The sequence below is a fragment of the [Clostridium] citroniae WAL-17108 genome, assembly GCF_000233455.1.
Lineage (GTDB): Bacteria > Bacillota > Clostridia > Lachnospirales > Lachnospiraceae > Enterocloster > Enterocloster citroniae.
Genome location: NZ_JH376436.1, coordinates 1 through 54,911 on the forward strand (window position 1 = coordinate 1; position 54,911 = coordinate 54,911).

Here is a 54,911-nt window from a genome sequence, read left to right on the forward strand (position 1 = left end):
TTAGGTATGTTCACTATACCGGCAGATATATGGGTGATAACTGACATTAAGAAGAAGTAATGTTTTCCTATCTGCATTACATTGGCATTCACATCCATCCAATGCTGAATGTCACGATATTTAATTACATACCATGCAAATCTTTCCCTCGCCCTCCCGTTCTATGGATGCTAAGTTTGGGATTAAGCTTTTCCTCATGCAACCCACCCCACAGTTACCTGTAGCGCAGTTTCGGATGGGAATATCCCTATCACTGGGATACTAGAGTTATTAATCTATACTGAAATATTTCAAGAAGAAGCCGCTTCTTGTCGCACTCCTCTTTCATCCGCATGAAGGTTGCTTCCATGTCTGTTTTGGAATAGCTGTTGTGGCCTTTCCCCATGATCTCAAAGCATGCCTTATACTCCATCAGACGGGTCCCGCATTCTTCCAGTTCCTCGTAAAGCTTCTGGATCTCTGGTTTATGCTTACCTTTCCCATAAACGAATCCGATGTCTTCTTCCTGTGCAATCTGCATCAGGTTCTTCTGCAGTTTCCTGTTTTCTTCAATGACTTTACGGACTTTGTCCATTCCTTCAATCACAAACATCCGGGCATTTCCGAGATTGTATTTGAGGCCATATCCGTTTTCAAGCAGAAATGTATTATACTTTGTGTAAAGAGCATCGATAGCGTCCAGCAGACCGGCAAGATGATAGTTAAGACTGCCCCGCCAAACGAACGTATACCCAATGATTAAGATGGAAAAAGAACATGACCTGAATCTTTACAGTTACTAAACCTTCTCCAAAGCATTGTCCAGAGAAACAGATAGCCAATGATCAGCTCAAAGAGCTAACGCCTTGGAATGAAACACTCAAATCTATCAAAAATCGCATGTGAATTATAGTCAATGACTTCAACTTAGCAAGGAATGGAATAATTCTATATCTAGGTGTATTATTATTTGGTGGTTATTTCATTGATAAACAAACTCTATCAAGTTTCATAGTGAGCATTATACTATCATTACTTCATTCATGCTTCCAGTTCTATATCCCATTAAATCCAATGTTACATAAGAAAATCCATACTCTTTATATTTTTGATATACAATTGATCTTATATTTTCTTCCAACAATAATCCATACTCTTCAGGGTTTAATTCAATTCTTGCTATACTGCCATGAATCCGAACACGTACCTGATGAAACCCTAGATCTAACAACAACTGTTCCGCCCTATCTACCATCATTAACTTTTCTTTACTAATCAAATCCCCATACGGAAAACGACTTGAAAGGCAAGCAAAGGACTGTTTATTCCAAGTTGGTATACTCAAATATTTTGATATATCACGAATATTTTGCTTTGTAAACCCGATATATCTTAGCGGACTTTTAATGCCAAGCTCAGCCACTGCTTTTAAACCAGGTCTATAATCTCCCATATCATCAAGATTTGATCCTTCTGCAATTTCAAAAATATTTTGTTCATTTGCAAGAATACGCATTTTTTCAAATAATTCATGTTTACACAGATAGCAACGATTTTTAGGATTATGAGAAAATCCCTCTATTTCAAGTTCTTCTGACATCACAACAAAATGACGCACCCCTACGCTTTTACAATATTCTTTTGCTTCTTCCAGTTCTCTGTCTGGAAATGAATAGGAAGATGCAGTAACGGCAATACACCGATCCCCCAATGCCTCCTTTGCAGCATATAATAACAATGTAGAATCCACACCACCGGAGAAAGCAATCGCTACACTTCCAAAAGAATATATATATTGTTTTAATTGTTCATATTTTTTTAATAATTCATTGTTCATTTTATTTTCAATCCTTTCTATTACGATACATTATGTACCTCCGCTCCTTGTGCCAAGTAATAAGCTATCGTAATCTCTTTCCATCTAACACAAAACCACCTGAATAGATTTTAGAATATAGATAGACAGCGATACATAAATATGTTTGATGAACAACTGCACATAGTATCCTAATAAATTTGGGATATATCATAAATCCTTCCCATATCTATCAGTTTTTTGTACAAAATATCCGCAAATACTGGGTGTCCTTCATCTGTTAGGTGTTCATCATCAATGCTGAGTGCGACAGCATAGTATGATGCAGCAATGAATGCGGTATTAATAAAATCCTGTCTACCAGAATCTCTTTTATTAATTCATCCAGGCAAAGCGCAATTCCTTTCCCAATCACATGGGCAGTAGCACCATACAATATTTTGCGGTCATTTGTACCTAGCATGATAATTACTGTAGCCAAAGGAATATGGATTTTCAACCGGCAGGAAGTGTATCTAATCCATTTCTTCCGTTACGCAGTGCATCCTCAAATATGGTCGTTCTTCCTCACAGACCTTCTTCTATGTATAGAGGTGTTACGACGTCGTTCTTTTTTCTGTTAAATACTTGTCCAGTGTTTTCCCCTTGGATATCGTTCATGAGTACCTGGAATCAGCCCCCAGGTATTGAAGTCGCCAAAAGCCAGTATATTTTCCATCATTTATTTTTTCTTCCGCCTTCAACAACCAGACTGTCTTCGTAGTCCAAGCCATAGGTGTCAGCTAATGTTGCCTTATAAGCTGAATGGAAAAACTGCTCCTCACCAAGGCTTATGATTTCCTCATTCAACCAATCCAGAAGAGTATCATTACCCTTGGAAACTGCTGGTGCAATGCTGCCCTGACTGCCCAATGATGGAATTCCTACAGTGTAACCATCGTTCTGCAATGCAAAAGCAATAACCTCTGTGTTGTCATTTATCCACGCTACTCCGTTACCGTTTTCCAGGGCATTCTTTGCAGTTGCGTAAGAGTCATACTTCTGCAGTGGGATATCCGGATAGTTTTCAATCAGATAGGTTTCTGCGGTTGTACCAGAAATGACAATGATTTGATCCTCCGCATTCCAGCTATCCAGGCTCTCAATCACACGGCTGTCTGGAGAAACAACTCCTAGTGCAACATTCATATATGGAAGTGCGAAATCTACTTCTTCAGCACGCTGAGGTGTTACTGTGAAGTTTGCCAGAATGATATCTGCCTTACCAGTCTGCAGATATTCGATGCGATTAGCCGCTTCGGTGGATACATAATTGATTTTCACACCGAGATCTGCACCGATGCGGTTGGCAAAGTACACATCATAGCCCTGATACTCCCCATTTTCATCTACATAGCCGAATGGGTTCTTGTCAGAGAAAACGCCGATGTTAATGGTGCCGCTCTCCTTAATTTCGTCCAAAGTACGGTAAACAACATTCTGTTTTTTTTCTCTGTCGGATGCCACACTGCCATTGGCAGAATTCTTTGATCCACAGGCAACTAGAGAAAGCGTCAGCGAAAGAGTGAGTACAATGGTTACAAGCTTGCGAATATTTTTCATCATAATCTCCATTCCGGGCATCGCCCTATATCAGTTTTGCTTTGAACCTTTCCGCTCAAAGGTAAATGTTTGCAAAAACTTTTTTGCCCGGTCAGTTTTCGGCGCATCGAAAAACTGATCCGGTGTCCCTTCCTCTTTGATATCTCCATCATCCAGAAAGATGATCCTGTCAGCCACCGCCCTTGCAAACTGCATTTCATGAGTGACGATTATCATCGTCCGTCCCTGATCAGCAAGGTTTAAGATAACCTCCAATACTTCTCTGACCATCTCCGGGTCAAGTGCTGCTGTTACCTCATCAAACAGCAGAATTTCAGGATGCATACATAATGCACGGACAATCGCAACTCGTTGTTTCTGTCCACCAGATAACTGCCGCGGAAAACTTTTCGCTTTTTCCGCAAGGCCAACACGGGATAAAAGTGCAAGAGCTTCTTTTTTTACCTCGTCCTTTGTCCTTTTCTGCACTTTGGTCGGTGCCAGCAGGATATTATCCAGCACGTTTAAGTGCGGGAACAGCTCATAGCTCTGGAATACCATACCGATCTTTTGGCGAATTCCGGTTAAGTTTCTGCTTCGCTTCGTGACGAGTTCCCCATGCAGCCGGATCTCACCGCTCTGAATATTCTCCAGGGCATTGATACACCGCAGCAGCGTACTTTTTCCGCATCCGCTGGGGCCAACGATCACAACAACCTCGCCCTCGTGAATCTGCAGGCTTAAATCATTGAGAACAGTAGAATTGTCAAATTGTTTTGTCAGATGATCTATGGTTAATACCGATTCTGACATCTTATCACCTCCATCGTTTCTCAAGGTATTTTGCCAAAAGGCTGATTGGCCAGCATGCAATAAAATATAAAAATAATACCATTAAGTAAATTCCAAATGCAGCATTGGGACTACCCATTCGGTTTGCCTCTATAATCTGTTGGGCAACCTTCAGTACCTCCACAACGCCGATCATCAGGAGCAGGCTTGTTGTTTTAATCATCCTTGTAATGAGGTTGATTGACAGTGGGAGCAGCCTTCGCACGACCTGTGGCAGAATAATATACCGATAGCTTTGCATTCTTGTTAGCCCCAGTGCTTCGGCACTTTCATACTGGTGTATGGGAATACTAATAAGCGCCCCTCGGACCAGATCGCTCATTTCAGCCGTTCCCCAGACTGTGAATACAATCACGGATGCCAGCTCCCCGGATAAGTCCCAGCCAAAGGCTCTCGTAGTACCGAAATAGACGAGGAACAGTAACACCATCTGCGGCATAATCCGGACAAATTCCAGATAGCATCGCAGGATCGCCCGGCAGATTGGATTTTTCCATGTCATGAGAATGCCCAAAATTATTCCCAATGGGATACTGATGGCGATGGAAATCATGCTGACTTTGAGTGCCGCGTCTAATCCGCCAAGAATACGTGCAAGATTTTTCCCTTTCAGCAGCACCTCAAGACCCAAACCCTGCATAGCGTGACCTCCTTTCCAGGAGGCTTCCCAAAACGGAAACCGGAAGCAAAATAATAAGATAGAACACCACTAACAAGAAAAGGCTCTCTGCAGTTTTGTAATACAGTCCAATCAGATCCTTGGCTGTAAACATTAAATCCATAAGGCTTATGGCAGAGAATACGCTGGTTTCTTTCAATAAAAAAATCACATTCGCCATAAATGCCGGAACGCTGATAGAAAATGCCTGCGGCAAAATTACATAAAAAAAAGTCTGTAGTTTACTTAGCCCGAGGCTATATGCGCTTTCCTCCTGGATTGGCGCAATCGCCTCAACCCCACTGCGAAATCCTTCTGACATATAACTCCCGCCGAGAAAAGCCAGCCCTGCAACACCGCACGCAGCGGCATCTGTCTGAATACCAATTTTGGGCAGGCCATAATAGATGAAGAATAACTGCACCATAAGAGGCGTATTCCGGCTGATTTCAATGTATACAGATACAATCCTGCGGATGACCGGAATCTTATAATACTGAATGATGGTGCATAGTAACCCAATCGTAATGGCGGCCGCTATCCCAATAAATCCGATTTTTACTGTCAGTACCGCCGCTTTTTGGTACAATGGCAAATATTTCCCAATAATTTCCCAGCTCAAGCCAGCCGCCTCCTTATACCTCAATTTCATTCATATCACTTATTTCAATGAAGCAAACCCATTCTCTAAGTCAGCGATAATATCATCAATATGCTCGATGCCGATGGACAGGCGGATGGTATTCGGCTTAATGCCCTGATCCAGTAATTCTTCCGGGGAGAGTTGGGAATGGGTAGTACTGGCCGGGTGGATTACGAGGCTCTTTACGTCAGCTACATTGGCAAGTAGGGAGAAGATTTTCAAATTGTCGATAAACCTCCAGGCTTCTTCCTGGCCGCCCTTAATCTCAAAGGTGAAGATGCTGGCTCCTCCGTTGGGGAAATACTTCTCGTACAATGCGTGGTTTAGATGATCCGGCAGACTGGGATGATTGACCTTTTCCACCTGTGGATGATTGACCAGATATTTCACCACTTTCTTTGTGTTTTCTGCATGACGTTCCAGGCGTAGGGAAAGGGTTTCCACGCCCTGCAAAAGCAGGAATGCGTTGAAGGGGGAAAGAGTTGCACCTGTATCGCGAAGAAGAATGGCACGGATATAGGTGACGAAGGCCGCCGGGCCTGCCGCGTCCACAAAAGAGACACCATGATAGCTGGGATTGGATTCCGCGATAGGAGCATATTTACCGCTGGCTTTCCAGTCAAATTTGCCGGAATCCACGATGATACCGCCCAGGGTAGTGCCATGGCCGCCAATGAACTTGGTGGCGGAGTGGACTACGATATCCGCGCCGTGTTCAATTGGGCGAATGAGGTATGGAGTGCCAAAGGTGTTATCAATCACAAGCGGCAGACCGTGTGCATGGGCAATCTCTGCAATTGCATCAATGTCCGGGATATCGCTGTTTGGGTTACCCAACGTTTCCAGGTAGACAGCTTTGGTATTTGGCTGTATGGCGGCGGTCAGTTCTTCAAGATTATGGGTATCCACAAAGGTTGCAGTGACTCCGAACTGAGGAAGTGTGTGTGCCAGCAGATTATAGCTGCCGCCATAGATCGTCTTCTGTGCTACAATGTGATCGCCGGCTTGTGCCAGAGCCTGAATGGTATAGGTGATTGCGGCAGCACCCGATGCAGTTGCCAGTGCAGCAGCGCCACCTTCAAGCGCGGCAAGCCTCTTTTCCAGTACATCCTGTGTCGAATTTGTCAGGCGTCCATAAATATTGCCTGCATCTGCAAGCCCAAAGCGAGCTGCGGCGTGTGCAGAATTATGGAACACATAAGATGTGGTCTGATAAATGGGAACTGCTCTGGAACCGGTGGCAGGATCGGCCTGCTCCTGTCCAACGTGAAGCTGCAGGGTTTCAAATTTGCATCTGTTTTTATATTCACTCATTTTTGTAATCTCCTTTGGATTAATATTTTTCGGTTCAATCGGCTGCCGTTCCGGTTTCGGCAAATAAAAAACCGGAAGCTTCATCACAAGCTCCCGGGCAAATGGCATACGATTTGCTGACAGATCAATCAAGCATGGTATCGAGGCAGTCAGCTATGCTGCAATCTGCGCATAACTGTACCCCAGCCATATAATATGCCCGGGAATTCCGCATTCGACAACACATGACAGTATTAACTTTGAAGGTATATAATCCGGTCATTGCTCTCGCCTCCTTTCCTGATGATCAACTCAAAACTGATGCGCTTATAGTATCACCAATCACCTACTATGTCAATAGGCAATATGGGAAATTTTTAATAATTATTGATTTACCTATTCACCCCGCGGTATAATAGGCATAAATCACAGAAAGGACGGTGTATGGTATGGTTTCAACAAAAGGACGCTATGCTCTTCGTGTCATGATAGATCTGGCAGAACATGGTGGTGAAGGATACATTCCTTTGAAAGAAGTGGCAGAGCGACAGGAAATCTCTAAAAAATACCTGGAGATTATTGTAAAAGAGCTTATCAAAGGAAAGATGCTGATCGGGCTTGGAGGACGTGGGGGCGGGTACAAACTTTGCCGTCAGCCGGAAGAATATTCTGTGGGTGAGATATTGGAATTAATGGAGGGCTCGCTTGCTACTGTTGCATGTCTTTCCAAGGACGCCACCCCCTGTAGCAGGGCCTCCACATGTAAAACGCTTCCCATGTGGGCAGAGTTTGATAAAATGGTGCATGATTATTTTTATGGAAAAACACTGGAGGATTTGTTATAAATTTACACTTATAACATCTGGGTGGTATGATGTATGTATCGGAATTGTATACTTATTGCCCATATTATTAGCTAGTTCTTTTAGGAATCAGCATGATTATTTTGTGGATCACATCCATAGATATGTGGAAAACATTGCAGGCAGTGCATAGATGGATGATGATTTTTCTATTCTCTTCTTATCGACTCATTCTGCTGAAACAGTCCCAGGCAATTGGGTACAAGCTCACATCATATCCCATAAAAACTCTCCTGAATCATCCAGCACAACAGGGCACCAGCTACTTCTCTCCAAATTGCATGACTTTGCAGAGCGCAGGCAAACTACTCCACAGCTTCCGTGCCATACTGGGGATACTACGGGAGGTCCGCTTTACTACCTTTCCTGTTTTGCTCAAAAAACCCGTCCACCGAATACTCCTCGGTTTCGAGCCAGTTCAAAATGATTTCCTCGGAGGCCTACCATGCCAGCTTATTGAGTTTATCCAACTCCTTACGAATCACTCCCACAGTGGATACCTATCACAAAACAGGGAACAAGGACTCCACCCGCTCCTGACCCTCATAGAAAAATCTCCCTATGCCCATAGACTGAGGATAACGTGAAGACCTACTATACCAACCAGATGTGCTGGAACGATTGTGGTACCATACTGTTTGTAGCTGCTTGCCATCCCCATAATGATACGCTTTCGCCTATTGCGGAGAAGGAATGGGATGTCATGGAGTAGCCCATAGTCGTCCGGTTTGCATTAAGGTCGATACCTGTGCCCTCCTATTCTCCACAAAATTCTGGACTGCAGCAGGGCTCAGTTTCTTCGCATCTGCCACGTCCTGTCCATACGGAGTGATTTTCTGAAAGATACAGCCGTTTGCCGCTTCCCATCTCTGTACAGCGGTCCTCCAGTTATTTGAATAATACCGGGGTAATGTCCCAGCGTATATATCCAGGCCCACAAATGGGTAATCTTATAGTCGTTCTCCTGATCCACATGGATCACCGCAGGTTCTCCCTGTGGGCCACAGTCCCGGTAGTCCAGGAAGATCATATCGTGTCCGGCGCTGGGTCAGTCGCCAATGGTCACGCCGATGTCTAGCTACTCCCACTCATCGATCATGAACTAGCTGCCAAGGTTTCCACAAAGAGCGTGTGCTTTTTCCCGTCCAATGCCGAATATGCCGGTTATGGCCACATGGTCCTCCTCCCAGCAGGTGGACTCATTGGTGGGACTGCAGGTGTTCACAGGTATCCCCCCATTGTGCTGCTTCATCAGCCAGATGTAGGAAGCGGGCAGCTTATAGCCCATTTCCTTCTCCACTCTAACGATCAGCTCATCGGAAGGAGGTTCTCTGACATATTCCTTCAAGGCATACTCGTTATCGTCCCAGAAATTGTTAAGGTCAAATTCCTCAAGAGGAGTATCCCCGGGCACGAACTTGGCTTTCTTTCTCCGGCTGCCCTGGAGTTTTTTCATCTCCGCTTTGCACTCCCGGATTACCGCAGGGGCCTTTTCGTCCTCCGGGTACAACTCTGCCCACCTCCGGGCATAATGGAGGGCCTCCACCTCCTGACCGTGCGGATACTGATAGGCATAGGCCATGCGCATATTCCACTCCGCCTTTCCCTGTCCTTCTTCCCGGACGGCTTCAAGCACCTCGATGGCCCGAAGAAGTGCTTTGTCCCTCTTGTAGTTGGGAGCCCCCTCCTCATGATCTCCGATGATTGTGTAGTTTTCCAGCGCCCGAGCCAGGGCGTAGGCAAAGAGGTAGTCCCTCTGATCTGCCGGGACAGCGTTCATTACCTGAATACAGCAGGTATACTCGTCCTCATCATTCCACCGCTTCAACTGATCATAGAATGCCTCGGCGTTCTGCGAGGTGTACGGGTTGTAGTCCGTGTCCACCATTGTTTCCTCCAGTTCATTTTCATGTTCCTCGGTATCCGACTCATCATCCGATGCATTTTTAGATGTACCGAGGCTACCTCACTGCGGAAGGTGCGGAAGCTGGCCCAAGGAATGTCGCTGTTCTCAAAGAATTCCTTGTCCATCCTGAGTGCCATGCGGATGTCCCAGGCTATGAAGTCCACATAGCCGCATCAGAGGCCGGTGGCTTCACCGAAGAGGGTGAAGAAATCTGAACTGTCCCCGTCAGTAAGAACTTCCTCCAGCTTGCCGCGGAAGTCAAAGATCTTATCACTATCTTTCTCATCCCGCTGGATATACAGCGAATAGGAGATAAAACCCGCCACCTCACCATCTGCGTGGAACTCGTTCATGAAGTCATTGTCGGCGTTCAGATAGCCATTGACAAGAGGAACGCAACAAGCATATCTACCATCACATCCAGCCGTCAGTCAGCGTCCGGGGTTTCATCAGGCCTCATTTCATAGCCACTGTAAGTTTCCAAATATCTTTCCGAGTTATTGGAGAGGTCCAGGACCTTGTCCTTCAGATTGCCAGGCAGCTGGGAAATACGAATGGACGGAACCTCCTTGGATTCCACCAGCACATCAAATCTATCTATGTACCGCATATGGTGAATTTCTCCCAGTATTTGATCGGTGAGGGTCGTAAGCATCCACCAGACTCGGAACTCCTCCTCTCGGAGCATAGGCATCAGCTTTTCACAGTAGCAGGAGATGACAAAGCTGTTTTATCCCGACTCCTCCAGCCAGATCAGCACCTCTTCCTCGGAGATACTCCAGCCATCGGTGCGCAGGCGATGGCTGTATGGACTGGCAGCCCACCAGGATATTCCAGTTCCTCAGAACTGTTTCGGGTGTACGCTTCTGGAAGTAGACCAATTCAAACAGCTTGACCTTTTCTCCCTCCGGGGTAAGAATCAATTCATGTTTTTTCCCATTGAATCCCATCCTAAAGGAAATATCATCAAATGCCAGATGCAGAATGTGTTCGCACTGTGCGATCAGTTTCATTGCCCATCTCATGTTTGTTGCCCTCTCCCATGAGGTAACGCATCTGTGACTCTTGCTTGGCAAATGCTTCCCATGTCGTTTCTGTCCTCTCCCGGAAGCACTGCTCAAAGCGGGGAAGGGAGATCCGCTTCTCACAGTCGTCCGTTAAATCCTCGATTCCCTGACGTGAGTTGAGTCTAGAATCGTCACCTGTATTCAGCTCCAGCGCCCGGCGGAAATGGGGCAACGCCCGGCTCTCCTGGTCCAGATAGTACCAAGCATACCCCATGTGGAAATTCCATAAATAAGTTGTCCCCAATTCATCCTCATGAACCTGCATAAGTTTCAACGCATGCTTGAGCATCTGTCGTCCTTTCAGCGTTTCCGAATTCCCCATATTATTATAAGCACGGGCCAGTTTCATATCTATATCGCCAGTGCGCTTGTCTGCGGGAATTGCTTCCAAAGCATCCATGATCTTATGGTGTTTGTCATCTTCGTGCCATTTCTGACACTGCTACAAAATATCCATATCCAGTCTCTCCTTGTACCTTATTCCCCAATAAACATATACTGAACATATCAGCAATTATCAATAATAAACTGTTAAATATTTTACTGTTTTCTGAAAACTCCTACGAAAATACAATAGTAAAAATATCGGAACATTTTATCCTACAAATCAGAGTGTTAAACGAGGTCCTTTCATATATGCCCTGTCTGCTGATGCAACCAGATTATACTTGCGTTTTATACTACGCAGCCAAGTCAGTATCTTCCAATTATATGAATGGTAGTAAAAAATAGTTCCACTTGCACCATCCTTGAGAAGCAGACATAGAGATAATAAGTGGATCCTTTTTTATCAGAACATTACTCAAATTTTTTGACGTTTGTAGACAGACTCCCATCCAACGTTTTCTATATAACGTTATTGTTGTCATCTGGTTCACTATATAAATTTTTTAATGCTTTTAAGGTATCGGAAAAACGCACGGAGTGTTTCATCCTGGGGAGACCCAAAACAATCCTTCATTTGATACTTAAAAGACTTCTCAATGTTCCCAATCTGGAGGATTACTTTCTTACGATTTTCATCTATAGTCACATTTGTTATTGTGGCATACGGCATATACTCGTTGTCCTCTGTTTTATTTCCTACAAAAAAATTTGCAGCTAACTGCCTCTTCCAATCAAAAATTGTGTATTATCTTCATATTTTTTCAATATTTATATGAATTGATTTGATGTGGAGGGTATGGGTCTCATTCCGCCCTTATCATAAACAACCACCCAAATATGCTGTGCATTAACTGCATCCTCCAAAAAATTGATAATAGAGAATGGTGTTCCCTTTAAGCAAGGGGACTCTTATATAGCGAACTCTTTCATGCGGTCTTGCGCCTTGCCGCCAGATTGTTCTCTTCGCGCAGACATAACAAGAATAAAGATAATACCCAACACAACGACAACAACCGGAATAATTAACAACTTATATCCCATTTTCTCTCTCCTTATCTACTTAAATTTATATTGTACCCATGGACTTGAATCATCCTGCAAAAGCCCCTGTACAATCCCTATAATATCAGTTAATGACATTGTATTTCCCAAGCACATAGCTCGTCCAATAACATACCCACTCGCAAACTCTTCCCATGAGGTATAAACTTATTGTCTGAGACTACGTGCATTAAAAAGATAACTCCATGCCTCCTCATCAGATATATAACCGGCATCAAAACAACAACGAGTGACCAAAACTAAACTCCCCATATCCCATGCGACAATAGACTGCTGTACAGTTTCTCCATTTGCTAATCAAATTGCTGAAAGACTCCCCCAAGTTTGAAATGTAGTCCTGAATTCTGGCTATCCCATCCTCATCTACCCCATTGCTGTCAATCTGAATTTCTCAGCCAGAAAAAAAACCTTGATTCGATCAAAATATACTCGGTGCCCGCTGATAAAAAACCATTCCTGGGTTTCAAGTGCAGTATCCCTATCTTCTATGTCATAGTAGCTAGACAAATTGTCCTTAATATCTGTTACACGTGAGCCTGTTGAAAGGCTATCGCAAAAATACTCTGTTTATGCAGAGTTAATAGCACCGATATTAATAGCGGTAAGTTGTTCTACTGACCAATTTTGCGGAACAGGATTCTTTCGGTATTTTGGGATATCAAAAAATATTAAAATCATATCAAATATATAAGTTTTATAATTCCCTTTTCTTAAACGTTACTTTCTCTTTTGTTCCTAAATATTCCAAAACAAGTAGAAAAGGGGGTTCCAATAATTCCATAATTTCCGCTTTTATTGTTATAACATGCGAAGTTTTGTCTATGCTATCTGAACTCGTTGATTACTGAAATAATAATCTTCTCCTTGCTCACTTTTGCAGTTTTGATATTTCACGCTCTTTACCTTCTTATTGGACTTGCGATCATTTGCTTACTAAATTTTCTCTTGAGCACCTTACAAAAATCATGCAATAGGTGGTTATTTTCATCTCTAAAAAGAGACTTATTGATACTTCATTCATCAGCTTAGACTTTACTCCGCTTTCTGTGAATACTTCCCAGAATAATCCTAGTGTATATATTTGTTCCAACTATAAAGGGGGGTATAAACATTGTTTTCCATGTTCTCACCATCTGTCATGCATGGGATTGGGACTTTCCCAAAATACAAACAAGAAGCTGTTTACCAGGAGTGTATCCACATTCCCGGTAAAATCCTTGCCCGGTCCATTCCACCAGGAGGGGATTTTCTCTTTGAGGAAGCTCCCCAAAATCCCCCTGTATCATGAACACTCCGGTTGTGATGATTGAATTAATACTTTTCTTTTCAAAATCGTATATTCCTGCTATAATATACACAATAACTTATATCATACAAGGGGATAGGAACCGATGAAACAGTCGGATAAAAAACAACGTTTGAATGGAATGGCTGCTATTGGGATGGGGCTTGGTCTAATTTTCGGAATTTTGTTGGAGAACCTCCCACTGGGACTTTTGATAGGAACTGCATTGGCTTTCTTTGGCAATATAACAATGAAAAGATAGGTGTATGATTATGAATGGACAAATGTATCAGATATGCCCCATTGTCGTAGCCGCTAGAAGGGCATTATAAAACCGCAACTCGATTTGTTACATACCAACAAACTATAAAAACCCTTCACAATTTCTGTGTGTGACGGTGAGTGGAGGTTCACCATATACCGCTCCCGATGTATCACAATGGTATGAGCATCTCAAAGAGCAACATTTGACAGACATTCAACTCTATTGCCCTACTTCTGTCAAAGATCGCAGCCTGTTAGGGTTTTCCAATACGACCCAGGCAAGTATAGTGTGTTTTTTTCAGGGGAATCGAAGGACCTATTTTATTGCTGATTGGAAGTTTGATTCCAAAGAGCGAAAGTGGAATGTCCTCTACACGGAACATCCATGGAATGACTCTCCGAAGGCATGGCCACGTTTTGAAAATAATACGCAATTGTTCCGAAGTGTCTTGCACCATATTCAGGACTTAGCGATCCGGCTTGGATTTGAAAACTTTACAAACATCTTTTATCAAGCAGGAACGATTTTGGACGGCGGCAAGGAATATCCCAATAAATCATACGGTCTTATACTGCCGCCACTACCAGATGATCACTTAAGTGTGTTTGAGGTAGCTAACCGGGCGGATGTATTGGGAGCAATGGGTTTATGGAATGATTCACCTCCTTGGGTGGCGCACGAAAAAGGGTTGGAGCCGGAATATGAAACACTTTCTGCGGAACTGTTGAAACAGATCCGGCTTGGATTATTGTATGCGATCAATGAATGGTAGACCGGCTGCTCTATGCGGCTGTCCTACTTGTTTGAAGCGTTCAGCTTGTCAAAATAAACCGGATAGATTAGGCTGCATGAGGTGAGACAATGTATACGGACAGCAGAGAAAACGAAGTACGATTACTGAAACAGTTGTGGGCAGGGCTTCCAACCATATGTCCCAAATGCCGCCAAGCGGAATTAATGCATCTTCATAAGAAAGCGAAAAAGAGTAATATAGATTGGAAGTGCCCTGCCTGCGGAGAAATTTACCGCACCATAAACATGCTGAGTGAGCTGCCGGATTCTTAAATTTCTGTATAGCCTGGCTCTTGCAACTTCCGGTTGCGTTTTAGTTGGTAGCCTGCAACTGGAATGTTGATGTACGATGAAAGCGGATAGGAGGGCGTGAACATGGCACTGAACGAAAACATTAAAGCCAGGCGTACACAACTAAAAATGTCCCAAGAGTATGTTGCCGATCAGTTGAGCATCGGCCGTCAAGCTGTTTCAAAATGGAAGGTAGGAACCAGTGAACCGACATCTAAAAACTGATTGTAACTGTCTTCTCTCTTTGAAATGAACATTGCCGAACTGGTTGAGCCTCAAACGTATGCTTAGGAACAGGAGGCGCAGGAACAGAAATTTAGGTATAAGCCGCGAAATACCAAGATGCTTTTAGGCAGGGGGATTTATTCTGCTAAACGCTGGCTGGGACAGCTATTCTTCTGGCCTGTATGGTACAGACATACCATATTATTGGTTAGCTATTTTGGTCATTGGCCTTGCTATGATTTTCTCTATTTTCTTTTTTCCGCGTATCATTCCTTTGGGGCAGGTTGGAGCGAGGTATCTTCTGGCAAACGTAATTACTGCAATCTGAGGCATTCTATTAAATTTGAAATATTGGCGGCATATTTGGAAGAGCAAATAAAGCAGAGGCTCTTTGCACTTCCTCCTCTTATCAACAACTAAATACCAGCCGTTCACAGGCGGCACCACACCGCAAAAAATCTTTGACCGCTTAAAGCCACAGGCCGGAGCAATCCTATCTCTGTCTAAAGCCCTGGAATATGCCCAGACGCTTCCCGTCACGCACACTTCCAACCATTGGAAGCAACCGGACAACTACCGTCATATCCTCAGTAAGATGGTTTACCATATGTATTATTCCATTTCTGAGAATACCCGGTACAACAGCACATCCCAAAACTCCGTCCCTTACTTTAGGCATTAATCTGGAGTCTGCACACCAATGCGCCAGGCGGTTACCTACAGACCAGGACGGCCAGACAGAATCGGAAAGTCTTTGCCAGCTGGGACGCACTGGACAAGTACCTGAATGGTCGTATCAAGGTCCACACCTATTCCTTTGCTGAAATTTCCCCATCTATACCATCAAAACAAAGGATGGGGGCATCATACCACAGAACTTTCCAAACAGGAGGAAGCCGCAGTAGCCGTCCCTGAAGTGCTATAATAAAGTTGTAACAGCAGTGGCTAATAAGATATACTAAGAATAATCAGGAAAGAGGTCTTTATTATGCCACAAAATTACACACCCGAGTTTAAAAAGAAAATTGTTCGCCTTCATGAAGAAGATGGACGCACCTACAAAAGCATTACTGCTGAATATAGCGTATCCAAAGCCAGTATCTCCAAATGGTGCGAGTTATTCCGTGAAGAATGCCAGTTAAGACAGGAATCTAAAGAAGAATACGACTACATGAAAGAAATGCTCAAACTTCGAAAGGAAAATGAGGAACTTCATAAGGAAAATCTTTTCCTAAAAACAGCAGCGGCATTCTTTGCAAAGGAAATCGATTAGAGGCTTATTGATTTGTTGACAAATATCATACAGAGTTTGGCATCCGATGGCTGCTTCGGCGGTTCTGCATTTGTCCAAACGCCTACTATAACTACCGGAAACACCGGAAGGCGGATTACTATACCCATAAGGCAAAGGTTCTGATGGCAATAGACATCATTTATCATGACCCTAAGGGAGTCGATGGTTACAGGAGCATGCGCGTGTATCTGGAACAGAAAGGATACAGCTACAGCCTGCCGACCCTTCATAAATACATGAATTCAGAACTGGGACTTAAATTCATTGTCCGCCGTAAAAATCCTGGTTATATGCACGGGAAGCCACATAAGGTATTTGAAAATAAGTTAAAACAGAACTTCCATGCAGATTCCATCAATCAAAAGTGGTGTACGGATTTCACATACCTGTTTTTGAAAAATGGAGATATCCGCTATAATTGCAGTATCATTGACCTGTATGACCGGAGCGTAGTGGCCAGCATCACCGACCGGCGAATTACGAGCGGACTGGCGATCCTGACGCTTCAAAAAGCGCTGTATTCCCAACCGGCAATCAAAGGCGAACTGATCCTGCACTCTGCTCAGGATAGCCAGTATACCTCAAAAGCCTTTATAGATTATTGTGAATCCGTCCATGTGACGCAAAGCATGAGTAAGGCGGGCTATCCGTATGATAATGCGCCGATGGAGAGGTATTTCAACACGTTAAAGAATGAATGCACCAATCTGTATGAGTTCAAAACGGAAGAGGCACTATATCGGACCGTGGAAGAATTTGCGTACGTGACATATAACCATGTCCGACCGCACAGCTTTAACGGATATCGTCCCCTCTGTCAGGCAAGAACCGCAGCATAACCAGAGTATAAGCTCGCGAAGAAGCAGATATTTTCTAGCCACAAGTGTTACAAAAAAGCTTGACCACAACGCCCAGACCCACACCTCCCCGGAAAGAAGATCATTCGTGAACGAAGTATTTTCTATCTTGCTTGACAACCGCGCAGAAGAACTATCCAACAGGCCACATATCTGCTGGCTGTTCCTGCCAATGGCCACTGAACAGGTGCAGTCTACCTTGAACGAAATACATATCCATGCCGACAACCAGCAGGATTGTACCATTGCCGGTATTTCTGCCTCGGAGGGGTACCCTCTGAAATTGCCGGAGAACTTGATACAGGCTGCCAATGTGGACGAACTGAACTTCCTTTTCCATCCAACGTCAAAAGCTGGAGGATGTGGAGCGTTCTCATTTAAACACCATCATGAAGTCCCCGCAGAAATTTCGGAACACCGGATAAGTCATCGACTATGCGCAAAACACCGATTACTTTGTCCTTATTGACACCAAAGACAGCCTCACCTTGGGGAATTACTACTTAAATCATTCAAGGCTAATAGTTATTCCTAATAAATAGAAACCGGCCATTATCCTGGAACGGCTAAGGCCAGCTTGCCGCCAAGAAGGAACAAGGCGCATTCATCGAGGGCAGCTATCTCCTACGAACCAAGGTAGAGGGGCAGCACGTTCCTCATCCGTACCGGGTAATGGCCTCCCCTGCTACGGAAGTGCTACACGAGGAACCGATCTCTCAGACGGAACAAAAGGTACAGGCCCCGCAGCCAGTCATCGAAGTACAGTAAATCCAAGTTTAGGTATTCAAAATCATATCTACCTTTGATGTCAGCTAGACCGAAGACAAACCGCTTCCCTCCATCGGAATAACGGCGCAGCCACAATGCATCCACAATAAGGCAACGGTAAATGGAGGGCTGTTGACGAAATTTTTGACTAGATAGCCGATAGACACAGAAAAGCCACCTCTATGGCATAGGAAATCACAACATACCTTCTCTCTACCAGCCCATGTAAAATCCGGAAAAATCATTCCATAAAAGAGAGTCTCCGTAGCGATTTTTACATCTCCTGCAACACCCACAACGCATAATCCACATATACATTGCAGGCAATCAGCAGGCCGTTTTCATCCAGGTCAAACAGGCCGTGATGATGGGGAACCCCTGTATTCGGTTCTGCAGGATTGTGGGTACCGACAAAAGCGTACATCCCCTTTGTCACCGCCAGATAATCCGCAAAATCATCGGCTCCCAGGGCTTTCTCATAATCACTGATAATGTCATCTTCTGGAAGAATCTTTTCAACGACAGCCCTGACCTCATCAACCGCCCGGCCGTCATTTGCAAGAGGCGCCGCATAATCGCGAAACTCTACTTCTGCCTCGGCGCCATAAAGCATTGCCGTCTGTTTCGCAATCCGGATGACTCTGTCATTCGTGAATTTTCTCACTTCCGGACCGAAGCTCCTTGTAGTACCCTCTATCTCAGCATGCTCCGCAACAATATTATACTGTGTTCCGGCTTTAATCACACCTACGCCCACAACGACTGTTTCGAGCGGATCTGTATTTCTGGCTACAATGCTCTGGAGTCCCACAACAATCTGGGATGCAATGTAGGCGGCATCAATCCCCAGATGCGGTTTCGACACATGGGCGCCCTTGCCGGTCACACTGATTTTAAAATAATCGCAGCTTGCATTTTGAGGCCCTTTTGTCAGCGATATCTTCCCTGTCGTCAGGCCGCTGGTCACATGGGTTCCGAAGACCCGGTCCACGCCCTCCAGCAGTCCGGCACTTACAAACTGTCTGGCCCCCTGCCCAATCTCCTCCGCCTGCTGAAAGAACAGCCGGATATGTCCTGCAAATTCACCTTTTTTTGCGTTCAATATCTTCGCCGCCGTCAAAAGCGTGGCCGTATGGCCGTCATGGCCGCAGGCATGACAAAATCCTTCATTCTGCGAACGATATTCCTCTGTCTTTAAGTCTTCCATTGCCAGCGCATCCATGTCGGCCCGGAGGGCAATGGTTTTACCTTCGCCCTTCTCTCCGTCAATCCAGGCATATACGCCTGTTTCTCCGACTCTTTTGTGCAAAAGACCAATCTTATCAAGCTCTTCCTCTATTTTTTTACACGTATTATATTCCTTCAGGCTTACTTCAGGATGAGCATGAAAATATCTTCTCAGGCTGACAAGGTAATCTTTTTCATCTGTTACATACTGCTTTAATGCCATTTTACCCTCCATCCGTGCCGGCTAGTACAGCATTGCACTTATTTCAAAATCGGCAGTTCAGCCGCCGCAGTTATTCAGCGTCATCCCATGCGCAGATGAAAGCGCCCTGGTATTCGTCTTCAATCGTCTTTTTTACTTCCGGTGTATGGTAAGCGTCCACAATCTTCTTATACACCTCGTTATCTCTATCGGCTGTGCGGGCAGCGATTACGTTAATCAACTGGGGAACCGCCTCGTTTGTGGAAGGATCTACATTTTCTGTATAGATAGAATCTTCAACCGGATTAAGTCCTGCCGTAAATGCATTTCCTCCATTGATAATAGCTGCCGCACAGTCCGGAAGAATATTGGCCAGTGTTGCAGATTCAGCCTCCTTGATGTCAATTTTCACTTTGTATTCCGTGATGTCAGCCTTTGTCGGTACATAGCCTTTTTCCGGATCACACACGATAAAACCGGCTTCCTCAAGCAGTTTCAGGGCGCGTCCGCCGTTTGTAAGATCGCTCGGAATTGCGATTACATCGCCATCTTTAATCTCTTCAATAGAAGAAATCTTTTTCTTATTATTGTAGATGGAAAGAGGGGCGATAATCGTGTCGCCGATATCTACAATGTCATATCCCTTCTGGGCCACATCATTTGCAAGGAATGCTTTATGCTGGAATGCATTGAGATCAATCTCACCGTCATTTAATGCACGGTTCGGAGCTGCATAGTCGGTAAATTTCATCAGTTCAACCTGGATGCCGTCATCTTTCAGCAGTTCATTGATCGTGTCCCACTGTGCGCTGTATTCCCCTACAACACCTACTTTTACCGTAGTTACTTCAGCCGGTTCTTTCGCTGCTTCACTTCCGGCTGCCTCACTGCCCGCCGCTGCGGTAGAAGCCGGCGCATTGCCGCTGCCTGAACTGCAGCCGAAAAGTGAAAGGGCTGTTACGGCTGCAATTGCCACTGCTGCTTTTTTTTTCCATGATGCTTTGAATGTTTTTTTCATAATTTTCTCTCCTTTTTCTAATTAAATATATTTAAATATTACTATTTAAAACATAATCATTCCGTCCGGAGCAGACCGGCCGTTACTTCTAATGGGTCGTTTTCCTGATTATCAGGTTTCCGATAAACTGGATAGCGCTGATAATCAAAAGAATAATGATAACCGTAGCCCAAATCATGTCGCGGTACCCCATCTGATAGCCATACCGGATAGCGAAATCGCCCAGACCTCCGGCTCCGATGGCTCCTGCCATGGCCGTAATTCCAATCAGGCTGACAAAGGTGATCATTGTGACACGGGTAATCCCCGGGATGCTTTCTTTCAGATAAACTCCGAAAATGATTTCAACCGGTGAGAAGCCCATCGCCTCGCTGGCCTCAATCAGGCCTCCGTCCAGATCCGCCAGAACCGATTCAATCTGTCTTGCAAAAAAGGGAACGGTTCCCGCGATCAGGGCCACATAAGAGCCGGTAACACCGGAGCCGGTTCCAACGATAGCCCGGCTGACCGGAATCAGCAAAACCATCAAAATAATGAATGGAATGGAACGGATGATGTCGATGGCTTTATCTAAAAAGTTATAGATTACCACATTCTGTAATATTCCGCCTCTCTTTGTCACAATCAGCAGGACCCCGAAAAACAGGCCAAGAAAAAATGCGATAGTACCTGATATCAGCAGCATCTTGAATGTCTGCCCAATACATTTGACAAGCTCTCCGCCCAGGCGCTCCAGGTTCGGGGCTAAACTGTATAATATATTCATTCTTTAATTACCTCCACTTCTACTCCCAGTGAGTTTATGTACTCCATTGCCTTTTCCATCTTATCCGCCTCGCCGCTTAAAGTCACCACCAGCGTGCCAAGCGGTTTCCCTTTCAAGAAATCAATATTTCCGAAAATGATATTGGCCCGGATATCAAATGCCTTAGCAAGATAGGAAATCAGCGGCTCCCCCGCATTGGCGCCGGAATAGGTAAAAAGCAGCATTCTGTCACCGGCTCCAATCTGTGTCAATTCATTTTTATCCTCAATTAAATCATAAATCTTCCTGATATTGCTTGCCGTATCTATGAAGTCCCGGGTGATCCGTACCTGAGGGTGGCTGAATACATCCACGGTATTTCCTGCTTCGACCACGGTACCCTCCTCCATAATGGCAACCCTGTCACAGATATCTTTAACAACAGCCATCTCATGGGTGATCAGCACTATTGTAATACCCATCTCCTCATTTACCTTTTTGAGAAGCTTCAGGATGGATTGCGTTGTCTGCGGATCCAGTGCGCTGGTAGCCTCATCGCAGAGAAGCACCTTCGGATCATTGGCTAAGGCTCTTGCAATGGCAACTCTCTGTTTCTGTCCGCCGGAAAGCTGTGACGGATAGGCATCCCGTTTATCCGTCAGACCTACCAGCTCCAGAAGAGACGCGATTTTCTCTTCCCTCTCATTCTTCGTCAGTTTCGTCTTTTTAAGAGGAAATTCAATATTCTGATGGACCGTCCTGGAACGCATCAAGTTAAAATGCTGGAAAATCATTCCGATTTTTTTCCGGACTTCCCTCAACTTTTTTTCATCCAAATCCATTAAGTCCACTTCATCAATCAGAACACGCCCCTGCGTTGGGCGCTCCAGAAGGTTAATGCACCTCACTAATGTAGATTTTCCCGCGCCGGAAAATCCGATAATACCAAAAATCTCCCCGTCCTGTATTTCCAGATTAACGTCTTTTACCGCATGGAGATTACCGGATTTGGTGTCAAATGTTTTACTCACCTGTTTCAGCTTAATCATTCTTTACTCCTTTCGATTTCCTGTTCTGTAACAGTTCAGACAGCATGAACCTTCCTGTCTTTTCAATATCGTTCAGGAAGTCTTCTTCCATCATTATTTAAAAACCGGGATCAAAAAAAGCTCCCGCCCTGTATTAGGACGAAAGCTGCTGCTTCGTGGTACCACCTAACTTCGTCTGACGCTCACGCAATCAGACCTCTTCAAGTACGGCCGGACATCGACAGGCCACTTTCGCGGCTTATCTGGGAACGTTTTATACTCTATCGCTGTAACGGGCGCACCCCGTCATGATCTAGAATATTCGACCATGCAACTCTGAGACCATCTTCATAAGCCTATCTCTGCTCCCTCTCAGCATCCGGGAACTCTCTGTAAAAGCATCCACTTACTACTCTTCTCTTCTACGTCTTTGCTGGTAATTAATTTATCAACTTGCGACTATATTATTGCATTTTTTTAAATTTGTCAACCTTTTTATAAAACATATTCGCTGATTTTCGTTTGTTTTTATGCACTATTTTTTGACTTATTCATGAAATATTCCTTTATATATAACGCTCACTTCTCTACATATACCCCCCAGGTAGGGACTGTCCAGTTTATCATAACGTGTCTCAATTTTTCAGTAGGCCTTCAGTTTTAGGAAAAATTCTACTAAATGTCTTTCCTTATCAAGCCACCAGTCACCGTGACGCTCAAACTTGGCACCTTTTCTGGAGGGTATGTTAGGTTTCCCACCATGGTCATAAATATAATCAATTAGCTGATTACTGTGATAGCCTTGAGCAGATAGGATCTGACTACTGTTCAGGCTAATTTGTTCCAACAGCGAGATTTCCATATTGATATCGTTCCTCTGTCCCTCGATCAACAGTAGATAGACTGGGTATCCATAAGCACCTACAACTACATGGATTGTTGTTCTGGACCCGTCCCGGGTATGGCCGCTCAGGTTTGCTGGCCCTCTTTTGAGCTCCTGCACCATACTGATGGGCTTTTACAATGAAGGCCTCTATACTAAGCGCCCCTAATTCGGCCCCAAGACTGAATACACAGAAAATATTGTCCAGAACGCCATCCTCAATCCATTTACGGAATTGGCTCTAGATCGTCTCCCAAAGGCCATAATGCTCTGGGAGATTCCTCAAGGGAGCGTCATTGCGTGCAATCCACACCATAGCGTTGAACATCGTGCGGTTATCCTTAGAAGGCCGGCCAGGCCGGTTCGATTTTTCAGGAGAAAGTAAAGGAGCAATTTGATTCCATTCCTGATCAGTCAGCTCATATCTCCTCAACATAACGAACACCTCTTTTTCTTTTTTTACATGAATCGGCTTGGCAGAACATATGTTTTGTTGAACTTTTAATTTTCACAGGCACTTTAGGAATCTTTTTAAAATTGCCTGCTATTCTATACTCAACCAAACAACACAACAACAGAAAAATGAAGAAATTAATATGTTAACTTCCTTAGATTGGTTAGTAATCGTTTTTATGGTAATGGTAACTATAAGTCTCTTATCTTTGTGCTTTATGTTTCTTGTAAGACGATCCCCATCAAACGGGTATGTTTCTACATCGTGGCCGCACTCTCCATCTACGCAGCTTCTGTCGGAATCCGTATCAGACTTGGTCTATTCCCAATACAGATTTCTGTCATTGTGGTATCTGGTGCTATAGGAAGCGCAGTAATCGTGATTGACGTACGAGCAAGAGTGATGAGAAAAAACTCAAAATTGTCCACCTAATGCCTGCCACCAGTATTATCAATATCTTTATGTGATTTTTGGGAGTGTAAGTTAAAGAAAAAGAATAAAAAGAGTACACTATAATGTACATATTAGGGGACTTAATACGAACATAACAAATTTCCGAAAGAATATTTTTGAACTGCTGGAGCATACAATCAAGTACAATTAGACAGTGAATATAAGCACAAAGGCAGGAAAGGCTGTCATAATCCGCGAAGAAGATTACAACGGCTTGATGGGAACGGTATAGTTTTCATACATTCCACAATTGCGAGGGCAGATTATCAAAGGGCTTAATGCACCGCTTGATGAGTGCTTGACGAAAAACGAGGTGTTCTGTAATATATCCAATCGTTTATACAAAAAATCAGCCAATGTTATACCAAACCTTAAGGTAGCAAAGTTGGAGACAAAGGCAAAGTGGTTAATAGATCTTATCCGGTAGAATCCACCCCCCCCCCACCCCCCCTTTTTTTCCATATGAAAAGTTACAAAGTGATTTGAAAGGGATATACTCTCGGTGTATCAATATTAAGCACTGGATTGTATATGAGGTGTGGTAAGAAGGACGGACCGTGAAAGTTATCAGCTTATGGACACACTATGAGTTTTAAGAAATGAAAACAAGGAAAGTTGGAATAAGGCTATCACAATCCCACAATCTTTGAATGGAGGAATTATGGAAGACTGATTTAAAATATAATATATTATGAACTATATTACATTCAGAAATGTCGTTTTAGTAAAAAAATGAACAAAATTACTGAACCTGTACGGAATATGAAAACCATAAACAGTATATTAGACTACCCGAAAGGCAAATTTTCAAGGGATTATCTGATTGCCAAAACACAATTCAATACAGCATTCCGAACCAGTGATGTATTAAAATTAAAAGTCAGGGACTTTCTAACGACTAATAGGGAATTTTAAGATTTGCTGACTGTAAAGGAGAAAAAACTTCTAAAATACTGCGAATACCAATAAATTCAAGTTTACAAATCGCATTGGCCGAATATCTTAACGAAACAAATTTATCGTATGATGATTATTTATTTTCATCCAGGCAATGGGAAAATAAACCAATTTACACTACACAATCACATAAAATCTTCCACGACATAGAGGAAACGCTGCACATTGATAACTTTGGCTCACACTCATTAAGGAAAAAATGGGGATATTTTGCGAATCAAAACACAAAAATATCGCCCTCATTATAGAAACATATAACCATATAAAAGAAAAAGTTACGTTACACAAGCATCCAACAAAAAGATCACGATGACTTATATAATCCAATCAAATTTTAGAAGGAAGTTTGAAGCAAATTCATTACAAAGTTTTAACAGTATATTGATTTGACATTTTTTCTGTTTTTGATATTATAATGCCAGACGAGGTGGTGTTTAAAGTAATTCTCCAATACATTTTATTACACTCACGATCAACAAACCATTAAGCTCGTCACTCCATCATATTTCCCAGAAGTAGGACCCCAACACTCCATATACTACTTCTGGGAAATGGAAACCTAACTAGTTCTATTTTTCTTATTGAGATTTGGGCTTAGCCAGATTTTTTAGCAAAATTTCCATAAGTTAAATCAACTTATTCCATTAAATCCCCCAAAACACTACCTGCCTATTCTGTATATACTATCAATAAAGATAAAGAGACTACTATTGCATTTTTCCTTTTTCTCTATAAAGAGCCGAAAAACTTCCACAGACACGTTCAGGTCGATACTTTTCTCATCAATTTTGAACCCTTGGCTCGTATCATATTCTGGATGATATTTTAAATCTGATAAATGGTAAATGATCTGTTCTATCTACTCAATAACCTTTTTAATCACAGGATCTCTCATAGACAAAGTAAACCAGACACTTCCTAGAATATAGGAAAGACATCTTGAATGTTTCTCACACCGTGTCTGGCTCACTCTATCGGTTTTCTTATTGATTTGACATAGCCAAAATTAAAACTATAACTTCCAAAACATCTCGCTCCAACTTATGCATCTAAATTTTGTTCCAATTATTCAATAAACACGATTGGTTGTATTAAATCTCTAGGCTTATCTTTCATCATCAACAGTGCTTCTTCCACTTTGTCAAATCCATAAAATTTATGTGTCACTAATCTAGAAGGATTGATACGCCCTGTTTCTATTAAAGATATCAGTTTCTCCATACGTAATCTGCCACCAGGCATCAAGCCTGCTGAAATCTGTTTATGTCCCATTCCACATCCCCATTCTACACGCGGGATCTTGATATAATCACCTTCCCCTATATAATTTACCTTCCCTATTTTACCGCCTGGCTTTAATACCTTAATCGCTGTTAGAAATGTATCTACATCACCACCAGCAATAATGACTTTATTTACGCCTTTACCGGAAGTAAGTTCCATAACCTGTTCTTCAATGCTTCCATTTTTTTGATAATAATTTCTGATATCCACTTTGTCAACTGATCCCAACAAATTCGTGGATAATAATCGCAACTTCTTGCGACAATATGGGTTGTACAGAAAAAGCGGCAAGTATTTTACTCCCTGCCGCCTGTTCGTTTTATGCGTAGATAAGTTCTGTGTTGACAATCTCGATTGCGAATATTATTTATTCGACCAACTCACAACATTTGATTTTCAGCCTTGAGTTTTTCTGTTACTCCCTCACGCTCAACCATTTGTTTTACCAGCTGAAAAACATTTTCTCTGCTTGCTCATCAATATCGGAAAGATAACTGTTTAACTTGCCGCTTGTGAGCAAAGTAGTATAGTTTGCTCTTTTATGCTCTCGCAGATAGCATTTGTGCCTCTGTCCCCATACGCCGATGGATTTTGTTTCTTTTTCGGTGGGTAAGGTAAGGCAGAGGATAAAATACTCTCCTTGCTGTTCATACCAAAGACCATGTTTATCATCATAAATGTACTTGTCCATTTTGAAATCCTCCAGTATGATATCTTCGCACATACATCACAGTTCTCCGACTGCCACACTTTGTTATATCTTATTATCAGTTTTTCCTGCCCTTGATTTTGCCCTTATGAGCAATCAAAGCAAGGGTAACATTGTGTGAAATCATATAAAGGAATAAGGCAGACACATTGCGATAAATCCTTTATTTTCAAGGCTTTTGGAGGATTTTATTAAAACTCGAAGAGGTGTGATAAGCATCTATAAAATTGTAATTTTACAATCGGAATTTGTCATCTTATTATGAGGAATGTGATAGTAGTTTGCAAAGATGTATTATTTGTTAATATATAGTCCGAGAGATCGCTCTTCAAGTGTTATGAACTAACAGCTTAGAATAAAAACAGTTTTTTAATGTTCATCAACATGGTCTTATTCGGACATATAAAAGAATCTCTCAGAGTGCCACTTGAAAAATTACCTTTTGGTTTTCCACAAGCACAAACGTAACATAGTGCAAAAATCTTCCTCTGAGAAATTTACACAAAGATGTAGAGACCATGATAGTATTACATTATCCAAATCATATTTTACAAAAATTCCATTCATATCATATAAGTCCACCATATTCTAAGTATGTAGCTTTCTTTCATGACATACTTTGCCTTTAACCATTGTACGAACAATCTCATAATCCCAATCCAAAAATACAAGGTCTGCGTCCTTACCGGGTTCGATAGAACCTATCCTATCATAAACACCGATTAGTCTAGCTGGGTTTTCCGTAAGCAATGGGACGATATCCTCCAGGGAACGTCCTGTAAATTCCAGAAGATTCTTCAGTGCTTTTCCGCTTGTCAGAGTACTGCCTGCACGTGTTCCATCGGAAGACAACTTGGCATCTCCATCCACAACGACAACATTATTCACCCCCAGCTTATAATTGCCATCCGGAAGTCCGGCTGCCATGATGGAATCCGTGACCGCAATCACACGGTCCAAGCCCTTAATCTTTATAATAAAACGTACAGTCCCCGGATGAAGGTGTCTTCCATCACAGATCATTTCACAGTACACCTCATCATCTTCCAGTACCGCTCCCCAGATCGCCGGAAAATGCTGATGCAAAAGCTTCATGGCGTTGCCGGTATGCGTTGCTCCCAATGCACCGTTTTGTATGGCTCGCCTCGCCGTATCATAATCTGCCCCTGAATGACCGATAGCTACCTGAATTCCCAGACTTTTGATATAGGGAATAAAATCAACAATACCTTCCACCTCAGGAGAAACCGTGATATAGAGTACCTCTCCTCCCGCCGCCTCCTGATACGCCTTTAGAAGTTCCATATCCGGCTTCTTTAAAAGGTGTTCCGGCATGGCACCCTTATAAGCCGGGCATAAAAACGGCCCTTCCAGATGGATTCCCATGAGATTTGCACCACGATGCTCCGTATTTTTCCATTCTTTATACATCCGGATAGCATACATCGTCTGCTCCTTCGTGTCCGTAAGAACAGAACAGAGCCAGCTGGTCGTTCCCTGCGAAGCAAAGAAACGACAGATTTTCTCAAATCCATCCGCATCCGCTCCATTGACATCCACACCAACTGCTCCATGAGTATGAATATCGACAAACCCCGGAACCACCCGTTTTCCTCCGGCATCAATCACCTCATCACATCTCTCTCCCTCGCAGCCACCCATTTGGGAAATCCTTCCGTCCTCCAGGAGAAAATCCAGCGCCTCGAAACGATGGTTGTGGTACACAGATGCATTTTTTATCAATGTTTTCACTGTAAAACCTCCTATTACAATATATTTATATTAATATCCCTTACAGCCAGTAAGGAATCATCCATCTTGTTGCTTAAGCTGTTAGAATGTAAGGGAAATCTGTATAGTGGAAACCTCCTTGGGCTTTGCACCCGTACGAAAGTCTTCTAACCAGATCTTCATTCGCAGCGTTCGCTTTATGCAGGTTGAGCCGCCTCCCGGTGGCGTTCGGGTCACCCCACAGTAGATTGAATGGGCATTGAGTAAAACTGGTATTGACCAATTGAAATAAAAGTAGAGGAGTGACATTTTTATGATCATGAACGCAGTAGGTATTGACGTTCCCAAAAGTAAGAGCACTGTAACCATTCTCCGTCCCGCGGCGAGGTTGTTGCAAAACCTCTTGATGTTCCACATATGTGCGGCAGCTTCCAACAGCTCATTCAGCAGAGCAAGGCATGAGATAGCCTAACTCGCATTGTTATGGAGTGTACCGGCCGTTACTACGAATCGGTTGCCCGTGAACTGTCTCAAGCCGAATTCTTTGTCTGTGCAGCGAATCCGCAGATCATCCGTAACTTTCAAGGTCAGGCCAATCCTCCCCGAAGAGTAAAGACCAATAAAGTGGATTCCGTAAAAATCACTCTTCGCCAGCCCTGCCCGTGACTTACTGGCATGTCGACTGCATCCGCGAATGTCTCTCACTGCTTTTATCGAACACTATCAAAAGTGGTGCTGCCGTAAAAAATACAACTTCAGCAGAACAACAGAGGAAGAAATCTACGGGACAGCAAAGGAACTTATCCCTATCCTTCCAAAGGATCACTTTACAAAGCGCATCATCAAACAGGCTGTACAACAAGTGAATTCCGCTTCCCAGACCGTAGCGCATTCCATACTCTGATGAATGAAACTACCTGAATATCCGGCTGTCATGGCAATGAAAGGAGTCGGTTCTTCCCTTGCTTCTCAGCTTATGGCTAAGATTGGAGATGTCACACGGTTTACCCATAAAAGTACTATCACAGCATTCGCCGGGGTAGATCCGGGCGTCAACGATTCCGGATATTATTCCCAAAAGTGTGTGCATGCTTCCAAGCATGGCCCACCGGTCTTGAGTAAAACACTATTCCAGGTCATGGACGTCCTGGTAAAAACCAAACCGGATGCCCCTGTTTATCTGTTCATAGATAAACAGCGCGCAGAAGGGAAACCTTATTATGTTTACATGACCGCAGGCGCCAATAAGTTTTTCCGTGTTTACTATGGACGAGTGAAAGAATATCTTTCCGCTCTTCCGGCATTGGAATAACTAGCACATCACCTGTCTTTAAACCGACATACCCTAGTGGTCTTATTCTGATACCCACTTTTCAACCTGTATAAAATTTTCAATAAGATTTAGCTTAACTTTTTATTTGCAGGCTTCCATAAACTCTGTTAACGGTACAGCCAATGCCCTGTCTCCATAATATTTCAAAGAGCGCCGGGCATCGTTTAGAACGGCCTGCCAGCCGCAAAGTCCTGCCACTATAAGGCCGTTCCATTGTTGTATGAGTCAGGAATTATGTTATTTCTGCACACACCACCATTCAATTAATGGTGCATATGAGCTGCACAGGCACAATCTTCTGCCCCCTTTCCCTCATACACGTCATCCTTCATCATCAAATGTACAGCCCCCAGCTTAAATGTCTGTGGAAGCGCAAGAATATTCGGATTTGGTCCTACAAATTTCTTCTTTGCATCCTTCAGAGCCTCTTCAATGGTCGCTCTCGTCTTAAGTCCCATTCCCCTTGCGTAGCCCGGATCCTGAGCGCCACAAATGTAAATTGCGGAGGTATTCATCTCTGCAATATGGCCGCAGCTGATCATGGAAAATCCATGGAATGGATGGAACGCGTTGCAGTAGCGGTACTTTCTGATATACTCCTCATTGGTTGCAAAATACTCGCCGTAGCGGTTCATGTCAGGCAGCGTATTCATAAAGTCATGCTGGAACATCTTATACATCTCCCTTGTATACGGCCACAGTTCATCGTGAAAATATCCGTTGCAGAGAGAAGAACAGATAATCACACAGTGATCGCTCATAATTCTCTTGTGCCTGATAACCTGCGCAGAAATAGCCTGAAGCAGCATAATCGGATTGGTTCCCATGCCTTCCCCGTAATGGAAAAACTGAGGCATACCGAATATCATGACATCGTACTTCTTCTCTGCCCACGGCACATACGTTCTCTTGTCTGCCGTAATCCAGGAATGAGGCTGCATAACCTTTGCATATCCGCTGTTGATTTCAATCTGTCTGGACTTTGTATCGAGAACCGCATCACAGCAGAAAAACTTCTTGCCCATGCATTTCTCCATGTGCTGTCCGATTTCATCAAACTTCGTTCTCATCAGGGACTTTCCGCTTACCGGGGTAAAATCCTTCCGGTGCATAACTTCTGGAACATGGTGAGAGGCGATGGAGCGCCAATGGGTAATCCCCGTTGCACAGTGCTTGTATCCTCCTGAATATCCCCCATAAGGATTGCCCTGAGTATGGCCAATCAGAATCGCAACATCACTGTCGTAGACGTATTTATTCATCAAAACCGGGTCCCCTCTGTCCGTGGTTCCCAAATCTACCAGATGATCGTAATCCTCGCTATCGTGGTTGATAATCTGGTGTGTATGCCAGAATTCATGGAACAGCTCATCACCCAGAATGTTATGTATCTCCTGTTCCGTATTCTTCCGATGGAGACCATTCGAACAGATCAATAAGATATCCTTCTTCTCAACACCAGCCGCATACAGTTCGTCCAGAATCAGTTTAATAGAAATCTTGCGGTGGGACATTGGCTGCTCTCCGCCTTTTACGCGATCCGGAAAAATAATGGTAACCTTGGATCCCTTGTGAGCCAGCTCAGAAAGCGGTTCCATTCCCATAGGGTTCCTGATGGACTTTAAAGTCTCTTCAATCAGACGGTTCTCCGGTATGCATGCCGGATCCGGCACAGTCTCGCCAGGAATAAAGATGTCAGTTGTATCGGGAAGTTCTGCTGCCATAAGGCCTGCGCCATATTCAAATGATAATTTCATATTATTTCCTCCTCAATTTCTCATAGTGTCAAGTCTGACACCCCGTTTTTTATTAAAAACCTTGTATTTCCATGGATTACACTACTTTTAAAAATAAAAAAGCAATGACCTCCCTTTTTTGGTATAATGTAGTCACCACAACAACATAACCAAAAAAGTGATCATTGCTATGGATAACATTATACTCTATTTACTTACTGTAATTCAAGAACAATATAAAACCATTTGCTGGCTCCTGAACTTCATCTGCAGATATATTCCTCTCAAGCAGTGGGCTTTCGATGATTCCCACTCCCCTAAATACCAGAAGTTTACCACTGACCGCCTACCTGTCATTCAGCCATTCATCAAACAGGACTGGCAGTTCCTTCTCGAGTACTATCTTTGGAAGTATTCCAAAACCGTCAGACCGGTCCAGAGGCGTAACGGGAAATCCATCCCTGAGGATATTGTCTGTCCCCTCTGTGGCGCTCCTCACCACTATCTCTACGATAACAATGTCGGGAACGGACAGTACCAGTGCAAGGTCTGTGGCCAGACGTTCGTCACGGGAGAGGTGGTTACCTCGCCCGTTCGGTTCGTGTGTCCTTATTGCGGGCACTCCCTTGTCCCAAAAAAGGGCCGGAAGTTCTTCCGCATCCACAAATGCATCAACCCTAAGTGCTCCTTCTATCTGCATAACCTCTCCAGCGTTGATAAAAAACATTTGGACGAAGACTATGGCAAAAATAAATACAAGCTCCATTACCTCTACCGGGAGTTCACCGTGGATTTCTTCCGCATAGACTTAGACTCCCTGCCAAAGAGCGCTTCCTCCCTGAAGTTCTCCAGGCACAACGCACACGTCATGTCCCTGTGCCTTACCATGCATGTGAACCTCCAGCTTTCCCTGAGAAAGACCGCACAGGCTTTAAACGATCTCTATGGCATTCGGATTTCCCACCAGCAGGTTGCCAACTATGCCAGGACGGCCGCCATTGTCATCAAGCCCTTTATTGACCACTATGAATATCCGAAATCATCCGTGTTCACTGCTGATGAGACTTATATCAAGGTACGCGGCATCAAAGGCTATATCTGGTTCATCATGGACGCTGCCTCACGCTCCATCCTCGGTTACCAGGCTTCAGACAACCGCTCGGTCGGCCCATGTATCCTCGCCATGCGCATGGCTTTCCGGGGTATAAAACAACTCCCGGAGAAGTTTCGGTTCATTGCCGATGGGTACAGCGCCTATCCCCTAGCGGCCCTGCCGTTCGCAAAAGAACTGAGGGAAGGCTTCACGTTTGACATCACTCAGGTAATTGGACTCACAAACAATGATGCGGTCTCCAAGGAGTTCCGTCCCTACAAGCAGATGATCGAACGGCTCAACCGTACGTTTAAATCCACTTACCGAGTCAGCTGCGGCTATGATAATTACAATGGCGCAAACTATAACGTGGCACTCTGGGTTGCTTACTACAACTTCCTGCGCCCACACCAGCACAACCATTATCAGGTGCTCAATCAAGTGGACATTCTGGAAGGTGCGGACAATATGCCTGGCAAATGGCGGCTCCTGATCCTGCTCGGACAGCAGACGATCCTCCATCTGCAGGAGCAGCAGGCATCCAGTTAAATCTGTTCTTAGATTCCAAGCCGGAGGGCCAAAACACAGCCATCCCGCAGGGACCTGCCCTTGATGGCACGCCAAAACAATGCTACAATGCTGTGACAACGATGGTGAAACGTGATCTGTTCTTGAGTTCTTCTCCATCGGTAAGACGTTCAGAGCATTGTTTTAGTGTGCCGTCAAGGGTGGCGGAAACTGCTGGTTTCTTACATATCTGCAATTTTCAAGGTTCTAATGCTGCCGGTTTACCCCGGCTTTGGGTTTTCATAAATCATTTGACACTACCATTTCTCATTACAGTGTTAATATCCCATGTATGTCTTGATGATGCCCAGATATTCCTCCGGATAAAAACCGATTTCCCCCTTGAATCTGGTCAATGCGATGAGGCCTCCATCCATTACCGGCACAGAAGCCAGCATCTTCGCGTTATCCACCTTTAATCCGCCTCCGTACACAACATCGCAGCCTTCGGCGATTTCTTTTATATAGGTACCGATCATGGTGATATAATCTTTATCCGGCGGAATCTTTCCAGGTCCGATGGCCCAGACCGGTTCATAGGCAATGGTAACCAGCTCTTTTTCCACACCCTTCAAACCGATATCAATCTGCTCTTTTAATACCTCTTTCCATCTCTCCTGATCTTCAGAAGGCTCTCCGATACAATATAGCACAGAAAGACCAGAAGAAACAGCCTTCTTTATCTCCTGATTCAGCAGACGATTCACTGCCTTTGTATCCGTAACACCGGCTTCCGCAAGGATTCCTGCCTTGTCTTTTCTCTCTTCACAGTGACCGATGATTGTCGTAGTACAGCCGATGGCTTTTGCCGCGTTCGCGGTCCGGTTCGTTGTAAAAGCGCCAAAGCCACCCCCAATCGCCGTATCATCCCGGTATACGCCCTGACATCCCACTTTAACCGGACTGTTCTCACACAGCGCTCCCACAGCGGGAATCAAGTGTGCCTCTGGCAAATACATAGCAAATTCCACTTCTTCTCTGGCGTACTTTTTTAGTTGCTCCTGTGTATTGGAGACAATAAAGCTTCCCCATTCTCCGATTGGAGCAATACTGTTTACCCCGCCGTATTCTTTTGGGATGTCAAACCGTTTCAGATTCAAAAAAATGTGTCTCATGAACTACGCTCCTTGTTTTCAGTTTGAATACACCACTCATAATATTCTTTAATTCTCATTAAGATAACTCACTTTACGTATCTTCACGTTTCATCAGACCCAAAAGTACAATATCTCAATGATGTTGCGTCAGATAAACCATAAGTTATTTGGTATGAGTTCTACTAGTTATGTTAAAATCAATAAAGTCTCTCAATTCCGGCCCAATCAAAGGTCTGCACCAGCGGATAAACTCCTCTGTCACATCATTGCCGCGCTCATTTAAGTAGGATTTCGGAATAGTACGCTCATACATCATTACTTCTTTAATCGGTATCATCTCTGTATGCATGCGATATACGCCGTTAGTCTTCTCCGCCTCTTCATCACGGATAAATCCAACCATAACGCCACTTTGACCGGCAACTGCCGCTTTTAATGCCTCCCTTCCCGCCAAAACAGCCTCATCGCGATCCACAGGAGACTGCCATGCGATTGAAGCCCTCCCGCAGATACCCGGTTTCTCACTTCTCGCCTTGATTCCCAGTTTCTTAATAACCAGCTCGGCCAGATAGGCGCTGACATCTCCATAATAGGTTGCCCGCTCCGTCTTGAAAATTGGTGGAACAACGGGTTCACCTGCTTCATTTTTGAGGCCCTCGCTGACTACAACTACAACTCCACCCTTCTCTTTATGAAGCTGTTTTACATCTTCTAAGAATTCCTCCTCGTTAAAAGCCCTTTCCGGCAAATAGATCAGATGAGGGGCGTCCCCTGGCTTTTTCCTGGCCAGAGCAGATGCCGCGGTAATCCAGCCGGCATTCCGTCCCATGGCCTCAATGATACATACATGAATTGGAAGAGCTTTTACATCCACGCCCACCTCAGCGGTTGTAGCCGCTATGTATCTTGCTGCGCTCCCAAACCCCGGCGCGTGGTCTGTAATTGCAATATCGTTATCGATAGTTTTGGGAATTCCAATCACGCGGATATCTTTGTCCTTACAAACCTCATAAATACGTCCACACATATCCATGGTTCCGTTCCCACCGTTTAACAGCACATACTTAATCTCATACTTTTTAAAAATACCGACCATGGCCTCATAATCTTCCTGATCCAACGCATACCTAGACGATCCGATTGCCGTTGCAGGAGTTTCCAAGAGCAGCTTCAGTTTCTCTTCCGGAAATGCCAGAAGATTTAAAAAGCACTCCTTCAAAATCCCTTCACTTCCTCCGATTGCCGCGTAAACCTTATCAAATTTTCCAATCTTCTTCGCTTCCTCTATAACTCCGTAAAGGGAAGAGTTGATAACCGCTGTTGGTCCGCCTCCATGGACAATCAAAACATTTTCTGTCATGCTTTTCCACCTCATTTGGATATACTTACTTGGATAACGCGTTATTCAAACTATGATTGCTTTGTAGCCAACCAAGTGATAATATATAACTTTTACTGATAAATTTATTTTTTCATACTATTAATAATTTCATGGCCATCTCTATACAACACAATAAAATATTACATTAGCTCGGTAAACCTCCCATTCGAATGCGCCTCCAGAACTATACGAAAAACATATCAATTTTTCTTATACCGCTCAATCATTTCTTCCAGAGTCACCTGCTCCACCAGCGGTGCCTTGCCAAACGAGCCAAACTGCACAATCAGCGTTCCTACCACTTCCTTCACACCGCGTTCTACGCAGTTTACGATGGCCGCCACATCTTCATCCGGGATGTTTCCCTTCATAACTGTATCCATAATCGGAGGAAGGAAGACACGCGGGTCAAACTGGCTCTTTTTCGCTTCTAGCAACTCATAAATCTCACCGATGGACGTACTGGTACGCAGTTCCGGATATTTTACAAACAGTTCCTTCATGTTCCTCGTAACTGCCAGGCGGATATCGGTATCCACGTTGATCTTGTTGATTCCACAGGAAATGGCGGCCTGCAGCTCTTCAACAGCGATTCCATAGGTATTCGTCAGGTCTCCACCCAGGGCATTGTTCTCATCTACAATATATTTCGGAACCGTAGAGGAGCCATGGGATACAAGCGCACCGAAAATACCTTCGTGGCTTAAGCACTCTCTAATCGCCATGGCGATCTCCTTTCTCAGCTTCACGTCTTTTCCCTTGGACGCTCCGTGCATGGTTCCGTAGGAAATGGCAAGCGCGTCCACGCCGGTCTTGCGGAAAAACTCTACTGCCTTTAACGGATTTGTATAGGTAGAAGAATCAGAGAAGACGTGGTCTTCCACACCGGCCAGAACCCCCAACTCCCCTTCCACACTGACGCCCCTTGAGTGTGCATATTTTACCACTTCTCTTGTCAACTCCACATTCTCGTCAAACGGCAGCGAGGAGCCATCAATCATGACAGAGGTATAGCCTCCTGAAATCGCCGCCACGCAGGAATCAAAATCGCGGCCGTGATCTAAGTGCAGTACAATTGGAATCTCAGAATCGGCTCCATATTTCTTTACTGCATCCGCGATATTCTTGGCGCCGATTTTCTTGTCTTCCAGCGTTGCGTTCATGAAATCCGTACGGCCGCCCATAAAGCCATTTGCTAAATCTGCTCCCTGTAAAATGGCCGGGGAACGAAACATCTCGTGCACTTCGATGGCCGCTTTTGCCTGGGCTACCGCATTTACATTAAATGCGCCCTGACCGAATCCGTATTTTATAGTTGCCTCCATCAGAGGTCTTAATGGAATCAATGGCATTGTCTTTATCCTCCCTCTTTTCCTGTGCAGTTTCTGTTTTCACTGCTTTTCTGTTTTTCTTCTTCCTGCTCCCTATACCGTGTCTTCCCTTGTCAGTCTGTCAGGGCCGCCACATATTCCGTCAGCATCAACATAATATCCGGATGGTTCTGAAGTAAGCTCACCGGAAAATCGGTGGACGGCTCTCCGTAAGCCGTACGGCGCACCACCGCTCTGTGCCAGTTGCGGAATACACCCAGGCGGATTTTTCTCGCATGGGCAATCTCATAGATTCCAATCGTCACGCAATAATGCGGCATATCCTCCAGCGCTCCGCCGAAATCACCGATGGCGTTGGCCGTCCTAGTCTCCGGTGTAATAGCCAGAACCCTCGTTTTCTGCACCAGAAATTCCTCCGGTGTAAGAGAAGGATCTGCCTCATTAAATGCCACATGGCCATTGATGCCGATGCCTCCGAATGCGATATCGACACCGCCCAGCTTCTCAATCAGCTCCGGAATATAGCATACATTGTCAGGATCCGGGAATACCCGCTGCTCTTCCGGCATAATTAATTCCGGCCTGATTTTCGTATAGACAGTCCTTTCCATGAACCCATGGAAACTTAACGGGTGATCCATTGTAATACATTTTTTATCGTCATCTAGATACTCATCCATGTTGATAAACCAGGTATTCTTAAGACTCAAATTCTTTTCGTTGACCATGTCCACGAAATAGGGGTACTGGCCAACCGGGCCAACCGGGCAGATAAATACTGTCTTCTCTCCGGCCTGGTTGTTCTCCTCGATCGCCTGGAACATCTCCTTTGCCATCGCCTGAAATACCGTGGCATTATCAGGCATGCAGATCAGCGGGAGCCTCGGATTCTTTAAAAGCTGTTCTTTGTTGTACTGGTAATATGCGTGATTCATCTTTAACCTCCTTAGAAAAGAGAGTGTCTCTGAGTTGGAGATACCATCTCCGGGACACTCTCTTCACCTGTGTATTACTTTTAACAGTTACTGTTTACTTCTTATTTGCCTGCTTCTATCATGTTAGCGATCATAACGTAATCGGCTACCGGAACTTCCTTCTCAACCACGCCTGAATTGATAAAGTTATCCTGCTGAATCTTATAGTAATTTTCTACACTACCGTCTGCCGCTCCCTCGGAGACTTCTTTTCCTGTCAGCCAGTCCGCATCACCGCGCTGTGCATAAACGCTGTCGTAATCAGTGGCCGTCTGTGTCGAAACATACTTGGCAACCTCATCATAATGATCGTCTGCCGCGTAGTTCATGGCCTTAAATAATGCCTTTGTGAAACGCAGGATATTATCCTGATTTGCTTCCGCATACTTTGGTGTTGCAATCCAGCTTGCAAGGGATACCGTGATGTCGGAGAACGTTAAGTTATCACAGAGCTTTGTGGAATCTTTCACTTCCTCTAAAATCTTTAAACTGTTTGGAGACCATGTGGCGCATGCATCTACGCCGCCGGAAATCATGGCGGTAACAATACCGGATGCATCCATATCTACAGCAGTAATATCCTCCATGGTCATACCGGCCTTTGTCAGGCTGCTAACCAGAATGTCCTCGCTGGAGGTACCGGAAGAATATGCAACCTTCTTTCCTTTTAAGTCTTCTACTTTAGCAATTCCGGGGCCGGCAATTAAAGCATCACCATTGGAAATATGAGACAAAGCAAAAATCTTCGCCTGTCCATTGACACAGAGCTTATGAGCTCCCTGACCGATGTACCCTACATCAATGCTGCCGGATTCCATGGCTGCGATGATGGTTGGACCATCTGCAAATTCCACAAGGTTTACGGTAATGCCTTCCTCATCAAAATAGCCTTTTTCCTTTGCCGTCATCACGGACCATAAGCTTCCGTAGTTAGGCATATATGCCACGTTCATGGTAATCGGTTCTGCCTTGGCTTCTGTAGGTGCCTCTGTTGTCTCCTCTTCTTTTGTCTCTTCCTTTATTGTCTCTTCCAGTACCTCTGTTGTCATCTCCACCGGTGCTGCTGTTGTTGCTTCTGTCTTGCTGTTTCCGCAGCCTGCCATTGATGATGCTACCAGAGCCGCCATAATTAATGGTAATGCCTTCTTCATAAATGTTTTCCTCCTTTAAATGCCGTTTTTATATATTATTTACGCACTTCCAGATATTCATGATAAACCTCGCCCCAGATATAAGTCTTTAAATCCAGGAATGGAAGCTCCATCTTCATCTCCTGCGTACGCGGATATGGAAGATTGATATCCACAATTTTCTTAATACGGCCTGGTCTCGCGCTCATAATAATAACCTTGGTTGCCAGAAGGACAGCTTCTTCTACATCATGGGTGATGAAGAAACACGTCTTCTTCTCTTCCTGCCATGTCTTTGTGAGCTCTGACTGAAGCTGGGTTCTTGTTTGAGCATCCAGTGCTCCAAAGGGTTCATCCATGAGAAGCACTTCCGGCTGTACCGCATACGCTCTGGCTATCGCCACCCTCTGCTTCATGCCGCCTGAGAGTTCCTTCGGGTATGCATCCACAAATTCTTCCAGTTCCACCATTTTTATGTACTTCATAGCGATTTCCTTCGCCTGTTCATCGATCATTCCCTTTAATTTAAGGCCAAACATAACATTTTTTAATACGGTCAACCATGGAAAGAGGGCATACTGCTGAAAAACTACTCCGCGTTCCGTCCCTGTGCCCTCCACCTTCTTGCCGTCCACATAGATGGCACCGGAGGTTGCAGGAAGAAGACCGGCAATAATGTTCAACAGGGTAGATTTCCCACAACCAGAAGGACCGACTACGCAGATAAACTCGTTCTCCATAATATCCAGGTCAATTCCATTCAACGCAATCATACGACCCTTGCGGCCTTCATAGATTTTCTCCACATGGTCAATCCTAACCTTTATATTTCTCTCGTTTCCTGCCATCCCGTGAATTTCCTTTCCAGATATTTGATGATCTTTTCACTTGTAATTCCAATGATACCGATGATAATGATATAAAGAAGCATCGGTGGAACATCGAAGCTGTTGTTCAAAGAACGAATTCTCATACCAAGTCCTGCCACGGCGCCTGTCGACTCAGCTGCAATCAATGTTGTAAGGGCGACAGATACACCTAGACGAACCGCTGTAATAATAAACGGAGTCGTTGCCGGGAAAATAACCTTTACAAAGATATCTCGGTCTTTTGCTCCCAGAACCCGCGCGGCCTTAATCAGTGTCTCATCCACGTTGCGGACGCCCTGATAAATCGTAACGCACATAATTAAGAAAGTAGCCATCCAGATGACAATAACCTGCGGCTTCCTGCCAACTCCTGCAGCAATAACAACCAGAGGAACGTATGCCAGAGGTGGAATATTACGAATGAACTGAATCCACGGTTCCACGATGTAGCGTACCGGACGATACCATGCCATCAAAAATGCGATCGGAACTGACGTAACAAATCCAAGAATAAATCCCAAAATCACAGAAATCATACTGCTGGAAAAGTCATTCCACAGAACCCCCCTCTCAATCATAGTTTTCAGTGATTGAAATATTTCTGGAAGAAATGGAAAACTTCTAGCGGTGGATGGATTGACCGACAGCCAGAACCAAAGAGCTAAAGCAACCATAAAAGATAGAAGTAACCAGCCCCAATTTGGTATTAAGGCAATGATGTCTTTTTTCTTTTTGTTTTCAGATTGTTTTAAAAACATTTGCATATCCCCTTTCTCTGTATTTATCACAAATACCAGTTCTCTTTGTTTTAATAATTATAACATATCAAACACAAATATCATCTATTATTTAGTCAAACGTTTGCGTATTTCAAGACTTTTTACAAATATTGGGTATTTATTATATGATATTTTGTTTGTTTTTTCTATATACTTGTGATAGAGTATAATTCAATAATACTACTTACATAAAAGGTGATGAATTTATGACATTAAAGGAAATTGCTAAAGAAGCTGGCGTATCCATTTCGACAGTTTCTCGCGTTATTAATAATAATGACACACGTGCTGCTAGCAAAGAGGTTCAAGAGCGACTTTGGGAAATTGTCCGGCGCACTGGATATGTTCCCAACACTTCCGCACGCGAGTTAAAAATGAAAGGTGCTAACTCACCTCTCATATCCCACTCAATTGCATGCTTATTTGCCAGAGCAGAAGATTCTAAATCGGATCTTTTCTTCTCTTCTCTTGCCAGGAGCATTGAGCAAGAGGCGTTTAAACGTAATTATATTTTAAAGTATTCCTTTACAGCGATTGACATTCATCACCCCAATATACTTCGGCTCATTACAGACAATCATGTCGATGGAGTTGCCATTTTAGGAAGATGCAGTAAGCAGACGCTTAGTGCCCTAAAGAGGTATTTCAAGTGCGTTGCTTATACTGGCTTGAATCTTTTGGACGCCAAATATGACCAAATCATTAGCGATGGATATCAGGCCGCTTTAACAGCAATGGATTACCTTATAAATCTCGGTCATTCGCGGATTGGTTACATTGGTGAGACTACGTATGAAAATCGATATACTGGTTACTGCTCTGCATTGAATACTTCTGGATTGCCATTCAAAAAAGAATATGTGGTTAATGTCCCTCTTTCATCCGAAGGTGGCTATTGTGGGGCAAAAAAATTGATTGATCGCAGTGTTGACGTGTCTGCACTCTTTTGTTGCAACGATGTAACTGCCATCGGAGCTATGAGAGCGATTCAGGAAACTGGACGTAAAATTCCGGACGATATATCAATCATTAGTATTGATGATATTGATACAGCTCAATATCTTTCTCCTATGCTGACTACTATTCACATGCCTGTAGAGGAAATGGGGCAAATGACCGCTAAAATTTTGATTGACCGAATTGAAGGTGGCCATTGCCTTCCTGTTGTAATCAACCTACCATATTATTTAGCTAATCGTGAAAGCTGTAGACCATATAGCCCATCTTATAATTTATCAACACTTAAATGAAATGATGTTAGGGTCAAAAGTCCAATCCATAGGACCTTGAAAATTTAATATTTTACAGTAAGCGTAAGCAATCAGTCCTTTTATGAGTTACAATAGTAATAACTTCTGAAAGGTGGAACGTACTATGTCTTTTAAAACAAACGAATGTCAACAATTAGCATTGGAAGATAGCTTTATTCAGCTGACTGAACGTGAAAGAAAAGCATTGGAAAAGTCATGGGCAAAGTTTTTCGCGGATGAAATTTTTCCGGTGATCGATGAACAACGTTTTTCTGTCCTATATAGCGATAAAGATTCCAGACCTACTGCACCTGTAAATGTTATCATAAGTGCACTCATCATCAAAGAGCTTTTTGACTATTCTGACGATGAGCTTTTTGAAAATCTTATGTTTGACCTCCACCTTCAATACGCTTTACACACGACAAGCTTTGCAGAGCAGCCGCTTTCGGATAAAACGCTGAGCCGTTTCCGCAAGAGATGCTACGACTACGAAACAATTCATGGTGTTAACTTATATCATGATTGTGTAAAAAATCTCAGCGGTAAGATTGCCCGAATAATGAAACTAAACGGTCATATTCGCCGGATGGATTCTATGATGATGAAATCCAATATTAGATTTTTAAGTCGTATGGAATTAATTTACATCTGTATTTCAAAACTGGTTATGCTCCTTACAAATGCTCATCCGGATCAGGTGGTTGAATCATTAAAACATTACACGATTCCAAATGACTATAGCCTAATCTTTTACCACCAGAGAAATGGCCACATGGAGGCAATGATCTAAACTTTGCTGGCAGACAGCAACTGCCTGCTTGATATCTGTAAAACAGATTTTGAAGAGGCCACAGAATATCAGCTTTTTGTCAGATGCCTTTCTGACCAGACGGTTGTTCGATCAGAGCAAAAAGCCAGAGATATATGCAAGGAAAAAAATTCAGCAATTTAGCAAAGTTGAGGAATGGTGTGGAGAGCATACCGTCCAATATCCGAAAGAATTACCATCTCGACAAACTTCCCAGGGTGAAGCAACGTAGGAAGCTCTTTTTCGGCAGTATGATAGCTGCATTAAATTTTAGGAAGCTCCCTGGTTTTCGAAAGGGCTTGGGTAATTATGCTCTGAATACAATACTGGCCTAAAACCAAACCGGGGATATTCCAATATTCTTAAACCGGATAAACAATATATAACCCATCTACTGTAAAATATTAAATTTTCAAGGTTCCTATGAGAGAATCAAACATAGCATTGCCTATGTTTTGACCCCAACATCATCACATTTACATTAACTTGTATTAACATAGATTTTTCTGCAACGGCATCCAAAATCCCCTATATTTCAATCCAATAGTTACCGTATCTCAACAATCACTGGCTAAGGCCAGTGGTTGTTGAGATACATGGCTTATTGTACATAAAGTTCTTCCTCTATGTATACTTTTTGTGTCTTATAATTTTCCCTAGGCGTATTTCAGAGTAATTTTTTAATATTTTTACTGTTATTCTATTAATTAGTTTTCACTATGTTCATCAACAAGTAGATATATGTCGTTTGAAAGGGTATTGCAAACAGGAATGCCACATTTGTCAGACGTTTATTTTACCTGTTCTGAAATCACATTCACATATTGCCCTGTTTTTACAGCAACACGTATCGTCTAGATTCTCAATCAGCCGGCATTGAGCCTCTTCTCTTTTACGCACAGAGTAAAAGCGAGGAGGAGAAAAAAGCCCTTTCCTTTCAACCACTGCTTAATATCTGGCCCTTCCATGACTGTCACATGCTCAATCTTCCTCTTGAGTTCCTCTTCCCCAGCAAATAATAGTGATAGGTAATCCTTTGAAGTTATCTCCGGATTTTCCCCCACTCCACACCGTGCATGAAACTTTCATTTCACACGGCGTTCCATCAATATTTACTTATTCTCACTAATCTCACAATTTCCAACTAAACGTCTCAAGTTATTCAGCTTCACGAAGTCTATTGATTTTCGTTTCAACAATTCAAGGTATTTTTCAATGGTTTCTACTTCTTTTGTATGAATCAGCTTATGCACTGCTCCAGTAACAAACACCAGATTTTTATATGCATCTGTGCCTCCCTCCGAACGCATGGTTTTATGATGTACTTCCATATCTGATATTTTCAGTTTTTCTCCTGTAATAAAACACCTTCCACGTTGTCCAACGTAAAGTGATATCCGGTTATCATTGTATTCCAGACTTTGGTTCTGAACAGGATTCTTCATGATATATTGCAATGTATCATAACTGAAATTTTGCAGATATTTATGGATTTTCTCCCTGCCGTTCACCGTGTAATTGCATATATCCTGCGAAAAACATACCGGTGGAGTTGTCTGCACGTAATGGATTGGATAAAGTGCCACCCGCTGTATAAATAGGGGCTTTACCTTACACTTTCCATAAAAGCGTTCATATGCCCTGCTTTTATTACCTCGTTTACTTCGTATACATTTCGTTCTGCAATAAAGGCTCTTATTGACATGAAAAGCGATTTCTGCAAAGTCTTTACTGATATGACTGGCTATCTTATAATACCCATGCAACCCCAGTACAGTAGCATTAAACTGCTGTACCCGTGCACCGATAGCATCATGTTGTAATACTTTGATTTTCTGTTTTAATTCTTTCTTGCATTTTTCTTTGCTTTTCTTTGTCATGTGGGATTTGACCACATATTTCTGACCTTTCTTCCAAAGCTTCAACTTAAATCCTAAAAATTCAGAATATCGTTTTCTTAGATTTACTATCTTGGACTTTTCCGGGCTGATTTCTAAGCCCAGTCTTTCTTCAAGCCACTGTTTTGTGGCTGCAAACATCTTTTCGGCAGTTTTTCTATCTTTACAGAGTAACTTAAAATCATCGGCATATCTGACGATAAATACTTCTTTTAAATTACCCCTTCTCAACAACTCATATTTTCTTGTCGGATTTTTATATGAGTGGTGGGTTTTATGGTTCTCCCACTGGCTTGCAATCCACCAGTCTAACTCATTAAGAACGACATTAGATAATAATGGACTGAGAATTCCGCCTTGCGGGACCCCTTTTTGTGGAACCCCTATTCCTTTAATTTCAGTCTTTAGCATCTTGGATATAATACATAACAATTGTTTATCCTGAATCCCCAGGCTCCATAACTGTTTCATGAGTTTCCCATGATTGACATTATCGAAAAATCCTTTAATATCAATATCTACTACATACTGAAAGTTATGCCGGTTGGTCAGTGCCAACACTCTGGCAATGGCATGATGAGTGCTCCGATTCGGACGGAAGCCATAACTATGTTTATAAAATTTGGCTTCACAAATCGGCTCAAGAACCTGCTTAATACATTGTTGTATCAGCCGGTCTTCCATGGTCGGAATCCCCAGTGGTCGTACTTTCCCATTATCTTTTGGAATTTCTACCCTACGAACTGGCATTGGTTGAAAATTTGACATTCTATTTCGCACATATGAGATTAACCTCTCCGGATTGTCTTTTCCAATATCCAGAATCGTAGTAGCATTGACTCCCTTGGTCTTACTGCCTTTATTCTTTTTGATGTTACGATATGCAAGCAATATATTTTCTCTGCTTACAATCAGGTCATATAGATTTGTAAATCTCCGATTTTCTTTTGCTTTGGAATACAGTTCATCATAAATCGCCTGAGTATCATAATACTCATTGTTTCTCAATCGCTGTTTCTTCCTTGATTTTCTAGTTGCCATAAGTCGGCTTTCACTTCCTTAATTGCGGAAATCCTGCCTCTCTTAGTCATACTCGAACCTTATGCAGTTTCATAACTGTTTGTAAGTTGTGTTTTACTGTAAATACTGACTTGTGGCTATCCCTCCACCGCTTATTATCACGGCTTCATCGGTACTGTGCCACTACTTTCATCAACATAAAAGCAGGTTATACAAAATGTTTTCCCTGCTAACGCTTCATAGGGATTAAGCCCTCCACGTTGCTGACTTACCACGTTCCGATAATCCTATCTTTACATATATACCCTTAGGTTCCTTCTTTAAGCCTGTCTGCTTTGACACCGCCTGTAACGGTGTAAGGAGTTTCATATCAACAAGTTTTACTAATCCTCACAGACCTTGCATTCTGCAAGCACAGCCGTTAGACTGTTTAGAGATTTAGACCCGTACACTCAAAGGTTCGCCGTCTACTGCCTTTTTACAGTAGAATTCTAACCATAGGTATTTTATAGACCCCGCCCTATCACTCCCAGCCACCTCTGGCTTGGTTTTGCTGTATCCTTTTTGACCTTAGCAAGTGCATACAGGCGACTTCAGCGAGCTTTATGACAATCTTGTGCTTAATCACAATCATGCCATTCGCAGTTTTAGGCAGGCGTTTCAAGGCGTTCCCCTATCATTCCACCTATCGGATTATCAGTTCTCCTAAACCGAACTTTGTTACATTCTTACGTTTGGTGCCTAACCTTTTCAGCTAGGAACGTGTCGCACTATTAATTCTCCTCAATACCGGAATACGTAATAAGCCACTTACCTTCGCCATAATTTCTTCCCTCTATAACTTTTATTAAGTAGCGTAAAAAATAATTATAATGATATTTTCTATAAAAATGCAATCTGTTTCCTTTGTTATTTTAGACAAATTTTCAAGCATGTGTTTGTTGTTTTTCATAAACTTCCTATTTTCTCTTGACTTTCCCAATATTAAGGTATATTATATGTTTTTTCATTTAAGTTCAGTTTTCTTTTTACCATATCCAATTATTTTTACAATTATAAGGAGGAACTACCATATGAACAAAAATGATACTAATGTTACATTTTCCTCATACCTAAATGATATCACCATTCATTTCTATGAGGATGTTGCTTTCATGAAATCCGTTGGAAAGCAATTCGGCATTGATGTCGACAAGGACTACTTTCTTGCAATGTCTTTTCTATATCCCTCTGACATGATTGTCTCTTATGAAGATAAGCACTTATTAATGGCGCTGTTAGCCCCAATAGTGGCATATGGTCCTTTAAATAAGTCCATTGATTCCCCCCAGTTCATGACATGTGATAAGGGAGCTACACTTTTTTTGGCCGCACACACAAAAGAAGAATTAACCAGTGCTAGTATCAAGGCATGTGATGAGGCCCTGAATCTTTTAAAAAAGAACCTGCCGGACGTCTTTATCCGCATTGGCATTGGCACATCCGAAAACGGATTGACTGGCATAGAGCGCACGTATCAGAACAGCCTGCGGGCCGTTAATGCCGGAGAAAAATTCAAAAAGGAACGCCGTATTCTGGATTTCATTGGAATGGAGATATACAGTGCAATCAATGCCATGGTCTTAGCTCACGGGCAGTCCTTAATCAGTACCATTTTACTGCAACTGACCGATGAGGAACAGACGATATTGGGAAAATACTACAAATGTAAGGAACAGATACCTGCCGTTGCCTCATCACTTAACATCAGCGAGGAAGAGGTCCGAAACGCCTTATATAAGGTGAAAGAAAAATCCGGCCTAAATGTCAATGACACCGAAGACAATTTTAAGTTGCATTTTGTCATGATTGCAAAAAGAGTGCTGGAAAAAGAAAAGAAGCGGTGCTGACAATCATACCGCGCCAGGAAGGAGCAACTCTTTATTAGATGATAAAAAGTTATTATATTTGATATGGATGGTACTGCACAGGTGCAGTAGGGGGGTAAGCATTGACCAAATCACACCAAAGTCGATGGATTTCCAACGGTTTTTGGCAAAGCAACCCCAGGTCAGGCCGTGAAGCAACTCATGAATCACAATCAAAGCGATGATCATGAGCAGCATTACAGCACCATCCCTAGCTGTAAATGTTGCCGCACTATTGGGGACGGTCAGGTGGAACATCCATAGCGCCAGTGCCATAAAAGGAGCCATTACCAGGATAGCCAGGACATTCGCGGCCACAACCCCCACGGTTAAATCATACTTGATATATCCGTTTGCAATCATTGTCTCACAGATTGCATCGAAGTTTTTCTTTCTCTGCTGCTCTTTCCGAGACAGATTTCGTTTTATAAACAGCCAGGCTTGATATTGTCATTGTTTCAGATTCGTTTGCGTGAGATAATGAAAATCAATGCTGTTCCGGCACTGGTGATCGGTGGAGGGCTTGCGCTCATTCTTTTCGCTACCGGAGGAACGGATAATCCACTCAACTATGCCGTGCTGATTGTTTCCATCCTGTGTATGAGTTTGTTTTTCTCCATTCACTACCTTACGATTTACTATCTGCTTCAACCCTATAACGCTGGAACCGAGTTGAGAAGCGGCACATACCGTATTGTGTCGGCAATAACTTATATCATCTGTTGGGCTTTCATGCAGATTCGTATGCCGATTATGGTCTTTGGAATACTGACCATTATGTTTTGTGTCCTTTACAGCATCGTTGCGAGTATTTTAGTATATCGTTTAGCGCCCAAAACATTTAGGATTAGGACATAAGGCAAGGTATTGAAGGACGGGCAGATGAGTATGAATGCCAGTGCATGTCGGCTTTAAATAGGGTGTGAACAAATATTCGAGCCACTTAGCATCGCGATGCTGAGTGGCTCGATTTTTTCTATCATCATTTATCTCCAGGGATTTTCGATTTATCGCTCTTTACACTTCTGCTTTCTCGAAGCAAAGATATGGCGTTGATCAAAGTAGAAGCAATCGTACATACCCACAAAGCCTTGCTCATTGTAGGCATAATATCCATCAGATCACCCCAGGATTCGTTGATAACTCCGCTTGCTCCATCTGAATAGAAGGCACATACAGTAAATGCGGTGAAGGACAGACTAAAAAAGCGAAACCACGTTGCTTTTTTATCTTGTACCGTCCAAACGATTCCTAATGAGGCAAATATAATTGCTCCGATTCCAAAAAACATCCACATATTCAATTCCTCCAAATTTACACGCAAGTTACTCTCTTTTTTAACATTTCACGAAATTCTTTATACCCGACACAATCACAGGAAACCGTACAGATTTTCTTCTTTCCAACAAATAATTTTAAGCCTGTATGTTCTTTTTCCGTGTAGCGAGAAATCTCATGAAATGCAATTTTCCTTGTTCTTCCAACCGCAGGTGTAATATGTAAAATATCTCCGTCAATTACTACTTTGTGTCTCTTTAAAGCCCATGCACACAATTCAATCAACAGAACAAAAACAGCGAATACTACTAAGTGTCCAACTATGTTTTCAAATCCAAACCTAAGGCCCAACACCAGTGCCATTCCAACCATAACCAATGCGCAAACATGCAAAACGTTTTGGTATGCGTGTGATACAAAAACAGTATTCGTGAATTTTGCTTTTTTCGTTGCCTTTTGTGCCCTGTCTAAAATAAGGGAAATGATTGGGCAAATAAAGGCAGTAAAGACAAAGGCTCTTAACATAACATCGCTCCTCCTTATAACTAAACTTCTTTTTCAATAAGCATCTTTCTTTTGCTCATTGAAACAACCGTTGAATTTCATGTTCCAACGAGATACCATCGCTTTTATATAACTTAACATACTCTCTCCACAGGCTCCCAGCCATAAACCGGCTTAAGATAAGCCACGCCAATAATCCAACAATCAATCCTGGCAAATATCTAAAGGGAACAAGCATGAATAATGGTACGAGAACGAAAACGAGGATAGGAACGGACAAAGTAACAAAAACGAACCTTCGACACGATTGGCTGAGCTTCATAAATTGTGCATCATTCAATCTGTTCCGGGCAAATTGTAGCATCTCCTTGTTTTCTGATGTATTTTTGAATTTAGCGATGCTCCATATTGATAGGAATACACATAATGGCGTTAATAAAAGTCCAACCAATGCAAAGCCCCAACCCAAAAAGGCAAATATGAGGCCGCCCCCAAAATCACCGGCCAAATAGTCTCCCCAATAGATTCTGTAAGTAAATTCAAAGCAAAAGATAATCACCACTTCCAGAATTGCATTTACTGATACAACGATCCATTTTTTCATGAGCTGTGTCCCTTATCTAACGTGTGCGCTTTATGCTTGTTCTCTCTCTTATACCATTTGCGAAAGTCTCTTTCCAGCGCGGTACTGGAAAACTTGATTTTTCTCTGTTTTCCTGTTATATCCTCAAAGAAAAGTGTGTACCACTGTTCTCTGGTATGGTTGTCTCCAGACCTTTGATCTTCTTTGAGCGTGCGCAGGATTTTTTGAATGTAATTTCTGTGGTACAGCAGGAATCCTCCACCGTCAAACATCACATACCAATCCCGTTCATATTCTGGTTTATCAAAATCTGCCCTGTCTCTCCATCGGATTCCTATGGTTGCTTGTTGCCGAAGCACTTGCAAAAGAGAAAGAATAGTGCGGAGATACAAAAACACCATTCCAAACGCCCACATCAGCAGCAATAGAACAGGAGTATCTTGTTTATCATAACCGCTGTAAATACATACAAATAGTATGATGAGTTCTGCAAAAGCCAAAATAATCAAGCCTATCATACCAGACTTCCAGAATAGCTTTCCAAGAGAATCGTCATATAAAGAAGTCTTTTTGTAGTTTTTGTTCCCCATATTCTCTCACTTCTCGCTTTCCTTTTGTTTTATTTTACCACAAGTACAGTTGTTTGGAAATATACTTGCGGAGCGATTCAGTTAATTAGAATCCTTTCGGTCAATTCCTTCAATTAAATTGCAAAGGACAAGGCTTTGAATATTGGGCCTTGTCCCTTTACTTTTTCTACGCATGTCCCCCGTGTTTTTACTTCCATATCTCGTTGTCCTGTGTCTTGCATTTTTCTGACAGAGAAAGGCAATTAGGTCACTTTAGCGAAGTAAGCTCTAGCTGTTCCTGCGGATTTCCTATTTCTCAAGTTTCGCTTATGATTGTAGTCGTTTCTTATGTCCAAAAACTATATTGTTTAATGTCCTTCTTGCAATGTTAATTTCTTTATAAAGCTTCTATAAAGCGAAACCGAAATCACAACCGTAATTCCGTCTGCTACAAGCTGTGTCCATATCACTCCATACAGGCCCAATAGATGATTCATGAGAAATAACATCGGTATATTGATCAAACCTTGACGACAGGCGGTCAAAATCAAAGATTTCATGCCTTTGCCCATCGCTTGGAATGTATAACCCATTTGAAAATTAAAAATCATCAAAGGTGTTGCTAAAATAGCAATTCTTAAAAAATCAGTTCCGTAAGCAACGGTTCGCGATTCGTTCATAAAAATGGTAAAAACCGATTTGGAGAAAATTTCAAACACAACAATGCAAATTCCGGCCAATACTACTTTTGCTGCATTAGCGAACGCGTGCATTCGCTTGTAGTTCTGAGATGAATAATTATATGCTACTAATGGAGCCATTGATTGACAAAGCCCCATACCTACATTCATCGGAAGCATTTCTATCTTTTTTACAATTCCCATTGCCGCAAGAGTATAATCGTTATAACCGGATGTAAGACCATTCACAACACTATTTGAAACACAGGAAAGCAGAGACCCCATTGAAGAGGGTAGCCCGACAGCAAAGATGGCAATGAGTGACCTCTTTTCCGGTAACATTTTACTTGGTTCGATGCAAAAAGACGTATTCCTTCGTAAGCAATGACAAGTAATTGCAAAATACAAAAAAGAAATGCAATTAGAAAGCATAGTGGCCATCGCTGCTCCCATTACTTCTTGCCCCGGCGCAAAAATTAAAAACATAAAGATTGGGTCAAAAATAATATTCAATATCCCCCCAAGCCCCAACCCAAAACTTGCTTGTTTTGCATATCCCTCACTACGAAGAAGATGGGACATAACCAACGCAAGGCAAGTAGGTACTCCGCCAATAACAGTTACCCAAAATGTATACTGGCAACAATACAAAATTGTATGATCTGTAGCGCCCAGCAGGCCAAGCAACGGCTCCATAAATATATAACAACCGCAAGAATATAACAGTGCCAACAAGGTTGTCCCATAAAGGCTGCAAGCATTTACTCTTTTTGCTTCATCTTTACGATTTTGACCTAATAAGCGAGAAATTAAACTACCACCACCCACACCAAATAGATTTGATAAAGCATTTTGTATGAAGAACAGAACAAATGCAACCGAAGCTGCCGCAACCATAAAGGGGTTATCTGTTTGACCAATGAAAAATGTGTCTGCTAAATTATATACCATCGTGATTAACTGACCAATGATGGTAGGTATTGCCATCTTCGTTAATGCCCTAGCTATAGGCATGTTTTCAAATAAATATTTTTTATTGTCGATTGTGGTTGTCATGCTTATTTATTCCTTTCCTATTCTTACAGAACTCATATTAGTAAGGGCAAGTTCCAAGAGCCGATTAAACTCAAACTGTTCTTCATCCGTCATTCCCTTTATGAGTAAACGCTGTGTTTCAAGTGCGGTTTCTTTTAATTGTTCCTCTAAGTTTAGACACCGCTGTGTAGGTGTCAGAAACAACTCTCGTCCATCTAGCTTATTGTTTATTTTGCTCAAAAATCCTTTGTGTTCTAAACGAGCCACAATGCCAGCAGTGGTAGATTGTGATAATCCTAAGAGATCTTGCAGCCTGGAAGCAGTAATCCCCGGATTGTGTAAAATAGCTCGAATTGCATCTCCTTGAACGGAGGTAAGTCCTAAAGCATGCATTTTTACATTTCGATAATAAGTAATCGCATTGCCAAGTTGAACAATTTTAGTTGCCGTTTTGTATTGTTTTGCTTCAATCATAATGTACTCCTTCATATAAATCGTAAGCGATTCATTGCTTGCGATTTATATCGTAGTTCTTTACCTGTAAATTGTCAATATTTTTTGAACATACTTAGAAGGGATGTCTTTCATATCATTATATAGTGCATCAAAATATATCCTTTTTTCTATTGTTATGGTCAGGAAGAATCTCTAATCTGGGGGTGGGGTGGACGAAAATCACTACTCCACAGATCGACAATGAAAATTAAGTGGTTTCTGTAATTTCTAATGGAAGAATTGTAGAAACAGTGGATTCTGTGGGAACCCTGTTTCGAGGATGGAATTGACAAAAATAATTTTATTTTCGCTTATATTGCGAATAAATAAAATATATGGTAAAATTTCAGCAACTATTTGATACGATCATCATAATAAAAGGAAAGGTGATACTTATGGGATTGTTTGGGAATATCATTAAACCGTTGCAAGGTAAACTGACCACGAAACAAGAAGAAAATATGAAAAAAGTAGCCGAAGTATTTAAGGAAAAAACGGGGAAAGACTATCAGACCGCAGTTGTCTGGAAAATGACAACAAAGAAAAAATTAACGAAAACTGTTTATACCTATTACAACTGGATTATTGGCTATGGTGTGAATGCTGACCATATTCCTGAAATTGTATTTATCCCGGTAGACCCCAAATGGGAGTGGATTGGCGATCCGATTTATTGTCCAAAAACCAACTCCGAAATGGTGCAGGACAAAAAAACCACCCTGTTTGCCTTAAAGAATAGCCAATTAGAGGATGGCAAAATGGATTTACAACTCATTAGCTCCATGGCAATGATGTCAAACTATCTTATGGATGTTAATTACATGTTTGAATACGACAAACTGAATGAGTATTGTTTGGAGCATTGGGTTGGAAAGTAATGGAATGGATTGAAACATTTTTACGGGATTATTGGCAATATGGGACGCTCATTCTCGGTGCGGGATTTATTATGTTCGGCCTTATCTGTAATAAAATAAAACTCCCCCGTTTTTTAACGAACAATCCTGATGCAACCTATTCGTTAGGGTTGCGCATCGTGTATATCTTACTTGGTATTGGTGCCTGCCTATTTTCTCTTTCTTGCATTTTTTCGGGATGGTAGAAGAACAATAAAGCATAACTTCAAAGTAACGAGGGGCTGTCCTGAAAACGTAATTCAGCGATAACCTATAAACAAGCATTCTTAATAGGCTCGCCTTTTGGCGGGCTTTTCACTTTCCTATAATAATAGCAGGGAGAAGTTATTTTGGCTGAATCATTACATCTACCCCTAACTTTTCTAACGAACGAAGATTTCTCTTGATTAATTTCTCTTGATTCTTTACACTATAATAATCTGCACCTAATTCGTAATAAGGAACTTTTTCTTTTAGCATATGATAGATGGCTATTAGCATGGTGTGTGCTATGGCTATCAGCGCTCGTTTCCCTCCTCTGCGTGCAGCAATTCGTTGGTATCGTGAATAGAAATAGCTTTGTTTTTTTCTTATTGCAGCACGGGCACATTCTACCAAACATGCTTTCAAATATTTATTTCCTTTTCGTATTCGACTACTCATCTTTTTACCAGCGCTTTCTTTACATTCCGATACCAGACCCACCCACGAACTAAACCGCGATTCATTTTGAAAATGTTCCATTTCCACCCCTGCTTCTGCAAGAATGCGTTCTGCACTTTGTCTACCGATTCCTGGTATCCCATCCAAAGCCTCAACAGCCCAACTTATAGTGTCTGTTTTTTTTAATATCTTCATCTAAATCTGAGATTAAAGAAGTAAGACTTTCCATATGCACAAGCTGATGTTCTAACATTTTTTGTTGATGTTCTAAAACTCGTCCCTGCAGAGCTCTTCGCATTTCCTGAAGTTTATTTCTGGCACGCCCTTCTGCTAATTCACTTAAAACATCGGATCTGTTTCTCCGGATATGATCGCTTTTAAAATAGCCATTCCGCTTTTTCCACTGATATCGGTAATCACACTGCCTAATTTAATGTTACAACCTTCTAACACAGCT

Annotated in this window: 50 protein-coding genes, 5 pseudogenes and 1 other annotated feature; of the genes and pseudogenes, 17 read left to right on the plus strand and 38 right to left on the minus strand. The window is 42.8% G+C overall.

Features of this window, described 5'->3' with window-relative positions:
- Window positions 1-316 precede the first annotated feature (316 nt).
- The 7 genes and pseudogenes from HMPREF9469_RS29900 to HMPREF9469_RS29930 all read right to left on the minus strand — a co-directional run.
- A pseudogene (locus HMPREF9469_RS29900) lies at window positions 317-730 on the minus strand (IS1182 family transposase); the annotation flags it as partial.
- 270 nt (window positions 731-1,000) lie between these two features.
- Window positions 1,001-1,816, minus strand: a complete 816-nt coding sequence (gene larE, locus HMPREF9469_RS29905) for an ATP-dependent sacrificial sulfur transferase LarE (protein ID WP_007871505.1) — start codon at window positions 1,814-1,816, stop codon at window positions 1,001-1,003.
- Between the two features lie 696 nt (window positions 1,817-2,512).
- On the minus strand, window positions 2,513-3,397 hold the full coding sequence (locus HMPREF9469_RS29910; RefSeq protein WP_007871506.1) for a transporter substrate-binding domain-containing protein: 885 nt from the start codon (window positions 3,395-3,397) through the stop codon (window positions 2,513-2,515).
- A gap of 30 nt (window positions 3,398-3,427) precedes the next feature.
- On the minus strand, window positions 3,428-4,189 hold the full coding sequence (locus HMPREF9469_RS29915; protein WP_007871508.1) for an amino acid ABC transporter ATP-binding protein: 762 nt from the start codon (window positions 4,187-4,189) through the stop codon (window positions 3,428-3,430).
- A gap of 4 nt (window positions 4,190-4,193) precedes the next feature.
- Entirely contained in the window at window positions 4,194-4,868 is a 675-nt protein-coding gene (locus HMPREF9469_RS29920) for an amino acid ABC transporter permease (protein ID WP_007871510.1), read from the minus strand.
- Window positions 4,849-5,508, minus strand: coding sequence for an amino acid ABC transporter permease (locus HMPREF9469_RS29925; protein ID WP_007871512.1), 660 nt, complete (start codon window positions 5,506-5,508; stop codon window positions 4,849-4,851). Before HMPREF9469_RS29925 ends, HMPREF9469_RS29920 begins: the two co-directional genes overlap by 20 nt.
- Window positions 5,509-5,547: 39 nt before the next feature.
- Complete coding sequence (locus HMPREF9469_RS29930; protein ID WP_007871514.1) at window positions 5,548-6,843, minus strand: O-acetylhomoserine aminocarboxypropyltransferase/cysteine synthase family protein; 1,296 nt, start codon at window positions 6,841-6,843, stop codon at window positions 5,548-5,550.
- 428 nt (window positions 6,844-7,271) lie between these two features.
- Here HMPREF9469_RS29930 and HMPREF9469_RS29935 point away from each other — a divergent pair, with 428 nt between their 5' ends.
- Both HMPREF9469_RS29935 and HMPREF9469_RS33400 read left to right on the plus strand, forming a co-directional pair.
- Window positions 7,272-7,667: an RrF2 family transcriptional regulator gene (locus HMPREF9469_RS29935; protein ID WP_007871525.1), complete on the plus strand. Its 396-nt coding sequence runs from the start codon at window positions 7,272-7,274 to the stop codon at window positions 7,665-7,667.
- 601 nt (window positions 7,668-8,268) lie between these two features.
- Window positions 8,269-8,397 (plus strand): hypothetical protein, encoded by a 129-nt coding sequence (locus tag HMPREF9469_RS33400; protein WP_265583612.1) that lies wholly within the window; start codon window positions 8,269-8,271, stop codon window positions 8,395-8,397.
- A 78-nt stretch (window positions 8,398-8,475) separates the two neighbouring features.
- Here HMPREF9469_RS33400 and HMPREF9469_RS33965 read toward each other — a convergent pair.
- From HMPREF9469_RS33965 to HMPREF9469_RS34135, 3 genes and pseudogenes are all read right to left on the minus strand, one after another.
- Window positions 8,476-11,058: pseudogene (locus HMPREF9469_RS33965) on the minus strand (SMI1/KNR4 family protein).
- Between the two features lie 896 nt (window positions 11,059-11,954).
- The gene (locus HMPREF9469_RS33405) at window positions 11,955-12,086 is read right to left on the minus strand and encodes a hypothetical protein (RefSeq protein ID WP_007871543.1); all 132 of its coding nucleotides are present in this window, start codon (window positions 12,084-12,086) and stop codon (window positions 11,955-11,957) included.
- Between the two features lie 15 nt (window positions 12,087-12,101).
- A pseudogene (locus HMPREF9469_RS34135) lies at window positions 12,102-12,374 on the minus strand (DUF1266 domain-containing protein).
- Window positions 12,375-13,498: 1,124 nt separating this feature from the next.
- On the opposite strand from HMPREF9469_RS34135, the gene HMPREF9469_RS32565 reads away from it, so the two are divergent.
- The 3 genes from HMPREF9469_RS32565 to HMPREF9469_RS33240 all read left to right on the plus strand — a co-directional run bounded on the left by HMPREF9469_RS32565 (window position 13,499) and on the right by HMPREF9469_RS33240 (window position 14,965).
- The gene (locus tag HMPREF9469_RS32565; protein WP_166461767.1) at window positions 13,499-13,654 is read left to right on the plus strand and encodes a hypothetical protein; all 156 of its coding nucleotides are present in this window, start codon (window positions 13,499-13,501) and stop codon (window positions 13,652-13,654) included.
- 205 nt (window positions 13,655-13,859) lie between these two features.
- Window positions 13,860-14,429: a hypothetical protein gene (locus HMPREF9469_RS29960; RefSeq protein ID WP_242827955.1), complete on the plus strand. Its 570-nt coding sequence runs from the start codon at window positions 13,860-13,862 to the stop codon at window positions 14,427-14,429.
- 395 nt (window positions 14,430-14,824) lie between these two features.
- Window positions 14,825-14,965, plus strand: a complete 141-nt coding sequence (locus tag HMPREF9469_RS33240) for a helix-turn-helix transcriptional regulator (RefSeq protein ID WP_007871546.1) — start codon at window positions 14,825-14,827, stop codon at window positions 14,963-14,965.
- Between the two features lie 201 nt (window positions 14,966-15,166).
- On the opposite strand, the gene HMPREF9469_RS33245 is transcribed toward HMPREF9469_RS33240, so the two are convergent.
- A complete protein-coding gene (locus tag HMPREF9469_RS33245) occupies window positions 15,167-15,505 on the minus strand; it encodes a hypothetical protein (protein WP_040417862.1) in 339 nt (112 codons plus the stop codon).
- Here HMPREF9469_RS33245 and HMPREF9469_RS33970 point away from each other — a divergent pair.
- The 4 genes and pseudogenes from HMPREF9469_RS33970 to HMPREF9469_RS32250 all read left to right on the plus strand — a co-directional run bounded on the left by HMPREF9469_RS33970 (window position 15,477) and on the right by HMPREF9469_RS32250 (window position 17,585).
- On the plus strand, window positions 15,477-15,647 hold the full coding sequence (locus tag HMPREF9469_RS33970) for a hypothetical protein (protein ID WP_270467895.1): 171 nt from the start codon (window positions 15,477-15,479) through the stop codon (window positions 15,645-15,647). The two genes, HMPREF9469_RS33245 and HMPREF9469_RS33970, sit on opposite strands and share 29 nt — an antisense overlap.
- An 8-nt stretch (window positions 15,648-15,655) precedes the next feature.
- Complete coding sequence (locus tag HMPREF9469_RS33975; protein ID WP_265583613.1) at window positions 15,656-15,880, plus strand: hypothetical protein; 225 nt, start codon at window positions 15,656-15,658, stop codon at window positions 15,878-15,880.
- 73 nt (window positions 15,881-15,953) lie between these two features.
- Window positions 15,954-17,098, plus strand: a pseudogene (locus tag HMPREF9469_RS29985) (IS3 family transposase).
- A 106-nt stretch (window positions 17,099-17,204) separates the two neighbouring features.
- Complete coding sequence (locus tag HMPREF9469_RS32250; protein ID WP_147335920.1) at window positions 17,205-17,585, plus strand: hypothetical protein; 381 nt, start codon at window positions 17,205-17,207, stop codon at window positions 17,583-17,585.
- 573 nt (window positions 17,586-18,158) lie between these two features.
- On the opposite strand, the gene HMPREF9469_RS29995 is transcribed toward HMPREF9469_RS32250, so the two are convergent.
- The 6 genes from HMPREF9469_RS29995 to HMPREF9469_RS34140 all read right to left on the minus strand — a co-directional run bounded on the left by HMPREF9469_RS29995 (window position 18,159) and on the right by HMPREF9469_RS34140 (window position 23,423).
- Window positions 18,159-19,334: an amidohydrolase gene (locus HMPREF9469_RS29995; RefSeq protein ID WP_007871553.1), complete on the minus strand. Its 1,176-nt coding sequence runs from the start codon at window positions 19,332-19,334 to the stop codon at window positions 18,159-18,161.
- Window positions 19,335-19,404: 70 nt separating this feature from the next.
- Window positions 19,405-20,331 carry a MetQ/NlpA family ABC transporter substrate-binding protein gene (locus HMPREF9469_RS30000; RefSeq protein ID WP_007871556.1) on the minus strand — a complete coding sequence of 309 codons (927 nt, stop codon included), beginning with the start codon at window positions 20,329-20,331 and terminating at the stop codon, window positions 19,405-19,407.
- 88 nt (window positions 20,332-20,419) lie between these two features.
- On the minus strand, window positions 20,420-21,097 hold the full coding sequence (locus tag HMPREF9469_RS30005; RefSeq protein ID WP_004462389.1) for a methionine ABC transporter permease: 678 nt from the start codon (window positions 21,095-21,097) through the stop codon (window positions 20,420-20,422).
- On the minus strand, window positions 21,094-22,125 hold the full coding sequence (locus HMPREF9469_RS30010; RefSeq protein ID WP_007871575.1) for a methionine ABC transporter ATP-binding protein: 1,032 nt from the start codon (window positions 22,123-22,125) through the stop codon (window positions 21,094-21,096). Before HMPREF9469_RS30010 ends, HMPREF9469_RS30005 begins: the two co-directional genes overlap by 4 nt.
- A 131-nt stretch (window positions 22,126-22,256) precedes the next feature.
- Window positions 22,257-22,538 (minus strand) — a binding site (T-box leader).
- Between the two features lie 209 nt (window positions 22,539-22,747).
- Window positions 22,748-22,966: a hypothetical protein gene (locus HMPREF9469_RS33250; RefSeq protein ID WP_227884103.1), complete on the minus strand. Its 219-nt coding sequence runs from the start codon at window positions 22,964-22,966 to the stop codon at window positions 22,748-22,750.
- Window positions 22,967-23,228: 262 nt separating this feature from the next.
- Complete coding sequence (locus HMPREF9469_RS34140) at window positions 23,229-23,423, minus strand: transposase (RefSeq protein ID WP_227884101.1); 195 nt, start codon at window positions 23,421-23,423, stop codon at window positions 23,229-23,231.
- A gap of 1,379 nt (window positions 23,424-24,802) precedes the next feature.
- On the opposite strand from HMPREF9469_RS34140, the gene HMPREF9469_RS34145 reads away from it, so the two are divergent.
- Window positions 24,803-25,099, plus strand: a complete 297-nt coding sequence (locus tag HMPREF9469_RS34145) for a tyrosine-type recombinase/integrase (RefSeq protein WP_082197827.1) — start codon at window positions 24,803-24,805, stop codon at window positions 25,097-25,099.
- Between the two features lie 817 nt (window positions 25,100-25,916).
- Here HMPREF9469_RS34145 and HMPREF9469_RS30025 read toward each other — a convergent pair.
- The 3 genes from HMPREF9469_RS30025 to nagA form a co-directional block, all read right to left on the minus strand.
- Complete coding sequence (locus tag HMPREF9469_RS30025; protein WP_330363718.1) at window positions 25,917-26,345, minus strand: MDR/zinc-dependent alcohol dehydrogenase-like family protein; 429 nt, start codon at window positions 26,343-26,345, stop codon at window positions 25,917-25,919.
- Between the two features lie 232 nt (window positions 26,346-26,577).
- Window positions 26,578-26,826: a TnpV protein gene (locus tag HMPREF9469_RS30030; protein ID WP_434059474.1), complete on the minus strand. Its 249-nt coding sequence runs from the start codon at window positions 26,824-26,826 to the stop codon at window positions 26,578-26,580.
- Window positions 26,827-27,432: 606 nt separating this feature from the next.
- Window positions 27,433-28,596, minus strand: a complete 1,164-nt coding sequence (nagA, locus tag HMPREF9469_RS30035) for an N-acetylglucosamine-6-phosphate deacetylase (RefSeq protein WP_007871582.1) — start codon at window positions 28,594-28,596, stop codon at window positions 27,433-27,435.
- Between the two features lie 292 nt (window positions 28,597-28,888).
- Between nagA and HMPREF9469_RS33980 the strand changes: the two are divergent.
- Window positions 28,889-29,887 (plus strand): annotated as a pseudogene (locus HMPREF9469_RS33980) (transposase).
- A gap of 284 nt (window positions 29,888-30,171) precedes the next feature.
- On the opposite strand, the gene HMPREF9469_RS30045 reads toward HMPREF9469_RS33980, so the two are convergent.
- Window positions 30,172-31,665: a lactate racemase domain-containing protein gene (locus HMPREF9469_RS30045; RefSeq protein ID WP_007871587.1), complete on the minus strand. Its 1,494-nt coding sequence runs from the start codon at window positions 31,663-31,665 to the stop codon at window positions 30,172-30,174.
- A gap of 169 nt (window positions 31,666-31,834) precedes the next feature.
- On the opposite strand from HMPREF9469_RS30045, the gene HMPREF9469_RS33985 reads away from it, so the two are divergent.
- On the plus strand, window positions 31,835-33,286 hold the full coding sequence (locus HMPREF9469_RS33985; RefSeq protein WP_007871590.1) for a DDE-type integrase/transposase/recombinase: 1,452 nt from the start codon (window positions 31,835-31,837) through the stop codon (window positions 33,284-33,286).
- A 296-nt stretch (window positions 33,287-33,582) separates the two neighbouring features.
- On the opposite strand, the gene HMPREF9469_RS30055 is transcribed toward HMPREF9469_RS33985, so the two are convergent.
- From HMPREF9469_RS30055 to HMPREF9469_RS30085, 7 genes are all read right to left on the minus strand, one after another.
- Entirely contained in the window at window positions 33,583-34,419 is an 837-nt protein-coding gene (locus tag HMPREF9469_RS30055) for a triose-phosphate isomerase (protein WP_007871593.1), read from the minus strand.
- 145 nt (window positions 34,420-34,564) lie between these two features.
- The gene (locus HMPREF9469_RS30060) at window positions 34,565-35,761 is read right to left on the minus strand and encodes a diphosphate--fructose-6-phosphate 1-phosphotransferase (protein WP_007871595.1); all 1,197 of its coding nucleotides are present in this window, start codon (window positions 35,759-35,761) and stop codon (window positions 34,565-34,567) included.
- A 221-nt stretch (window positions 35,762-35,982) separates the two neighbouring features.
- Complete coding sequence (locus tag HMPREF9469_RS30065) at window positions 35,983-37,134, minus strand: class II fructose-bisphosphate aldolase (protein WP_007871600.1); 1,152 nt, start codon at window positions 37,132-37,134, stop codon at window positions 35,983-35,985.
- A gap of 92 nt (window positions 37,135-37,226) precedes the next feature.
- A complete protein-coding gene (locus tag HMPREF9469_RS30070; RefSeq protein WP_007871603.1) occupies window positions 37,227-38,048 on the minus strand; it encodes a sugar phosphate isomerase family in 822 nt (273 codons plus the stop codon).
- 101 nt (window positions 38,049-38,149) lie between these two features.
- On the minus strand, window positions 38,150-39,238 hold the full coding sequence (locus HMPREF9469_RS30075) for an ABC transporter substrate-binding protein (RefSeq protein ID WP_007871604.1): 1,089 nt from the start codon (window positions 39,236-39,238) through the stop codon (window positions 38,150-38,152).
- A gap of 35 nt (window positions 39,239-39,273) precedes the next feature.
- On the minus strand, window positions 39,274-40,065 hold the full coding sequence (locus HMPREF9469_RS30080; protein WP_007871607.1) for an ABC transporter ATP-binding protein: 792 nt from the start codon (window positions 40,063-40,065) through the stop codon (window positions 39,274-39,276).
- Entirely contained in the window at window positions 40,041-40,844 is an 804-nt protein-coding gene (locus HMPREF9469_RS30085; RefSeq protein WP_007871610.1) for an ABC transporter permease, read from the minus strand. Before HMPREF9469_RS30085 ends, HMPREF9469_RS30080 begins: the two co-directional genes overlap by 25 nt.
- A 227-nt stretch (window positions 40,845-41,071) precedes the next feature.
- Here HMPREF9469_RS30085 and HMPREF9469_RS30090 point away from each other — a divergent pair, with 227 nt between their 5' ends.
- On the plus strand, window positions 41,072-42,115 hold the full coding sequence (locus HMPREF9469_RS30090) for a LacI family DNA-binding transcriptional regulator (protein WP_007871613.1): 1,044 nt from the start codon (window positions 41,072-41,074) through the stop codon (window positions 42,113-42,115).
- Window positions 42,116-42,239: 124 nt separating this feature from the next.
- A complete protein-coding gene (locus tag HMPREF9469_RS33265; protein WP_007871616.1) occupies window positions 42,240-42,908 on the plus strand; it encodes a transposase in 669 nt (222 codons plus the stop codon).
- Window positions 42,909-43,792: 884 nt separating this feature from the next.
- On the opposite strand, the gene HMPREF9469_RS32695 is transcribed toward HMPREF9469_RS33265, so the two are convergent.
- Window positions 43,793-43,990: a hypothetical protein gene (locus HMPREF9469_RS32695; protein ID WP_118519178.1), complete on the minus strand. Its 198-nt coding sequence runs from the start codon at window positions 43,988-43,990 to the stop codon at window positions 43,793-43,795.
- 48 nt (window positions 43,991-44,038) lie between these two features.
- A complete protein-coding gene (ltrA, locus tag HMPREF9469_RS30100; RefSeq protein ID WP_006778114.1) occupies window positions 44,039-45,865 on the minus strand; it encodes a group II intron reverse transcriptase/maturase in 1,827 nt (608 codons plus the stop codon).
- A gap of 1,052 nt (window positions 45,866-46,917) precedes the next feature.
- On the opposite strand from ltrA, the gene HMPREF9469_RS30105 reads away from it, so the two are divergent.
- Entirely contained in the window at window positions 46,918-47,733 is an 816-nt protein-coding gene (locus tag HMPREF9469_RS30105; RefSeq protein WP_007871625.1) for a hypothetical protein, read from the plus strand.
- 3 nt (window positions 47,734-47,736) lie between these two features.
- Here the strand turns inward: HMPREF9469_RS30105 and HMPREF9469_RS30110 are convergent, their stop codons facing one another.
- Window positions 47,737-48,114 (minus strand): metalloprotease family protein, encoded by a 378-nt coding sequence (locus tag HMPREF9469_RS30110; protein ID WP_007871627.1) that lies wholly within the window; start codon window positions 48,112-48,114, stop codon window positions 47,737-47,739.
- Between the two features lie 117 nt (window positions 48,115-48,231).
- On the opposite strand from HMPREF9469_RS30110, the gene HMPREF9469_RS32580 reads away from it, so the two are divergent.
- Window positions 48,232-48,609 (plus strand): hypothetical protein, encoded by a 378-nt coding sequence (locus HMPREF9469_RS32580; RefSeq protein ID WP_040417887.1) that lies wholly within the window; start codon window positions 48,232-48,234, stop codon window positions 48,607-48,609.
- Between the two features lie 124 nt (window positions 48,610-48,733).
- On the opposite strand, the gene HMPREF9469_RS30120 is transcribed toward HMPREF9469_RS32580, so the two are convergent.
- From HMPREF9469_RS30120 to HMPREF9469_RS30145, 6 genes are all read right to left on the minus strand, one after another.
- Window positions 48,734-49,048 (minus strand): hypothetical protein, encoded by a 315-nt coding sequence (locus HMPREF9469_RS30120; RefSeq protein ID WP_007871631.1) that lies wholly within the window; start codon window positions 49,046-49,048, stop codon window positions 48,734-48,736.
- Window positions 49,049-49,065: 17 nt separating this feature from the next.
- A complete protein-coding gene (locus HMPREF9469_RS30125; RefSeq protein ID WP_007871632.1) occupies window positions 49,066-49,554 on the minus strand; it encodes a DUF6560 family protein in 489 nt (162 codons plus the stop codon).
- 55 nt (window positions 49,555-49,609) lie between these two features.
- On the minus strand, window positions 49,610-50,137 hold the full coding sequence (locus tag HMPREF9469_RS30130) for a hypothetical protein (protein ID WP_007871634.1): 528 nt from the start codon (window positions 50,135-50,137) through the stop codon (window positions 49,610-49,612).
- The gene (locus HMPREF9469_RS30135) at window positions 50,134-50,706 is read right to left on the minus strand and encodes a hypothetical protein (protein WP_007871635.1); all 573 of its coding nucleotides are present in this window, start codon (window positions 50,704-50,706) and stop codon (window positions 50,134-50,136) included. The genes HMPREF9469_RS30130 and HMPREF9469_RS30135 overlap by 4 nt, the downstream gene beginning before the upstream one ends.
- 347 nt (window positions 50,707-51,053) lie before the next feature.
- A complete protein-coding gene (locus HMPREF9469_RS30140; protein ID WP_007871637.1) occupies window positions 51,054-52,421 on the minus strand; it encodes an MATE family efflux transporter in 1,368 nt (455 codons plus the stop codon).
- Window positions 52,422-52,427: 6 nt separating this feature from the next.
- The gene (locus tag HMPREF9469_RS30145; RefSeq protein ID WP_007871639.1) at window positions 52,428-52,874 is read right to left on the minus strand and encodes a MarR family winged helix-turn-helix transcriptional regulator; all 447 of its coding nucleotides are present in this window, start codon (window positions 52,872-52,874) and stop codon (window positions 52,428-52,430) included.
- Between the two features lie 416 nt (window positions 52,875-53,290).
- On the opposite strand from HMPREF9469_RS30145, the gene HMPREF9469_RS30150 reads away from it, so the two are divergent.
- On the plus strand, window positions 53,291-53,773 hold the full coding sequence (locus HMPREF9469_RS30150) for a hypothetical protein (RefSeq protein WP_007871641.1): 483 nt from the start codon (window positions 53,291-53,293) through the stop codon (window positions 53,771-53,773).
- A 363-nt stretch (window positions 53,774-54,136) separates the two neighbouring features.
- Here the strand turns inward: HMPREF9469_RS30150 and HMPREF9469_RS30155 are convergent, their stop codons facing one another.
- Window positions 54,137-54,649: an IS110 family transposase gene (locus HMPREF9469_RS30155; protein ID WP_050814512.1), complete on the minus strand. Its 513-nt coding sequence runs from the start codon at window positions 54,647-54,649 to the stop codon at window positions 54,137-54,139.
- Between the last annotated feature and the right edge of the window lie 262 nt (window positions 54,650-54,911).

Bases quoted from the DNA above. Each gene is read 5' to 3' on its own strand.
- HMPREF9469_RS33240 (WP_007871546.1), top strand. From the start codon at position 14,825: ATGGCACTGAACGAAAACATTAAAGCCAGGCGTACACAACTAAAAATG.
- HMPREF9469_RS30090 (WP_007871613.1), top strand. From the start codon at position 41,072: ATGACATTAAAGGAAATTGCTAAAGAAGCTGGCGTATCCATTTCGACA.
- HMPREF9469_RS30060 (WP_007871595.1), bottom strand. From the start codon at position 35,761: ATGACAGAAAATGTTTTGATTGTCCATGGAGGCGGACCAACAGCGGTT.
- HMPREF9469_RS30130 (WP_007871634.1), bottom strand. From the start codon at position 50,137: ATGAAAAAATGGATCGTTGTATCAGTAAATGCAATTCTGGAAGTGGTG.
- HMPREF9469_RS33405 (WP_007871543.1), bottom strand. From the start codon at position 12,086: ATGGGATATAAGTTGTTAATTATTCCGGTTGTTGTCGTTGTGTTGGGT.
- HMPREF9469_RS30110 (WP_007871627.1), bottom strand. From the start codon at position 48,114: ATGATTGCAAACGGATATATCAAGTATGATTTAACCGTGGGGGTTGTG.
- HMPREF9469_RS30010 (WP_007871575.1), bottom strand. From the start codon at position 22,125: ATGATTAAGCTGAAACAGGTGAGTAAAACATTTGACACCAAATCCGGT.
- HMPREF9469_RS30120 (WP_007871631.1), bottom strand. From the start codon at position 49,048: ATGTGGATGTTTTTTGGAATCGGAGCAATTATATTTGCCTCATTAGGA.
- HMPREF9469_RS30065 (WP_007871600.1), bottom strand. From the start codon at position 37,134: ATGCCATTGATTCCATTAAGACCTCTGATGGAGGCAACTATAAAATAC.
- HMPREF9469_RS33985 (WP_007871590.1), top strand. From the start codon at position 31,835: ATGGATAACATTATACTCTATTTACTTACTGTAATTCAAGAACAATAT.
- ltrA (WP_006778114.1), bottom strand. From the start codon at position 45,865: ATGGCAACTAGAAAATCAAGGAAGAAACAGCGATTGAGAAACAATGAG.
- HMPREF9469_RS30150 (WP_007871641.1), top strand. From the start codon at position 53,291: ATGGGATTGTTTGGGAATATCATTAAACCGTTGCAAGGTAAACTGACC.
- HMPREF9469_RS30085 (WP_007871610.1), bottom strand. From the start codon at position 40,844: ATGTTTTTAAAACAATCTGAAAACAAAAAGAAAAAAGACATCATTGCC.
- HMPREF9469_RS29995 (WP_007871553.1), bottom strand. From the start codon at position 19,334: ATGGCATTAAAGCAGTATGTAACAGATGAAAAAGATTACCTTGTCAGC.
- HMPREF9469_RS30155 (WP_050814512.1), bottom strand. From the start codon at position 54,649: ATGAAGATATTAAAAAAAACAGACACTATAAGTTGGGCTGTTGAGGCT.
- HMPREF9469_RS30075 (WP_007871604.1), bottom strand. From the start codon at position 39,238: ATGAAGAAGGCATTACCATTAATTATGGCGGCTCTGGTAGCATCATCA.
- HMPREF9469_RS30145 (WP_007871639.1), bottom strand. From the start codon at position 52,874: ATGATTGAAGCAAAACAATACAAAACGGCAACTAAAATTGTTCAACTT.
- HMPREF9469_RS29935 (WP_007871525.1), top strand. From the start codon at position 7,272: ATGGTTTCAACAAAAGGACGCTATGCTCTTCGTGTCATGATAGATCTG.
- HMPREF9469_RS30105 (WP_007871625.1), top strand. From the start codon at position 46,918: ATGAACAAAAATGATACTAATGTTACATTTTCCTCATACCTAAATGAT.
- HMPREF9469_RS30080 (WP_007871607.1), bottom strand. From the start codon at position 40,065: ATGGCAGGAAACGAGAGAAATATAAAGGTTAGGATTGACCATGTGGAG.
- larE (WP_007871505.1), bottom strand. From the start codon at position 1,816: ATGAACAATGAATTATTAAAAAAATATGAACAATTAAAACAATATATA.
- HMPREF9469_RS30000 (WP_007871556.1), bottom strand. From the start codon at position 20,331: ATGAAAAAAACATTCAAAGCATCATGGAAAAAAAAAGCAGCAGTGGCA.
- HMPREF9469_RS30005 (WP_004462389.1), bottom strand. From the start codon at position 21,097: ATGAATATATTATACAGTTTAGCCCCGAACCTGGAGCGCCTGGGCGGA.
- HMPREF9469_RS32565 (WP_166461767.1), top strand. From the start codon at position 13,499: ATGAAACAGTCGGATAAAAAACAACGTTTGAATGGAATGGCTGCTATT.
- HMPREF9469_RS30045 (WP_007871587.1), bottom strand. From the start codon at position 31,665: ATGAAATTATCATTTGAATATGGCGCAGGCCTTATGGCAGCAGAACTT.
- HMPREF9469_RS29920 (WP_007871510.1), bottom strand. From the start codon at position 4,868: ATGCAGGGTTTGGGTCTTGAGGTGCTGCTGAAAGGGAAAAATCTTGCA.
- HMPREF9469_RS30070 (WP_007871603.1), bottom strand. From the start codon at position 38,048: ATGAATCACGCATATTACCAGTACAACAAAGAACAGCTTTTAAAGAAT.
- HMPREF9469_RS29910 (WP_007871506.1), bottom strand. From the start codon at position 3,397: ATGAAAAATATTCGCAAGCTTGTAACCATTGTACTCACTCTTTCGCTG.
- HMPREF9469_RS34140 (WP_227884101.1), bottom strand. From the start codon at position 23,423: ATGTTGAGGAGATATGAGCTGACTGATCAGGAATGGAATCAAATTGCT.
- HMPREF9469_RS30030 (WP_434059474.1), bottom strand. From the start codon at position 26,826: ATGGACAAGTACATTTATGATGATAAACATGGTCTTTGGTATGAACAG.
- HMPREF9469_RS33250 (WP_227884103.1), bottom strand. From the start codon at position 22,966: ATGGAAATCTCGCTGTTGGAACAAATTAGCCTGAACAGTAGTCAGATC.
- HMPREF9469_RS30125 (WP_007871632.1), bottom strand. From the start codon at position 49,554: ATGTTAAGAGCCTTTGTCTTTACTGCCTTTATTTGCCCAATCATTTCC.
- HMPREF9469_RS30135 (WP_007871635.1), bottom strand. From the start codon at position 50,706: ATGGGGAACAAAAACTACAAAAAGACTTCTTTATATGACGATTCTCTT.
- HMPREF9469_RS30140 (WP_007871637.1), bottom strand. From the start codon at position 52,421: ATGACAACCACAATCGACAATAAAAAATATTTATTTGAAAACATGCCT.
- HMPREF9469_RS33265 (WP_007871616.1), top strand. From the start codon at position 42,240: ATGTCTTTTAAAACAAACGAATGTCAACAATTAGCATTGGAAGATAGC.
- HMPREF9469_RS29930 (WP_007871514.1), bottom strand. From the start codon at position 6,843: ATGAGTGAATATAAAAACAGATGCAAATTTGAAACCCTGCAGCTTCAC.
- HMPREF9469_RS29915 (WP_007871508.1), bottom strand. From the start codon at position 4,189: ATGTCAGAATCGGTATTAACCATAGATCATCTGACAAAACAATTTGAC.
- HMPREF9469_RS30055 (WP_007871593.1), bottom strand. From the start codon at position 34,419: ATGAGACACATTTTTTTGAATCTGAAACGGTTTGACATCCCAAAAGAA.
- HMPREF9469_RS32580 (WP_040417887.1), top strand. From the start codon at position 48,232: ATGAAAATCAATGCTGTTCCGGCACTGGTGATCGGTGGAGGGCTTGCG.